The sequence below is a fragment of the Barnesiella sp. ET7 genome (genome assembly GCF_024733785.1).
Classification (GTDB): domain Bacteria; phylum Bacteroidota; class Bacteroidia; order Bacteroidales; family Barnesiellaceae; genus Barnesiella; species Barnesiella merdigallinarum.
Genome location: NZ_JANRHM010000006.1, coordinates 1 through 57,671, shown reverse-complemented (window position 1 = coordinate 57,671; position 57,671 = coordinate 1). Strand labels below are relative to the sequence as shown.

The following is a 57,671-nucleotide window of genomic DNA, read 5'->3' as shown; positions in this document are numbered from 1 at the left end:
AGTGGCCGCCCATGACGAGGCGGATGTTGTAGGGACGGATGGCGTCGGTCACATCGTACCAGTTGTCGACGTCGCCCGGCTGGAGGGGATAGTGAGTGACGACGATGACAGGCTTCTCCGGACCGGCGGCACTCAGTTCGCGCTTGAGCCAGTCGATGTCCTGCGGAGCCACGTGGCCGTCGGCCATGCGGATGATGGGACCCGAGTTCATGCCCAGGAAGAGCACGCCGTCGTGCTCGAACCGGAACCGCTCGCTGCCGAAGATGCGGGCGAAATCGGTTACCCCCGACTCGCTCCACTTCGTTTCGTGGTTGCCCGGCACGATGTAGTAGGGAACCTCGAGCCGGTCGAGCAGCGACTTGACCACCTCCATGGAGCGGCGGTCGCCCAGGTTGGTGATGTCGCCCGAGACGATGGCAAAGTCGATACCGGGTGTCGCGTTGATCTGGTCGACCGATCGGGCCAGGTCGTTGCAGGGCAGTGAGTCGCCGGCGGTGATGTGGATGTCGGTGAGGAAGGCAAACTTGAAGTCGGCCGCCTGACTGCCAATGACCAGCAGGAGAAGGGAGAGTGAGAGGAGAAATCGTTTCATGGGTTGTTTATCGGTCGTTTGAGTTTTCGTTGAAGGTAGAGAGTATGGCATTCATGAGCGCGTCGCGTTGGACTTCGCTTTTGATAGTCTCGAAGGGGTAGCCCAGCACGCAGGTGCTGTATGTATCGCCCCGGTAGAAGATGCCGGCGCTGATGTTGTTCTCGCCATAGCGCTGTATGGTGTAGCTGCCCTTGCCGAAGGGTTCGATGCCGTCGGGCGACTCTACGGCGTAGCACTGGGCGTTGGGGGTGTGGTAATACTCGAAGTCGAGCTTGCCGAAGCGGGCAAAGGGCGAGGCTGCCGGTTTCACCCGACCGCTCACCGAGGCTTGCCCGGTGCGCCAGGTGTAGTGCAGCACCTGGTTGGCAAACTGCTGTCCCAGCGTGTCGGCCTCGTGGTTGTCCCACAGGTCGGTACCTACGTAGGCCCCCGAGACGAAGAGGTTGCCGCCCCCGTTGCAGTAGCGGGTGATGGCCTCGCGCAGCGGCCGGTCGAAGGTCTTGAAGGCGTAGCCGCTGGTGCCCCGGCCCATCGTGACCTGTTTCTCCTTGCCGAGTATGAGGTCGGCCATGCGGTAGCGACTCGGGTCGACAAGCTGCTCGGCTACGGCCTCGTCGCTGGTCGAGACAAAGGAGTATCCGGCCCGCACAATCGAGCGGCCATGCAGGTAGGGATAGTCGAAGGTGTTGCCGGCGATGACCTGCGTTTCGTAGTCGGCGCGGCTGGCACCGAAGCCCGGGTCGTCATCGTCGCGCCAGGGGATATGGCGGCGGAACTCGTATTGTTCGCCTATGTAGTTGATGTCGCAGAGGTAGGGCACCCCGAAGTCTTTGCGGGTGTCGAAGCCCGCCGTGATGGTGTCGACCTCGAAGCTGTCGGGGCCGCTGATGCGGTCGAATCCGTTGATAACCAGCACGACTTCCTTCTCGTTGGAGGCGCGGCAGAGCGACAGCGTCTCGGAGGGGAAGCTCTCGCCGCCCCGGTTCACGGCGGTAACGCGGAAGCTGTAGATCGAGTCGGGTCGTATGGTCAGCGTGCAGGTGGTGTCGCTCACCAGGGTGCCGGCATCGAAAGCCCCGTTGCCCACCCGGGTGTAGACGATGTAGCGGTCGGGGGTGGCGGTCGGCTCGAGCGAGTCGGTCACGGCACGCCAGGCGAGGCGTATCTGGTTCGCCCCGGTAAACTCGGTGCGCAGGTGGCTCACCGGCAGGGGTTGCACGGTGTAGTCGTAGCCGTTTTGTGCGGCGATGAACTTCAAGATGCCTTTATAGACGGCCCGGGCCACGACGAAGCGGAAGCGTGGGTCGAGGCCGTAGCGCATGTCGGCAAAGTTCTGGTGCGAGAGCAACTCGAGCAGCATGGTGGGTACCTCGGGCACGCGGGCTTCGAAGTACGACTTGTTCCACATGCCCCGGCGGCTCCATTGGGGTTCGTAGGTGCGGCGTATGTCGTCGGTCACTTGCGACAGCACGGCGTCGGTGAGGTAGCGCGATACTTGCCGCGGCACGTCGTGGATGTAGACTTTGCGCTCTTTCCCGGTGAAGTAGATGCCCAGGCTGCCGATAATCGAGTCGTTGAGGGTGGTGCCGGCATCGGAGTGGAAGGCAAAGGCCAGGTCTATCGGCACGTTCAGGCCCGTGCTGTCGGGCAGTACCGACGAGCCTCCGGCCAGGTAGTTGACCCACTCTCCCCGGCATTTGTAGTCGTCGACATAGTCGTTTTCGCCCTGGGTGGGCGAGTAGACCGAAGCCGGGAATCCGGCCCATTGCAGCCAGTAGCGGGCCGCTTCGGTGAAGCGGGGGTATCCGCTGGACTGGTCGGTATAGTCGATAGCGGCCAGGGTGGGGTTGCTCTCGATGCGCGAGGGGTTCACCCGGCGGGCTATGTTGCCGTAGCCACCGCCTATCTTCACGGCATCGGCCGTGACGGTGCGTCCCTTTTCACGGGCCAGGTTGCTCAACTCGATACGGGCCTCCCGGCCCCCCTCGAAGTCGAAGTGCCCCAGATAGATCCAGGTGCCGCCGCCCATGGTCTGGTTGACGTGGAATTGCGATTTACCCCCTTTGTGATATACGGTGTAGAGAGCGTCGTCGGTGCTGTTTTTGACCGTGTGATAGGCCACGTAGACGGCATATCGGCCCCCCTCGGGAATCGTGGCGTGCCAGCAGGCCCGTATCTCCTTGTGCGGGTCGGTGGTGGTGTGGGTCTGGCGGAAGCTCCCGTCGGTAAAGGGGTTCTGAAAATCGGTATAGACTTGTTGCCGGTGGGCGAATCCGATGCCGCCCTCCTTCCAGCGCTCTTTCCCGGCCGAGGTTTCGCGATAGGTGGCCGGGTTGTCGTTGTCGGCAATGAGTTCGTGCCCGTTGGTATCGCGCTCACGGGGCGAGAAGACGTAGGCTCCCGCCTGCTCGAGCATGGGGGTGAGGAAGGGCATGACGTAGCTCTGGGTATAGAGGTCTTCTACGGTCTGGAAGATGCGGGCGCGCTGCCACTCCCAGCGGTCGAGCGACTGCTCGAAGTAGAACCCGTGGCTCTGCCACAGGGCGATGTGGCGGTTGAGCAGCCCCCGGTCGGGGGTGTAGAGGCGGTTTACCGGCTCGACGATGGGTCGGTGACACTTGACGGCAAAGCGCTTGTGATTCTCGGCAAAGGGGATGAGTCGGCTGATTTCGTAACCACCGGCGTAGATGGCCAGCTTCTTGTGTCTCAGATTCTTGGGGAGGATGGAGCGCACGGTGTCATAGGCCCGTTTGACCAGCTCCTCGCGGAACGGCAGATAAGAAAACTCGTCGTTCATGACGATGACGAGGCGGTTGCCCTTCTGTTGCGAGAGCGATTTCAGCTTGATTTCGCCGATGCCGAGATGCTGGGGCTTGAGCGAGGCGAGTGCCTGCTCGACGGTCGGCTCCAGATTGCGGGCATGTGTGGGGCCGAGCAGGACTGCTATGAGGATAAGCAGGAAGATATAGCGTTTCTCTTTCATGTTTTTCGAATGGATCAATTCGGTTATTTTCCGCTCCTCTTGTCGGGTAGCTCCGATTTGGGCCGTGCCAAAGAGCCACCGTCGGTGTCGGCGGGCAAAAACTATCTTTTTAGTTAATACAAATATAGGTATATTTTGATTTCGGGAACATATATTTAGTATTTTTTAATATGAATTTCCCTCCGTTTGTGAACGAAAAAAAATATGCAGAATCGAGGGTGTCGGTTCTGCATAGCTATGAGGTGCGGAAGTGGTTGAAGCTTATCCGTAAATCGAGTGGTACTCGATAAGTCCCCGCATGGGGCTCTTCTCGGTCTTTTCGATATTGAGTCCGAAATCTTTAGCCACCAGGTCGAGGATGTCGGCGTAGGTGTAGGCGAGATTTCCCATGAAGAAGACCGGGTATGACTTGTAGTCGTACTGGATGATGTTGCGCTGGAAGAACCGCATCAACTCTTCGTAGACCAGGTTGAACGCGTATTTGTTGTCGAGGTGGTCTTTGAGGAAGTAGGAGAAGGTCGACAGCGACCGGTTGGGGAAGGGGTGGTTGTAGATCGAGTCGAGAATCTCGTCGGGGGTGACTTTGAACTTCTCGTAGAAGGCGTCGCACAACTCTTTGGGAGCCAGATTTTTGAGGTAGTCGCTCAGGAAGCGGCGGCCCATGGCGGCCCCACTGCCCTCGTCGCCCAGAATGTAGCCGGCCGACCGTACGTTTTTGATGATGCGCTCACCGTCGTAGAGGCACGAGTTGGAGCCTGTACCCAAGATACAGGCGATACCCGGTTTGTCGATGAGCATACCGCGGGCGGCAGCCAACAGGTCGCTCTCGGCCGAGATGGGGGTCTTGAACTGGGCTACCAGCGAGGCCTCGAGTATGTTTTTCTTGTCGAGGTTGGCACATCCGGCACCGTAGAAATAGACCCGCTCCCATCTTTTCTTGAAGAAGGCTTCGGGCAGGTTGAGCCGTATGCTGTGACTGATCTCTCTACGTGTCTGAAAGAAGGGGTTTATACCTTCGGTAAAACTCCTTTCTACCACATTTTTCCCGTCGACGAGAACCCATTCCGTAGTGGTGGAACCACTTTCTGCTATAATCTTCATAAATCCAAAATCTTGATAATGGTGTTTTCTGGTATCACTCCATTAAATTAAAAAAGAGCCTGCAAGTCCTTGCCTGTGATTATGCTGGTCCTTGCATCGCTACTCTGTTGCTTATACATCACAAAGATAAAATTTCTTTCGACATTTTCCAAAAGGAATGCTTATTTTTTATATAAAGTACCAAATTTCTGTTAAAACCTAATGGATGAACGAGGCTGCATATCCGGCGGGAATGCCGGAGTATGCAGCCTCGCAGGAGGTAATAAATGAACTAATGAACAATCAATACCGGGTAGCAGAAGTTGTGGTCGGCGGCTCTGATCTGGAGCAGGTAGGTACCGGCGGGGATACCCGTGACGTCGAGCACGGCTTCGGTGCCTGTGGCTACACAGCTACCGGCCAGGTTGTAGAGGGCTACGCGTTGCACGGGAGCCTCGGACTGGATGTGCAGCAGGTCGGTGGCCGGGTTGGGGTATACCTGAATCGAGGCCGAGGTGGCTACGGATTGGATACCCGACGAGGTGTAGGCCAGCATGTTGTCGAGGTAGAAGCTGCCCGAGTTGGAGAAGAAGGGGCCCTTGCGCACCACCTTGATGCCGCTCACCCGGTAGCTCTTGCCGGGGGTGAGCTGGTCGAGACGGGCCTCGCGGAATTGCCAGCCGCGGAAGTCGATGTTGGTGAGCAGCACCTCCCGGGTGTCGTCGCCCGACGAGAGTTGCAGCCAGATTTCGTCGCAGGCCAGGTCGCCATAGATGTGCATGCCTATGGTCTGGGTGTTGTCGACGGTGGCACCACCGGCAAAGGTGGCATCGGTCGGGTAGAAGGCATAGGCCTCGTTGGCGTTGAAGGTGTAGGTGAAGTTGTAGCCGGCACTGCCGAAGAGGGCTTGCGAGGTCGAGCGGACCGCCTTGGCTGTGGACACGCCGCTGCTTTGTGCTGCGTCGTAGGTGATGCGGTCGGCCGTCTCGAAGTCCTCGATGGGGGCGTCGTTGTGGCGCACGTCGCCGGCGGTGAAGTTAATCACGATGGGGTCGATGACGGGCAGACTGTTGACGTCGCTCAGCGAGGCATCGATTCGCAACTGATACTCCTGACCCTGAACCAGGTCGGAAGCGGTGGTGAAATAGTAGTTGCCGTAGACGTCGCCCAGCTGGTTGTACTTGGCCGAGCGCAGGTTGATGCTCACCTCGTTGCCCTCGTTGTCGTAGAGCTTGATGAGGTTGCGGATGTCGACGGCATCGAGCACGTTGTCGAACCGCACCTCGAGGGTCGGTTTCGTGTAGTGAACCACGCCACCATCGGCCGGGCTGGAGGCCAGCAGCTTCAACTGGTTGCGGCCTTGGGTGAGGAAGGAGAACGAGAAGTCCTCTTCCATCGACAGGTTACCCGGGTGTTTGGCGCTCTTGTCGATGGTCACGGTGTAGCGCGTAGCCACTTCGTAGGGACGGTTGGGGGTGAATACCATGCGGTATTGCGAGTCTTCGAAGGTGATTTCGCCCTCGACGGCCGGCTCGATAGAGAAGGCTTCGCGTACCGACTCTACATCCATATCCCAGTTGAAGTTGATGACGATGGGGGTGGTGCAGTTGATGCTGTCGGTTTCGCTCTCCATCATGGGGCTGTACGAGAGCACCTCGGGCGGCGTGCTTCTCACGCGGTCCATGGCGACGTTGGTATAGCTTATGGTGTTGGCCGTAACGGTGACGTCGATGGTCTGTTCGTAGTGGTCATCGGCCACTACTTTCAACTGGTAGTTGCCGGGAGCCAGGTCGCGGAACATGTATACGCCGTTGAAATAGGGGTCGGTCGTGTAGGTGATGTTGTTGGGCAGCAGGGTGACGGTGGCACCGCACAGGGGCACCTGCTTGTCGCGGCCGTGCTGTACGTACGACTCGGTGCGGGTCATGCGGCTGTCGTATACGACACCGGCAATGTGGCCGGTCGTGAAGCCGTCGGTATTGAAATACTCCATCACCGCCTTGGCAAAGTGCCAGGCCTCGATGTATTTGTAGTCCATGTTGAGCAGACGGTAGGTCTCGGGCACATAGTCGTGGTACGAACCCTCCGAGAGGAATCCCGTGACGGTGAGGTTACGCAGCACGCCCAGGCCGGCGTTGTTCCAGTCGGGGTAGAAATCCCAGTCGCCCACTACGTATTCACTGGTTTGCGTCCAGTAGGTGACCTGGTTTTCGATGAGGTGCTTGAACAGAATCTTGGCCACCACCTTGTCTTCGGGTTTGGCCGGATTCTCGGTGTATCCCTTGAAGAGCATCATGGGGAAGTTGACCCGATTGCTGGTGCCGGTGGCGTTGCTGTGAATCGAGAAGAAGAGGTCGGCATCGAATTCGTTGGCCTCGCGGCTGATGGTGTTCAGGTTGAGGTCGTCTTCGGTGCGGTTCAGCACGCGCGACATGGCCACGGTAGCCCCCTGGCCTTCGAGCAGTTCGCGCAGCATGAGCCCCTTGTGGAGGTTCGACGAAGATTCCCAGAAGCCCAGCGTATCGCCCTGGGCAAAGGGTGCGACGGCTACGTTGCGGTCGTCCGAGTCCCAGCCTCCGTGGCCGGGGTTGATGTAGATTCTCAGGCCTGTCATGTCTTTGGCTTGCAGACCGAGACAGCCCACGAGGGCTATGACGAGTATATAGAGTTTTTTCATGGCAGCGTTTTTATTTCGTGATGTTTAATTCCAGCATAAAGAGTTTGCCTTCGGGGGTGTTGTACACGATTTTACCGGCAGCGGCCGAGGGGTTCATGCCCATCTCGTCGGGGTCGGTGAGGTTGTGTACCTGGCGGTTGTGGCGGTCGAGTAGCACGATTTGCGAGGCGGTGTACTGGTGGCCGTCGTCGGTGGTGCGGGCAGCGGCTACGAAATCGTTGCCGTACCAGGCGGGGGCTTCGAAGTCGCCCAGTTCGGCCAGTACCTTACCGTCGAGGTCGAGCACGACTACCCCTTTGCCGATGGCATAGGTGGCAATCTTGGTGCCGTCGGGCGAGAGGGTGGTCCACAAGTAGCTGCGCACCTGATTGCCGTAGGGGCGCAACACCCGCGAGGTTTTGCCGTCGCATACGACGATGGTACCCTCTTGAGCTACCGAGTAGACGTAGAGGCTGTTGATGCGGGCGCCTACGCTCTTGAACAGTTTGTTGCCGGCAAATACGGCCATGCCTCCGGCGATGGCGGCCGGGCGCTTCAGGTCGCGGGTGGGGGCTATGAGCTGGCGTTCGCTCTTCAGGTCGAGGTTATACTCCGAGAGCGAACGGAGCTTCTGTCCGCCCACCGTGCTTTGCTGCCGGTAGTAGATGGCCGAGCCGTCGGTGCTGAATACCGGGTCGAAACCGGCCCCGGCCGAGAAGCTCACCACCTGGCTGTTGCCGGTCGTGAAGTCGAGCACTTTCAGTCCGGTGTAGTCGGACGAGGTATAGGCCATTTTACTGCCGTCGGGACTGAGCACCGGGAAATAGGCGGCTCCTCCCTCGGGGGTTACCTCGGTGTGGCGGGTAACCGATACGTTTTGTGCCGAGAGCGTGGCAGCGCACGCCAACAGGGCTATGGTCAATTTCATTTTCATGGTGTATGATTTTTGGATTTTATTGTACGACAATTTTGTTGACAAAGTTCCCGTGGGGCGTCTGTACGGCGACAATGTAGACGTCGGGGGTCAACGAACCGGCATCGATGGTACCCGGTCGGTCGATGGTCTGCTCCAGCACGAGGGCACCGTTGCGGTCGTATATCCGCACGAGGCTTCCCGGTGCGATGGCTTCACCCTCGAGGCAGAAGGTGCCGTCGGTCACGGGGTTGGGATAGAGTGTGAGGTTGCGGTCGCCGGCTATCGCCTCGATACCGCTCACTACCCCGTTGTAGACGAGGCTGAACTCCTTGAGGTCAATCTTGTAGGCCTGTCCGCTGGTGGTCCCGGAGGTGCTGATGTAGAACTTGATGTAGTTCAGGGTGATGGGGAATCCGCCGCGATTGTTTTCGCCGGTGATTTGGACTGAGGGGATGGCAATGAGGTAGTCGCTGTTGGTCTCCAGGCCTTCGTATTCGAGGTATTGCTCCTTGTCACCGTTGGCCTTGCAGGCAATCTGTACCTTCGAGAGGGGTATCTCGCTGTGGATGAGCAGCCGTATGGTATCGGGGATGCTGTAGAGCGTGACGCTCTTGTCCATCTCGACGTAGGGCTGGCGGCCCGATTTGTAGGTGAATGCCAGCGTGCCGGCTCCGTTACCTGCCGGGGTGACCGTGGCGTCGGTGATGGCGCTGATGGCCTTGGTGGTCCAGCCGGTGAAGTCGTCGGCCGGGATGCGGGGCGACTGCGGAATCTCTACGGTCACATCCATGGTGCCGCTAAAGTCGCCTATCGAACCGGTGATGCGGGTCTGCCCGTTCTGGAGTCCGGTGAGTACACCCCCTTCGATTTGGCAGACGGTGGGATCGTCGATGCTCCAGGTGAGCGAGGCCGGGTCGTAGGTGTAGGTATTCTCGCCGATGGTCGAGATGACCTCGATGGGATAGGGGTGAGCCTTGTCGGCCAGCACGGCGCTGTTCTTCATGGCTATTTCGGTAGCCTTGACGGTCACCTTGATTTCGCCCGTAGCGTTGCCCGAGGTGACGTGCAGGATGCCCGTAGTAGCCCGGGGCGCGGCATAGAAGCGTTTGCCGTCGTCCGAGACGGTTCCCAGCGAGGGGTCGCAACTGAGGGTGTAGTCGGCCACTTGCGTATCGACCAGTACACCATACTGGTTATAACCCAGAATGGTAGGTTCGAAGCAGGCATAGGCCGGAATCTCGAGGTTGTAGTGGTCGAAAGCCAGGTGGGTGAGGTTTTCGTCGTCGGGGGCGTTGGTGAATATCATGAAGCCGTTCGATACCGGGCGCTCCTTGCCGTCGGCCGGATTGTTCACGAGGCTGCCCCGCAGCATCATCTGGGCCGAACCGCCGGCGTCCATATTGGCCACGTTCCAGGCCCCGGCCTGTTTCAGAATGTAGCACATGGTGGCGGTATTGCAACCTACCGAAGTGCTCGACTTGTAGTCGATGACGATGAGGTAGAGCGTCTTGCCGTCTTGCGACATGCCTATGCCCGTGCGCGAGTAGGTCTGCGAGTTGTAGGTCTCGTTTTCATTTCGGGGGGTAAGCTGGCCCTCGCGCATCACCAGGGCGTTGCCGGTGAGCATCTGGCGGGCCATGGGTACCAGACTGTCGGTGCGGGTTTTGATGGAGGTGCTTATGGTCACCTGGTCGCCTACCTGGAGCTTGTTCAGGAAGTCGGCTCCCGTGCCTGCACCCGAGAGGGCATACTCGGCCCCTTCGAGCTGGGTGCCGCCCGTGCCCGGTACGATGCGGGTCACGACACACTTCACCTCTTTGTTGGAACCCCAGGTCTCGCCTTCGACAGGTTCGACGATGACATCGACGCCGTCGATGTAGCTTTCGGTCTCACCCGTAAAGTGGTTGTAGAGCACAATTTCGTTTTCGTTGCGGATGCGGTTAATCTCGGCGATGGCAAAGCTCTCGTTGGCGGCGTTGGTCACCCGGGCTTCGAAATAGATGTCGTCGATCCACATCTTCTTCTCCTCGTCGAGCATCACGAACGCAATCTCTTGCAGCCGCTCGATGCCTTCGCCGCGGTTGGCGCGGTTCCAGTTGTTGGGCTCGGTGGCAAACTCTCCGTTCACCATACAACCGCTGTGCGGCTGGCCCAGGAGGTCGTCCATGCCCTGTCCCGAGACAATCCAGAAGTTGCCGTTTACCGACCCGATGGGGCGGTGCCCCGGCGTGGAGAGGCGCGTATAGGCCTGGGTCATGGCCTCGGTCGTACCGGCATGGTCTTTGCCGATGAAGGCATTTACGTCGTTGTAGGGGTTGTTGAGGTCGATGGTGAGGGTGTAGACGTCGAGGGGATACTCGGGCATGTGCATGCGTACATACTGCACGCCGGGACCCACCGAACGGCACTCGAGCGTATCGACCTGTTTCGCTACGCCGGCGATGTCGATGGTGGCGTTTGCACCGGCTCCGCAAAGGAGCGACATAGCGCCTATCAGAATTATTTTTTTCATAACAGTTCAGATTGTTTAAGCAGGTTATTTTACTATCAGTTTGGCGGTGTCGACCTGCTGGTCACGAACGATTTGCAGCAGGTAGTTGCCCGGTTGCAACCCGGCAACGGGCAGGGCCAGCGTACCGCTGTCGCAATGCCCGTAGTTGTGTACGGTGAGTAGCTTTCCGTTCAGGTCGTATACCCGAACCAGGACTTCGGTCGGTGTATCGATGTGCAGGAATACCTCCGATTGGCCGGCTCGGGCCGGATTGGGATAGACCCGCAGGGCTGCGGCGGTAGTGATGTCGTCGACACTCAGGGTAATGTGGTCGTAGACCAGGTCGAAGTTCTTGATGCGTATCTGGTACTTCTCGCCCGAAGTCTGCGACGAGGCGTCGAGGAAGAATTTGAGATACTGGAACTGCACGGGGTAGTTGCCCAGGTCTTCCTTGTCGTCGAGAAAATCGTTCATGGCTACCGTATAGGTGAAGTCTTCACCGGGGTTCACGGTAGGCCATTCCATGATTTGCGAGGTAGACATGAGGGCCCCGCTCATCGACATGGTAATCTTGGAGCAGCGGGTATTGCCTGTGTTGATGGTGATTTTGAAGGTGTCGGGCACACTGTACAGATTGAGGTTTTTGGCAATCTGTATGTAGGGTTGCCGTCCGCTTTTGTAGGTGTATTCGAGATTCGTTTCGCCATTGGCGGCGGGGACGAGCCGGGCATCGGTGATGGCCGAGATGCTGGTCACCTCCCAACCCGAGGTAAAGGCGTCGGCCGGCTGCGAGTGCGAGGTGGGAATCTCTACCTTCACCTTGAGCGAGCCGGTAAAGTCGTCGAGGTTGCCGGTGACGGTCGTCTCGCCGTTCTTGAGCCCCATCAGTACTCCGTCCGACAGGCTGCACACCGTGGGGTCGGCAACGCTCCACTGCGGAGTCGAGGGGTTGAGGGTGTAGGTCTTGTCGCCGATGGACGACGAGATTTCAATCGGGTACTCGCGGTAGCCGTCAAGGATGACCGAGTCGAGCCGCATGGCAAAATCGCTCTCCTGCAGAACTACATCCTTGGTGACCGATATGCCGTTGTAGGTAGCCGTGATGGTACCCTTGCCCGGCGTGCCGTAGGCCACGAAGGCATTGTGGTCGATATAGCCGATTTCGGGCGAACACGACAGGGTGTACTCCTGGAAGTCGGGGTCGACGATGAGGCCGTATTGGTTGTAGGCGGTTACCTGGGGTACAAAGCGGCAATAGACGGGCAGCGTGTAGTGCACCGGTTCAAATTCGAGGCGGGCCGGTACGCTGTCGACCGGCGCATTCGAAATGACCAGCACGCCGTTGCCCACGGCTCGCTCCTTGTTGTCGGAGGGGCGGTTGACAATCTGCTGGTTGATGACCATGGCCGACGAACCACCGCCGTCGAGGTTCACGGCATCGTTGGCTCCGACAGCCCGGAAGAGGTCGGCCAGCACGCTCATGGTGGCTCCGGCCGAATATCCGGCCCGGCGGCCGTCGACTACCATCAGGTAGACTTTGGTCTTGTCTTTCGAGATACCCATGCAGGTGCGCGGGTGCTCTTCGTCCCAAGCATCGACCAACTCGCCGTTTTTCATAATGATGTGGTCGCTGCCGCCCATCTGCTCCTTGATGTCGGTGAGCAGACCGGGAGCCGAGGCGAGGTCGGTCTTCAGGAATATCGATACCTCGTCGCCGGCCGAAAGGCCTTTGAGGAAGGTCTCGGCGCTACCTACGCCATAGAGTACGGCCCGTTGTTCGGGAATGGGCGATACGCCGGGATTGTCGAATATCGAGTCGACTACGCAGACGATTTCGCGGTTGGCCCCGAAGAAGAGTTCGCCGTCACGGGCACGCAGGATAGCCTTGGTGCCGCCGGTCGTGGCATGCGTCTCGGTGCCGTACGAATTGGTGTAGAGCAGCATGAAGTTGGCAGCTGTTTCGGGTTCCCACTCGAGGCGCTGCATGTTCACGGCGTGCAGCCGGTGGCTGTTGCCGCCTGAGCTGACGGTGCCGGAAAAGTTCACCCGGTCGATATAGGGTACCCGGTCGGGGGTGAGCACAAACGAGGCCCGCCCTACCGGGTTGGTCACACACTCGTTGCGACGGTATTGCCCGCTGCGGGGAATACCTATCTCGATGGGGTCGACATATTGGTAGAAGTCGCCGTTGGTAGCGGCCAGGACTTCGTGTCCCGGCCGCGTATTGCGGGCCGACATGCTCGAGGGAGTCTCTGTGGCCACTGCCTGGTCGCCGCTGAGACAGGTCTCTATATCGACGTAGGGGTTGGTGAGGTCGACCTCGACCACATGAAACTTCAGCGGGTAGGCTGGTACGTCGTAGAAGGCGTATTTCGTACCCGGGCCTATGTGGTGCGACTGTACGAGGGTATCGATCTGGTAGCTCGTCCCTCCTATGGTCAGACTCCAGCCCGGCAGAGCGATGGCCAGGGCTGCGGTCAGAAGCAGGCAGAGTCTCTTTTTCATAAGCGTGTCGTTTTGGATTCGGTTATCGGATAATCAGTTTTACCGTATCGGCCTGGTTGCCGCGACGGATGGTGAGCAGATAGGTGCCGCTGGCCAGATTGCCGGTAGGCAGAGCTATTTCGCCGGCCGGCATCAGACCCATCTCTACCCGGTTGAGCAGTTGGCCGCCCAGGTTGTAGAGCTCGCAGCTCACTTCGGCGCTCTCGGGAAGGGCGAAGTATACCTGTGCGTCGCCAGCCTTCACGGGGTTGGGATATACCCGCAGCAGCGAGGCCATCTCGGGATTCGATACGTTCACCGTGATGCCGTCGTAGATGAGCGAGAACTCCTTGAGCTTGAGGGCGTATTGGTTGCCGGCAGTCTGCGACGAACCGGTGATGAAGAGCTTCAAACTCTTGAAGATGACGGGATAGTGCGACATGTCGCGGTAGTTTTCGAAATAGCCGTCCATGGGGATGGAGATGGCATAGTCGGTATTCTGGGGAATATCTTCAAACTCGGTGAGGGTCGAGGTCATCGAGGCATTCTCTTTCATCGTGAGCACCACTTTGTTTACCAGCGTTTCGCCCGTGTTGAGGATGATGCTCAAGCTGTCGGGGAGGCTGTACAGGGCAATATCCTTGGCCAGCTGCAGGTAGGGGGCGCGGCCCGAGTTGAAGGTGTAGCGCAGTTCGGTACCTTCGGCTGTGGGGACGATGGCGATGTCTTTCAGAGCCGAGTTGGTGATTTCCCACGACGAGGCATCGGCAAAATTGTCGATGGGTATGTTGCGGTAGGCGGGTATCTGCACGGTCACGGCGAGGGTGTCGCGGAAATCGTCCTGTTGGCAGTAGACATAGGTCTTGCCGTTGGCCAATCCCTTCAGGTTACCGTTGGTTACGCTGCAGATGGCGGGGTCTTGTACCGTCCATTCGAAGGCTTCGGGAGCGATAATCATCGGCTCGTTGTTGACCAGCGAGGTCACCTCGATGGGGTATTCGTAGAGGCCGTCGTTGATGACCGAGTCGAGTCGGAGGGTGAGCCCTTCGGGTGCACCGATTACAATATCGACCGACGTTTCGGCGCCGTTGTAGCTGGCATAGAGTTTGCCGCGGCCTTCGCCCGAGGCTACGAGGGTGGTATTGTCCTTGATATAGCCCAGTGACTCGTCGCAACGCAGGGTGACGCCGGTCACCTCGGTATTGATGAGGTAGCCATACTGGTTATATCCCATGAAGTGGGGGGTGAATACGCCATATTTGGGCAGTACGCAATACTCCTGCGTGCAGAGGATTTCGGCAATGTTGTTGTCGTCGGGGGCATTCGACACGACGAATATACCGTTGCTCACGGCCCGTTCGTGGCCGTCGCTGGGGCTGTTGACCAAGCCATATTGCTCGATGTACATACCGCTCGAACCGCCGCCGTCGAGGTTCATGCCGTCGGCTGCACCGGCCAGTTTGAGCATGTCGGCCATCTGTTTGGTGGTGGCCCCGTCGGAGTATCCGCTCTGGCGGCCGTCAACCACCAGCATATAGACTTTGCTGCGGTCGGCCGAGTAGCCGATCGAGGTTCTCGGGTGGAGTTCGGCCCAATCGGTATCGAGCACCTGGCCGTTGCCCAGAATCTTGCGGTCGCCGCCAATCATGCAGTTGATGTCGGGGTAGGTGCCGTCTTCGAGCTGGAGCAGCAGTTTCATCTCCAGTTCGTCGCCGGGTTGCAGGGTTTTGAGGAAATCGGCCGAAGCGCCGTGCCCCGAGAGGACGGCTCCGTTTTCGGCAATCTCCATGTTACCGGCGGTATTGCCGGCTCCCGATACGACTATCTTCACGGCGCGGTTCAGACCCCAGGTTTCGCCGTCGGCCAGGCTCACGGGCACTTCATAGCCGTAGGCGTTGGTGTGGGTATAGTGGCCTACGTAGCGGTTGTAGAGTACCAGCTGGTCGGTACCGCGCGAGCCATTCACGCTGTGGATGCCATAGGTGGCATTGTTGTAAGTAACCTGGCCGTAGAAGGTGACGAACGAGATGTAGCACTCGTCGTTGTGGGTAAATGCAGTTTGAGGACCCGACGATACGGGCACTTTGCCCAGTTGGCCTCCCGAGGCGAAGCCGTGGACGGGAGTGCCTATGGCACCCGAAGTGGCAAAGAAGTCGGCATTGGTGCCGGCAAAGTAGCGGCTGCCGGGCTGGCTTTTGCGGGCGGCCATGTTGGTGATGCCTTCGCAAGTGACAATCGAGTCGCGTCCCAGAACCGACTCGAACGATATGTAGGGGTTGGTAGCGTCTATTTCGAGATAGAAGGCCCGCATGTCTTTGGGCCCGGAGAAGTGTACATAGGTGTGATATGTGCCCGGGCCTACCTTGTAATGGGCCAGGGTATCGGCCGTGTAGGGACTACCGCCGATGGTTACCGTGCCTTTGGCGCTGAGCAGCAGAGGCAGCAGAGTAAATAGCAAGAGAAGGGTAAATATCTTTTTCATAAGGCAACCGAGTGAAGTGTAAGATTAAGATGCGATGTGAGCCGGCGATAAGTTTCGAACTGTCATGGTGGGCTTTCCCTTTTGTCGGCAGCTTATTTATCGGGGCGGAAATAAAAGGATTTAGAAAGTCTGTTTCGTATCGTAGTGGAAAGAGAAAGGGCGATATATATAAGAGATTTACATATACCGCCCTTCCCTTAAAAGTTATATTCTAAATGAGAGGTTTAGCACGAAGGGCTTATTTTACAACCACTTTCTGAACTTTTTGTACACCGTCAACAACGGCTTTTACTACGTAGATACCTTTCACGGCAGGAGCAGCCATCGACTCTACACCGTTGGCTTCCATAACTTTCTGACCGGCCAGGTTGTAAACCGTAGCGTCGGCAGCACCCGAGAATTGGATCATGTCGCCGTTTACGAATACTTTCACGTTGTCGGCAGCTACGCGGGCAACACCCGATTCGCTGTCTTCGTCGTAACCGTCGGGAGTCATTTTGTAAACAGCAGCACCACTTTCGCAAGCAAATACAGCAATGTAAGCAGCTTCAAGACCGTTACCGTCGGTTACTTTGGCGATACGAGGCAGGGCGGTACGAACAGCATTGGAAGCTGTACCTAAACCATTTTCGGGAATAGTCCAGTAATAGGTTGCACCTTCAAACGTAGGACCTTCGCCCATTTCGATAATCTTCCAGGCTTGAGGAGGAGTTGTTTCGTTGTTGGAAACAACATAGATACAGAAGGGTTTGTTGTTGAGGGTAAACTCGGCAACACCGTTGTTTCCAAATTTCGAATTTACAATACCACACTCTTCAGGAGCATCAGATACGCTTTCGATGAGCGAACCACTCATATCATAAAGAGCTGCCTCGCTGCTGAATCCGTCGAGGTAGAAGTAGTCGTTGTCGATGATGGCGATACGAGGCCCGTAACTGTTATCAACAGCGCTTTCAGGAGAATATTTTTGGATTGTTATTTCTTTGAATTTGTAACCAGCATAATCACCCGTTTGCTCAACCAACTGGCCATCCTTGATGTCGCAGCGGATTGCCAAGTTTTTGCTGGAAACGGGGAACATGACGATAGCGTCTTTCGTTACATCACCTTTTACGGCAAAGTAGTCGATACGATAACTGTCGAGCAGACCTTCCACATTGGTCAATTCCATAACTTTGGTGGGCTCACCGGTAGCCATATCGATTTTCCAAATGCCAACCTGATCAGTCTTCAAATCGGTGGTCATGTTGAAAGTAAGTACATTACCAGCGTCGTCTACCTGAATATCGTTGGCCAAGTAACCCGGAGCTGATTTTTCGGCCAATACTTGCGTATAAGTCGTGTCAGTACCTACGATAGTCGTATCGGTTCTGTAATAGTTGATTTTGAATTTTTCGGTATCGAATTTGATATCACGTTTTTTAGCACCAGTTTTCAAATCAAAGACTTTGATACCAGTAAAATCACCTCTGTAAGAGAACAATACTTCATCTCCTTTTACGGCCATACCACGTGTTACATTTCCGCCTGTAATTTCGGGCATGTTGTTTCCAGTTTGCAACGATTGAATCCACAGGTTCTCGATAGAATACCCATTCACCGGTTGATAAGTTGCAGGGTCTTGAGCAACCATCGGTGTTGCCATACATGCGGCAACGATCCCAAGTAATAATTTTTTCATGATAGATAAATTTAAATGAATAAATAATTTAAAAACTATATTGCATGAATCAATATATTTCAGTTGGTTATCGTATTAGTTTCAAAATCTCACGTTGCCCGTCGATGGTGACGATGAGGGCATATACCCCTCGGGGCAACAGGTCGAGTGCGATGCGGTCGCCCTCGGCTACATTCTCCCGTTCGAATTGGGCGACAATCTGGCCCGACAGGTTGGCTACGTCGATAGCGATGTGTTGTGCCTGACGGCCCACAACGAGCGCCGCGCCGTTGCCCGAGATTACCTGGCACTTGCCTTCGCGCCGGGTGAGGTCGATGCCCGATGTGTTCTTATAGGTGAACGAGATGGTGTTGCAATATTCGGTTTCGCCGCCGGCATACTCCGAGCGAGCCCGCAGGTACCACACGCCGTCGGCCAGACCTTCAAATTCGGTTTCGTAGACGAAGGCATCGACCGTCTGGCGTTTCACGTTGCGTACGGGCGAGAAGGTATCGTCGGTATGCAGTTCGATGCGGAAGGTCTTGGCGGCCGGCTCTTCGGCCCAGCGCACTTGCAGGGTGGGCCCTTCGACCGTAGCTCCCTGGGTGGGGAAGAGGATGACGGGTACATCGGGTATTGCCTCTTCGGTGGTGAAGTAGGTCACGGAGCTGGTGTATTCGATGTCGCCGGCATAGGCCGTTACCCGGGCGTAGTATTTGGTGTTGCCTACCAATACTCCTTGGCTCAGCGTGGTGCTGTTGCTGCTGTACCGTTGGTCGAGCGTTACACCCATGGAGCGGAAGTCGTCGTAGGTGTTGATTTCGAGGCGGTATTCGGCATCACCGGGATAGACGGTCCAGCTGATGGTGGGAGTTGTCGATACTTCGGTAGCTCCACTCACGGGCGATTCGATTTCGAACGGTCCGCCGTTGAAGCTGTAGGTGGCCGACGTGGCGTCGGTGCAGTTGGTCTGACGGGTGCGAACTCGCCAGTAGTAGGTGCCTTTCTCGAGGTCGGGGAGGTAGCTCGATGCAAACGAGTTGGTGGTTACCTCGCGCGAGAGGATAAGGTCGGCGAAGGCGTTGTCGCGGGCCACGTCGATGTAGTACGTGGCGTCGGCTACGCTGCTCCAGGTAAAGTCGAATGTGCCGATGGCCGACGCTCCGTCAGCCGGGCTGGTGAGCGATACGGCAGTGGCGTTGCCCACCGAGGCTCCCAGGAAGAGGGGGGCATATTCGTTGCCATAGCGGTCGACGATGGCCACGGCGTAGGTGTAGCCGGTGCGGCGGTCGGCAGGTATGGTGTAGCTGGTCTCGTAGGAGAGGCCCAGCAGGTAGCGGGCTTCGCGGCAGGCGGTAGCCTGGGAGGTACCTTCGGGCACGGCATAGATGGCATAACGCATGCCTTCGACTCCGGTCCACGAGAGGGTGCCGTTGCTGTAGGCGATGTTCGATACCAGACCGGGGTTGGTAGTTGCCTTCCAGCTGATGGCCGGCACGAGAGCGGGGTATTTGTAGACGTCGGAGCGCAGGAGCTCGAGCATGCCCGAGGTGTGGGTCACCTTGCGCATGTTGTAGAAGACGCTACCCGGGGCGCCGGTTTCGTCGAAGGTGCGGTTTACCTTGATTTGGTTCACCAGCTCCGAGCCTTTGAAAGCGGCGGTAGCCCCGTCGATGATATAGTTGTTCGCCCGGTTTTCCTGAGCGATAGTGCGTTCGATAGAGGAGAGCGATCGGGCAGGAACCCGTTCGCCGTTGAGCAGGAGTTGCCCGGCTTGAGCCGCGGTGCTGCGGTTGAGCGAAGGCATCTTGGCCGAGCTGAGGCTCGAGGCCGAGTGGCTCGAATAGAAGTGGAGGCCGAACATGCGTACGATTTCGCTCCACCAGGCGGCAATCGTCGTGTAGTCGCTACTCGACCCGATGGTCCAGTAGATTTGCGGCGATATGTAGTCGATGGTACCTTCCTGAATCCACGCCATGGGATCGCAGAAGATGTCGTTGTAGGCCCAGCCCGAACCGGCCGGGGTGGGGGTTACGCCGTATTTCTCGGCGATAGAGGCATCGGTGCACCACACGCCGGCGGGCGAGATGCCGAACCGCACGTAGGGTTTGGTCGATTGAATCATTTGGTATACCTGGGCAATGAGCTTGTTGACGTTTTGCCGACGCCAGTCGCCGCGCGAGAGCTTGTCGGGGTTCTGGGTCTGGTAGAGCTCGTTGTCCATGGCATCGGTCGTGCCCGACATGTAGAAGTAGTCGTCGAATACGACGCCGTCGATGTCGTAGTTTTCTACCACCTCTTCGATGATGGCGGTAATGTGGTCACGAACCTCTTGCATGGCGGGGTTGAGGATGGAGCCGCTACCCGAGTAGTCGAGCAGCCAGTCGGGGTGAGATTCGCGATAGTTTTGGGGAGTGCCGTCCCATTGGTTGAGCACGCTTTCGTAGCGGTAGGGGTTGAACCAGGCGTGAACCTCGATGCCGCGCTTGTGGCCTTCCTCGACGACAAACTCGAGAGGGTCGTATCCCGGGTCCATACCGCGGGTGGCCACCAGGTCGCTCGACCAGGGTTCGTAGGACGAACGATACATCGCGTCGCAACGGCCGCGCACCTGGAAGTAGACGGTGTTGCAGTTGGCCGCCTTCACCGAGTCGAGCAGCATGGTGAGCTCGTCTTTCTGCTTTTGTATCTGCTGGGTGTTACCGGTCTCGGTTATCAGGGTCGTTTGGGGCCAGGTGAGGCGCCATACGGTCGACAGCCAGAATGCACGCACCTCTTTCTTGGGCGCTTGTGCAAAAGTCGGGATAGCCATCCACAGGGCGAGGAGCACGATTGATATTTTGGCGATGTATTTCATCTTGTGTATCTGTTTCTTTTTTTATGTAATCCCGCCGGCCGGTGACGACCGGCGGGAGAGGGTTGTATTCTATGTTTTTAGAACAGGTTTGATACATTATCGTTCAAGGCAATGCCGTAGGGGCTTACACCCGATACAACCGTTTCGAGCTGACGGGTTGCGGGGTTCCAGCGTTTGATACCCGAAGGCTCGGTGCTGCCCTCGTCGGCACGCAGACCGAAGTAAACCGATCCGTCGCTGCTGTCGAGAACCATCTGGCATACGTCGACAAACTCGCCGGTGCTACCGTCGCTATCGGACTTGAAGCTGGCCACGAGGTATTTGTTGTCGGCTTTGGTGTTGGTCTTGGAGGCGTCGTTGGCGCTGATGTCGGCTATGGGCACGGCAAAGAGACCTTTGTCACGAATGATGGCGTAGAGTATCTGGTTGTTGGTGTCGATGACAAACGACTTCACGAACTCGTCGGGGAAGATGACGGCATAGGGAGGATTGCTGCCGCGGCTGATGTCGACGGTGCTGATGTCGCTGTCGGCAAAGCGGTAGATACCGCCACCGCCGTAGGTCTTGCCCCAGTACCAGAGGCCGTCGACCTTGGCGAAGCAGGCGTTCATGGCGCCATATTGCCAGGGGTTGCCGTAGTATTCGAGGCGGTTGTTCATCACGAAGTAATCGAACTTGGCGTCGCTGGTGTTGAGGGCGAGGTTGCGCTCGTTGACACCGATGCGGCGGATACCCGTGTTACGGTCGGCAAAGTAGAGCATCTCGCTGTCGATCCATCCGTAGAAGGGGTCGTTGAAAGCGGTGTTTCCTACGTTGGAGAGCACGGTTTCCATGCTGCTGCCATCCTTGGCTACGGCGGTGATTTTGCCGTCGCCGCGGTTATTCTCGGTATCGTTGATGTAGGTAAACTGAGTACCGCAGTCGAGTACGTAGAGAATGTCGTTGTGGAAGAGCAGGTTGAGGGGGTGAGCTCCCGATTTCACGCCCAGATCGAAAGGCGAGTTGCTGCTGCCCTCGGGCACGTTGTAGTCGAGCTTGTAGGCCATGATGTTACCGCTCTTGACGGCATAGTAGAGGGTCTTCGAAGCGTTGGGAGTACCCACCTGTACGTTGGCTTTCACGTCTTGCAGGGCGCGGCCGCCGAGCGTCGTCTTCAGGGTGATGGTTTGCGAACCGATGTTCTTGAAGGTGAGTCGGCCCGGATTTTCACCTACATACGTGTTGTTGGTGATTTCGGGGTGGTCGACCAGTGTAGTTCCTTCGGGCAGAACCCAGGTATATTCGGGTTGAGCCGAAGCAGCGGGGTTGCGCAGGGTTACCTCGAGGGTTACCTCTACATCGTTGATCACGCACACCGCGTCGTTCTCGGTCTTGGCGACGATGGTGGGTTTAATATCGTTGATGAGCAACGGGCGTGTGGTGAATTCTCCGCCCACGGTAAGTTTTACTTCATACTGTCCCGGCAGGTTGTAGGTGTGCGTGGGGTTGGGTTCGGTCGAGGTTTCGCCGTCGCCGAACTCCCAAGTGCAGGCACCCGAGAGAGCCGAGGTATTGGTAAACTGTATCGTGGACCCTACCAGGTAGTCGAGTTCGTATCCTTCGTTGGTGACGCAGTAGGTAAAGGCTACATCGTCACTGGGATAAACATTGTAGGTGGGATCGTTTTCTACGCAGGCAGACAACGAGGCCAGCAAGACTACCGTCAAACCTATGTTTCTTAATGCTTTCATTGTTCTTTGCGTTTCTATTAGTTGACAGTAATGTTTTTAATATCGGTATTGCTCTTCACCCCTTTCGAGTCGGTCACTTGGAACCGGGCGGTGAGGGTGTAGGCACAGTTGTAGTTTACGCCATACTCCTTACCGTCGAAGAGCAGTTCGGGAGTGGTGAGACCGGCAACGATACCGTCGAGCGTAGCTTTGTTTTCGTCGGTGATGTTGTAGACGGTTTTACCTTCGGCATCGACCGATGTGGTGAAGAGAGCTTCATACTCCTCTTCGGTCATGCGCATGAACCCGTCGACCACAATCTTTTTCATGTTGCCATGATAGTCGGTGGCTATTTGCGTGGTGAGCGCGGCGCGGAAGTTGGTTTCGTACTCGCCGGGGAAGTAGGTCTGGAACAGGGTTTCGGTGAAATCGGTTCCGCCCACGTTGGCCCAGGTTACGCTGGCCCACGATGCCGATACGGGGAAGGTCGAGTCGAGTATGTAAGACGATTTGGCATCGTCCCACGATACGGTAGACGGGTCGAACTCCTTGACCAGGTGCGAGGCGACTACCTCGCTGCTCTCGGTCTCGGTGTAGGTGTAACTGATGTAGGGACAGGTAACGGCACGGGTGATGGTGCTGTTGACGCCATACCATACTTGGGCGCTCTCGACGGTGCTGCCGTCGGTGTAGTAATAGACTCTGAAGTCGAGTTCGCTACCGGCGTTGACGGCATCTTTCAGCTCCCAGTAGACATATGCGGTTTGTTGTCCCAGGTCTGCCCAATCGTTGATGGGGTCGTTGACTTCACACCCCGACAGTCCCACGATTGCCAGCAGCAGAGATGCTATTTTTACTTTATTTTTCATATCGAATGTCGTTATTTATGGAATACCTCAATTCTTTCTGTTTCTCTCTTGTTTATTGCCAAATCATGGGTTTGCGCAACCACTGGTAGTTCTTGTAGGCTCCCAGTCTTTCGAGTTCGGCCTTGTTGTATTTCTCCTCGGTCTCGGGGTCGTAGTTGATGCGGTTGATCCAGGCTTTGGGATCGTCGCCCCAGTGGGCCTCGTAGATGTTGTTGGGCCGTTTCAGTCCGGGATATACGTATACGTTGTCGTATTGGCGACCGTTCTCTTCGCAACTGTAGTTGTAGCGGCGCATGTCGGTCCACTGCTCGGGTTGCAGATAGAGGCATACGTACTTCTGGCGCATGATGTGGCCGATGTTGAACCCGTCGGCGGGGAAGTAGGTAGTGATGTATTTACCCGATCCGCTCTCGTTGCCCAGGTAGTTGTTGCGGTAGCGCGAGTAGCTGCTGCCATAAATCGACTCGAGGTTGAAGCGCTCGAAGTTGACCTCGGCGGCCTGCATGGTGAGGGTGCGGGCAGTGGGTTTGTCGCCGGCCCAGTAGGTAGCCTCGGCTTTGATGAGAAGCAACTCTTCTTCGAGGAAGAGGGGCACGTAGCCGGTGTTCTGGGTGTAGACCGAAACCTTCTTGCCATCGACTTCGGGGAAGAGGTTGGGGTAGTTCTCTACCTTATACGAAACGTCCATACCGATGTTGGTGTCGAGGTAACGCATCTTGGTTCCTGTATCGGAGCTTTGAGCCGGGCCTTGGCGGGCGCTCATGAAGGCGAGGATACGGGGGTCTTCGGCCCAACCGTTCAGGTTGCTGTGCGAGTCGAATACACCCAGGATGTTCTCCATGAAGTAGGTGGTGGGGATAGCCGAGCCCAGCATGTTGCCACGGCCTTCCCAGCCGAGACCGCCTTGTTCGGCTTGGCTGAATGCCTCGCCCCAGGGGCTGTTCTGGGCACCGTTGCCACCGTCGAAGTGGTAGAGCACGTCTTCCCAGCCTTCGAGGGCCTTGTCTACGGTGGTGATAATCTCCTGGCAGGTAGCAGCGTTGTTGCTCCAGTTGGGCAGTTTGCGCAGCAGCAAGCGGGCCTTGAGGGCATATGCGTAGTGTTTCCACTTGTTCAGGTCACCGGCAAATACGCGGTCGATCGACGGGTCGATGGGGATGTTGGTGGCCGCTTCGGTATAAGCGGGGTTTTCGTACATGGCGATGAGATTGTCGATCTCCTGATACATCCAGTCGTAGATACTCTCTTGAGTATCGTATTTGGGGCTGTTCGACTCGTAGGCTTCGCTGCGGGGCATGTCGCCGAAGAGGTCGGTAGTCATCTGGGTAGACATGAGGCGCAGGGTGCGGGCCATCATTTCGAGGTTCCAGGCTTGCTCTGCGTGAGCACCGTCGATAATCTCTTTTGCATTGGCACCGATGTCGTAGAAGTGACGACGCCATTGCGGGTGGCGGTTCATGGTCAGGAAGTCGCCCCAGCCGGCTTTGTAGGCAAAGCTCGAGGTCTGGCTACGGCCGCCGGTCGTGAGGGTTTGTGAGAGGTAGGTGCCGTACTCGGCATGGTCGAATTGCAACTGAGCCGAGTAGAAGAGGACGATGGGGAATACCTGTTCGGGCAACACTTCGTGAGCGGCGTCCTCGTTGATGTTTTCATACAGCCAGTCTTCGCAACTGGTTGTACCCATCAGGCCGATTAACAATGATAATATGATATATTTATATTTATTCATGGCTCCTTATGTGTTAGAATGTTGCGTTGATAGTGAAGTTGAAACTGCGCGTGGCCGGGATGGACATGTTGTCGATACCCATCGTACCGGTACCATAGGCTGCCGAAGTCGAGATTTGCGGATCGGAGCCCGAGTAGCGGGTCAACAGGAAGAGGTTGCGGCCGGTAATCGAGGCTCTGAGCCCCTTGATGTAGGGGTTGCCTTTCTTGAGGAACCGGGAGAAGTCGTATCCTACGGTTACGTAGCTCAGACGCAGGTAAGAACCATCTTCGATGAAGTTGGAGCTTACGCCGTAGAAGTAGGTGTTCAGGTTGGTCTGGTTCAGTACGATAGGCGTGGTGTTGGGTACGTAGGTGCCGTCGGGTTGAGCGACAACGCCTTTGACTACTACCTCGCGGTTACGATAGTTCTCGAGCGACTTGTGCATGCCGTTGGTGAAGAGCGAACGGGCCGTGCCGTTGTACACGTCGCCACCTACGCGGCCGTCGAGCAGGAACGATACGGTGAGGTCTTTCCAGCGGAAGGTACTGCTCAGACCGAGCAGGAAGTCGGGTTCACGGTTACCGATGTATACGCTCTTGGCCGGGTCGATGATGGGGTAGCCATCTTCGTCGACAAGCACCTGACCGTCGGGCGAACGCATGTAGTCCTTACCCGAAATACCGGTAGTAGAGCCGTGCAGGTAGGCGGTGGTATAGATGTCGCTGAATTGAGTACCTTGAATTTCGCTCACATCCTCGGGCAACGATTTTACGACACCGCGGTTCAAACCGAAGTTGAGGTTGGCGGTCCAGTCGAAGTCGCGGCTGCGCAAGATGTCCTGGCTCAACGTGGCTTCGATACCGTGGTTCTCGATACTACCTTCGTTGCGTACTTGCAGGATGGTACCCGATGCCGGCGACACGCGCACGGTAACAATCTGGTTGTCGACCATCGTCGAGTAGTAGGCTACGTCGAGTCGGGTGCGGCTGTCGAAGAATCGCAGGTCGGCACCGATTTCCCACGACTTGGTCATCTCGGGTTCGAGCGTGATGGCGTAGGACGAGGTGGGGTCGATACTGTAACCGCCGTCGGGGAAGGTAGAACCTTCGCGGTAGGCTTTGGTAAACTTGTTGGGGGTAGCATCCTTACCTACTTGTGCCCAGTTACCGCGAATCTTACCGTAGCTGAACCAGTCGTTGCTCAGGTGGAAGAGTTCGCTGAAGATTAAACCGGCCGTAACCGAGGGGTAGAAGTAAGAGGACTGGTCGGCCTGTTTCAGCGTGGAGGAGCCGTCGTAACGTGCGGTTCCGCTCAACTGGGCGATGCCTTTGTAGTCGAACCGCAGTTCGCCGAAGTATCCGTATTTGTTTTTCTTCGAACGGAAGTAGTTGATGGGGTAGTCGCCCGTCTTCATCCAGTTCTCGGTGTTGGTGTTGTTGAAGCTGTAGTAGTCGCCCTCGAGCACGAACTCTTGTCCCGAGAGGGTGGCTTCGTAGCTGTTGTTGACCATGATTTCGGCACCGGCCAGGATGCTCATGTTGAGGTCTTTGAAGAGGTCTACGTTGTAGGTAGCCAAACCTTGTACGGTGAGCAGTTCGCCACGGCTGGGCTCAAATCGGTAATAGCCGTATTTGTAGAGGTATTTCGAGATTACGTTCTCGTCGAGCTCGTCTTTGTCGAAACGGGGTTTTCCGTAGGAGTCGGAGGTGGTGTAGCCCTTGTCGTAGGCAATCTTACCGGTGAAGGTAAGGTCTTTGATGGGAGTCCATTCGATCGACCCGTTCAGAATCATACGCGACGATTGCGATTCGCCCCAGTCTTCGTAGCGGCCCCAGTAGGGACTCACGCCGGCGGTAATCTTGTCGGCATCGGTCAGGGCGTCCCAGTTGTCGTAGCGACCGCCGTCGGCCGTGCTGTAAATCGGTTTGCCCAGCGGGGTCTTGTAGTTGCGCATGTCGTTGTTGATAGGCCAAGTATATACGCTGCTCATGTTGTTACCAAAGGAGCGCGACTTGGTGTCGATGTAGTTCAACGAAGCGTTTATCTTGACCCACTTGGTGGGGGTGAAGGTGGCTTTGATCAAGGCACCCATGCGGTCGCGGTAGTCTTCGGGAGCCACACCGTCGGTCGAGGTGTAGTTGAACGAGGCGTAGGCCGTGAACTTGTCGGTACCGCCCGATGCGTTTACGTCGTATTTCTGGTAGAGGCCCGTGCCCAGGAAGTTGCCTACGTTGTCGTAGGTGCGTTCGCCGGGTTTCAGCATGGGCCCCCAGCCACCGCTTACGCTGTTTTCCTTATAGAAACCGAGCGAGCCGGGTACATATTTCTGTTGGATTTTGGGTATCCGTACACTGTTGTCTATCTGTACGCTGGCGCTACCGTTTACGACAATTTGTCCGCTTTTACCGCTCTTGGTCGTAATCAGAATTACACCGTTGGCGGCCTCCGAACCGTAGAGGGCCGATGCGGCGGCACCCTTCAGCACGGTCATGTTTTCAATATCGTTGGGGTTGATGTCGCCGGCTGAGGTACCTCCACCACGCATGGGCATACCGTCGATGACGAACAGCGGCTCGTTGTTCTGCCCCGAGTTGATAGAGGAGATGGCACGAATGATAATCTGAGAGCTGGCGTTGGGCGAACCACCGCTGCCCGATACCGATACACCGGCAATCTTTCCTTGCAAGGAGTTGACGAAGTTGGCCGACTGTCCGGCGGTTACTTCATCGGCGTTCAGGCTTTGGACGGCGAAGTTCAACTTCTTTTTCTCTTCGCGGATACCCATGGCTGTTACCACTACCTCGTCCAGACGTTGGGAGGAGGAGCCTTGCAGCGTTACATTGATAACCGATTTTCCGTTGACTTGAACCGTTTGAGCCTGCATGCCCACATAGCTGACCGTGAGGCTTGCATTGTCGTTGACTTTAATAGAAAATTTCCCGTCTAAGTCGGTTGTCGTTCCTTGCGATGTGCCTTTGACATGGACCGATGCCCCGATGATGGGCAGCCCGTCTTCGGCCGACACAACGGTACCCGTTACGGTGCGTTGCTGAGCGAAACCTACCAGAGCAAATAGGGAAAATAACAGAAGTAGCACCTGTCTTCTCATAATACTGCTTGTTTGTTAATAATCAAGGTTAATAATACTCTCTTTATGTTGTAAAATTCATGGCCCGATCTTATATCCGCTTCGATTTAAATCAACATTTAAAACAATGGTAAAAGATTCGTTTCTTAAATTTTGTTATTTTAAGGGTTTGTGTTTTATTTTTCGTGTTTTACTTGTACAAATATAGCGTTCTATTTTGAAATCGAAAACTAAAATTCTTACTTTTTTTCGGCTTCTGTGCATTTTTAAGTATTAGAGTCATATTTTCACGAATATAAACATTAGTGAAAATTTGGGCTCTTCTCTCGGGTATTTTTCTAAAAATATATTCTTAATATATAACGCATTGGGCTCCTGTTTAAGAGGTTGCTCGTGTCGATGGGCAATTTGACCCTCTTTACATGGGGTGTCGGGGGTGGGCGATAGTGGGGCTGGAAGAGGGGCGACTGCCGTGCTTGGGGCACAAGAGGGGCAGGCAGAGTGGTATCGAATCGAAAGAGTGGTGTGAGCAGGGCACCAGGCTCTTTTAAAATGTTCGTTTATAGCTTAATCCCTCTTTGGGTATTGTAGCGGACGAGCCTGTAAGGTGCCTGGAAATAGCAAGGGCTGCGCCGAAACGAAAGTTCCCGGACACAGCCCCTGACCTTGTGGTTATGGTTTTCTCGTGTTTTGCTTTAGAACTTGAGGGTGATGTCGACGCCGAAGGTGATGGGCCGTCCGCTCTGTACGAAGCTGTTGGGCGAAGCCAGGTTTTCGGCATTCATTGTTTCGAAATAGAAGGCCTGGTAGTGGCGGTTCAGCAGGTTGCGGCCCCAGAGTTTCAGGTCGGCATATTTACCCGAGAGTAGAATCGAGGCGTTTACCAGCCCGTAGAAGTTTTGGGCGGCATCGTTGGCCTCGGTCCAGTAGATTTTGCCCTGGCCCAGGTATTGCAGCTCGAAGGTGACGTCGGTCTCGCGGTCGATGGGCAGCGAGTAGGCTCCCGAGAGGGCGAGGGTATGGGCCGGAGCAAAGGGCACGAAGTTGCCCTTGTAGTCGTTCTCGCCGTCGTTGTAGTCGCGGAAGGTGGCGTGGGTATAGCCATAGCTGGCCGAGAGCAGCAGGTGATTGGTGGGGGTGGCGCGCAGGGCGGCCTCGAGTCCGTAGCTGGCGGTGCGGCCCGAGTTCTTGGTCACGCGGCCGTATCCGCTCACGGCGGCAATCTGCTGGTCGCGGCAGTCGATGTAGAAGAGCGAGAGGTCGGCAAAGAGGTAGTGGTCGATGAGTTGCGAGCGTCCGCCTATCTCGTAGTTCCAGCTATGCTCGGGCTTGTAGGCGATGGCACTGTTCACGTCGGTCGAGCTCTCGAGCGAGGGCATGCCTGCCGGGGCGCTGCGGCTCACGATGGGGCGCGAGCCGGTATTGCCGCCCCCCGTTCCGCCGCCGGGGTTGCCGCCGCCCATGCTCTTCATCAGCTCGCTCATCATGCGGGTGCGTATCTGCGACTGGATGAGGTTGGAGAACATCTGGAAATTGTAGCCTCCCGAGCGGTATCCCCGGGTGGCCGAGGCGTAGACGAAGCTCTTGTTGTCGATGTTGTATTTCAATTCGAATTTAGGCGAGAGTTCGAGGGTCTCCATCGACTCGCGTCCGTCGATGCCCAGCGGCAGAGAGAAGGGTTGGTTGATGACCATGGGCCGTCCGCCGGCATTGATCGAGACCTGTGCATTGCCCGAGAGGGGCGATGTGGCGTGGGTGTGGTGGTAGATGCGGGCCCGCTCGTAGTCGAGGCGCAACCCCACGGTGGCCGAGAGGCCGTCGACGAATATGCGGTTGAGCGTAGCCTGCCCGAATGCCGCTGCACCGTAGGTGGGGGTCTTGTAGATACCGTCGATGTAGAGGTTGGGGTTGTCGATGGCTACGGTGATGTCGGGCATGCCGGCCAGGGCGGGGTTCTGCTTGAGGGCCGCCAGTTGGTTGTTGGTCTGTTGGGTGATGAGCAGGTCGATGCCGTCTTGCTTGAAGTCGACGGGTCCCTGCGTGTGGATGTCCTGATAGAAGCCGAAGAGGCCGCCTACCCACTCCCACCGTTTACCCTGGTGCGACTTGATGGCAAACTCCTGCGAGACGGCGTGCATCTGCTGTTTCTGTTGCAGGGTGAAAATCGAGAGGGTGGTAAAGTCCTGGTCGAGGTGCATGTCGTCGTCGAGGTACTGGTAGCCGGTGGTCGAGGTGAAGATGAACCGGTCGTGGATGTATTGTGCCGATAACCCCGAGGTGAGGAGATCGCGGCGGTACGAGGCCTCGTCGTTGTAGGCGATGTCGCCGGTCTTGTGCTGAGCCTTGTCGTAGTAGGCGTAGGGGTATCCCTGCTGGTCGCTGCTCTCGTAGTCGCCGGTGAGGCTCAGTTTCCACCGTTGGCTGGCCCGCCAGTCGATCTGGATGCGGCCGCCGCCCGACCGGGTACTGCCGCTGTTGCGGTGGGTATACTGGTTTTTGAAGTAACCTTCGTCGCTGCGGTAACGGGCGTTGAGGGCCACGGCCAGATTGTCGGTAATCTTTTGGCTGGTCGAGGCGTTCACTCCCCACAAGTTGTAGTTGCCGAAGCTCAGCTTCACCTTGGAGCCCTGCTTCTCGAGGGGCGAGAGGGTTTTGATGGCGACGAGCCCCGCCATGGTATTGCGGCCGTAGAGGGTGCCTTGCGGCCCCTTCAGTACCTCGATGTGGGCGATGTCGGCAAAGTCGAAGTCGAAAGCGCTCTTGTCGAGGTAGGGTATGTTGTTGACGTAGAGCCCCACGGCCGGCGAGTTGATGCGCGAGCCGATGCCCCGGATGTAGGCCGACGAGATGAGTTTCGATCCGTAGTCGGGGATGAAGAGGTTGGGCACGAGGGTCGAGATGTCTTTGACCGAGTGGATGTTCATGCGGTCTACCTGCTCGGTATCGAGGTACGAGATGGAGCCGGGAAACTCAAACAGGTTCGATTCCCACTTGGGGTTACTGATGATGGTGACGGCATTCAGGTTGTAGAGGCGGTTCCCCAGCGAGTCGGTGGTGACGGGAGCGGGATCGGCCGTAGCCGCGAACGTGGAAAGGAGCCCTAAGGCCGGGAGCAAAAATCTTTTCATAAATCTTGTTTACCTTGCCGGGAGGCACAGCGGTGGAACCTCCCCGTGAATTAACGGTGGCAAAGTAACATCGGAAAAGTGGTTGTCGCAATCCTCACTAATAGTGATTTTTTGGGAGCGTCGACCCTACAAAAAGAGCAGCAGGCTGAAGGCCATGACCGCCATGCCGGTGATGACGCCGCCTATGCCGTAGTGGTGATGGCCGTATTTCTCGGCGCCGGGCAGCAATTCGTCGAACGAGATGAAGACCATGATACCCGAGACGAAGGCCAGCAGCAGGGCGTGGATGAGGGGGGTCCAGAAGGGGAGCAGGAAGAGGAAGCCGATGAGGGCCCCTACCGGCTCGGCCAGACCCGAGGAGAGCGAGTACCAGAAGGCTTTCTTGCGGCTGCCCGTGGCCTGGTAGATGGGTACCGACACGGCTATGCCTTCGGGTATGTTGTGTATGGCGATGGCCACGACTATGGGGATGGCGATGTCGAGGTTGCCCAGTGCCGAGGCGAAGGTAGCAAGCCCCTCGGGGAAGTTGTGGATACCGATGGCCAGCGCCATGAGCACTCCGGTGCGTTGCAACCGGCGGGTGTCGGAGAGCTCCTCGACACGGTGTATCTCGTGCGGGTTCTCGTCTTCGGGGATGAGGAAGTCGATGAGGGCGATAAACGAGGTGCCGGCAAAGAAGGCGGCCAGCATGCAGATGTGGGCCATGCGCGGGCTCATCTGCTGGCCCAGCATGCCCAGTGCCTCGGGCATCAGCTCCATGAACGAGATGTAGACCATGACTCCGGCCGAGAATCCGAGGGCGGCCGAGAGAAACTTGGTGTTGGTGCGCTTGGCAAAAAAGGCGATGAGGCTCCCCACGCCGGTCGATAGCCCGGCGATCATCGTCAGCACGAAGGCCAGGAGGATCGAACTTGTTTCCATAATCTTCAATATAAAAAGGTGTGGGGGGAGCGGTGCCGGCGCCGGGAGTCCGGGCAGGGGGCATCCCCTCGTGTCGAGGCGACAAATGTAATGTATTAAATGGCTTTACGGTCGAAATCGAATAATAAAAATAACAAAAAAGAGCAAGATATGTTAGGAACAAACCGCACGCTCTGTGTATCTTTATCGCCGCAAAGTAGAGATTATGCAAGAGTATAACGAAGATATTGTCATCGAGCAACTACAAAATCCGGCTACCGTGCGTCAGGCTTTTGCCCGGGTGGTAGAGCGGTACAGCCAGCCGCTCTACTGGCAGATACGGAAGATGGTGCTTTCGCACGACGACGCCAACGATTTGTTGCAGAATACCTTTTTGAAGGCTTGGGGCAGCATCGAATACTTCAGAGGCGACGCCAAGCTCTCGACCTGGCTCTACCGCATAGCCGTGAACGAGACCCTCACCTTTCTGGCCAAGGAGCGCGAGCTGCGCAACCTCAAGGCCGACGATGCCGACGACTTCCTGCTGCTCAATATCGAGAGCGACGAATACTTCGACGGCGACCGGGCCCAGCGGCTGTTGCAGGAGGCCATCGTGCGGCTGCCCGAGAAGCAGCGGCTGGTCTTCAACATGCGCTATTTCGACGAGATGAAATACGAGGATATGTCCGAAATCATGGGTACCTCGGTGGGTGCGCTCAAGGCCTCGTATCACCATGCCGCCAAAAAAATAGAAGAATATCTGCATGAACATATTTAAACCTTTTCATTCATTTCCCGTCTAACAAACAAAAGGTGTAGCTATGGAAAAGAAGAGTCCCATATTAGATGAAATCGGCCGGAAACACGGTATGAAGGTTCCGGAAAACTATTTTGCCGATTTCACCGAGAAGATGGTCGAGAGTCTGCCCGAGCGGGAGTTCCCGATGCCCGAGCAACCTACGCTGTGGCTGCGGGTAAGGCCGTGGGTCTATATGGCCGCCATGTTTGCGGGCGTGTGGCTCATGCTCAAGATGTTTACCGGTATCTTCTCGGTAGAGAAAGGCGAGACCCCTCAGGTAGAGATGACCGCCTCGGCACCCGAAGAGGGTACCGTCGAGGAGGAGTGGTTTGCCCACTACGTCGACGATTACACGGCGTATGAGATGCTGTATACCGAGGGCGATTATTAACAAGAATGGAACGAACATTGGTTATGAAGAAAGTAGTTTTGATAATGTGGGTAATCCTCGTCTGCGGATTGCCCTTGTCGCTGGCGGCTCAGAACAAGGCCGGCAAATCGAATGAACAACGCAAGGCCCAGTATGAGCAGTTCTGCCAGTTCCGTCGCGATTACATGACGAAGCAAATCGGGCTCACCGACCAGGAGGCCCAGCAGTTCTTTACCCTCTATGAAGAGCTGGAGTCGAAGAAGTGGAAAATCGACAAGGAGGCTCGCGACTTTGCCCGCAAGGTAGCTCATGCGAAGGGTACCGTATCGGATACCGAGTATGAAAAAGCCGCCCAGGCTCTGCTCGAGAAAGACGAGAAGATGGCGCAGCTCGACCGCGAGTATTACGACAAGTTCAAGAGCTTCCTCTCGAGCGAGCAGCTCTTCAAGTTCAAGAATGCCCAGATGAAGTTCCCGCGTGCCATGATGAAGTGGCATGGTGGAAAGAACGGCCAGCACAAGGGGCGGGGCAAATAACCCGCAGCGTCCGGCCCGGGCGCGGGCGGGGCGCATGACAAGATAACGAAAGAGGGATTTCTACCGGTGTGGTGGAAATCCCTCTTTTGTTGTTTGCGGGTCAGAGGCTGCACGGTCAGCGCACGAGCACCTTCTCGCCGTGGCTGCCGATGCGTACGATATAGAGCCCGGCAGGAACGCCCGTCGCCTGCCACTCGATGCGAGAGCCCGGGGTGGTCTCGACGGTAGCGTCGTAGCGTACGATGCCGTCGGGGCTGGTCAGTACGATGCGGGTACGGCCGGCCTGTTCGGTAAAGAGAATGCCGTCGCGATAGAGACGGTAGGGTTTACCGGCAGAGGTCGGACGGTCTATGCCGCTGGGCGACAACACCTCGCCGATACCGGCCAGGGCGTCAATCTTGCCATAGCCGTAGACCGGGTTGGGGCAGGTGCCCGTGTAGCTGTCGGAGCGGGCGGTCTTTTTCAGAATCAGTTGAATATCCTCGGGCGATAGCTCGGGGTTGGCCTCGAGCCAGGTGGCTATGACTCCGGCCACGAAAGGCGAGGCCTGCGAGGTCCCCGTCATCTGCCCCCAGAAGTAGCTCTTCCCGTCGAGGGTAGCCGAGGCTACGGTGTTGGCGCTGCTCTCCTTGTAGTAGTCGGAGTAGGACGACACGGCACTGAATATCATGCCGCCGGGGGCCGTTACGTCGGGTTTTACCCGTCCGTCGGCGCTCGGGCCGCAGCTCGAGGTGTAGTTAATCTTGTTCAGCGGGTAGTCGATGAGCATCGATTGCTTGTTGCCCGAGTAGTTGGTCCAGACGTTGCGGGTGGTGTAGTTGCCCACCGAGATGGTGCGTCGGCCGGTACCACCCAGTTCGCCCAGCGTGTATTCGGTGTCGTAGCTCACGTGCGAACTCTTGCCGTTGTCGGTGAACTGTCCGCTGTTCTTGTCGGTCCACAGGTCGATGTGCTGGGGTTGGCCCTCGACGCTTACCTCGATATTATATCCTTTCAGGTTCAGGTTGTTGAGGGCAATCCGATACATGCGTCGCGAGCCGTTCCACAACTCGGTGTAGCAGGCAATCTCGCCCCCTTCGGAGTAGTTGTAGTCGTCGGGTACGGCAAAGCTCTGGTCGGCACCGTCGGCCGTACAGCTCCATACCGCGGCCCCTTGCGAGTCGGTGAGCGAGAGGGTCACGGCAAAGCCGTCGGTCTGCCCCCAGACCTCGAAGGTATTCGATTCGTAGCCCGTAGGTTTGAAGTAGGTACGCACCGGGGTAGAACCGTCGGTCAGCGTCATCGAAGCGTGAGCCTTGTTTTTGGCATCGTTGCCGATCGAGCCTACCAGAATGTGCCCCTTGTCCACCAGTGCGTCGATGGCCTGGTCGAAGAGCGAGGTTCCGTCGTGCGGCCCGTACGAGGTATTCAGGCTGATGTTGACTACCGCCGGGCAGCCGATGGAGTCGGCATAGCTGAAGATGTACTGGATGCCGTTGAGAATGTCGGTATCTTCGAGCGTCGAGCCCACCATCACCAGGCGGGCATCGTAGGCCACGCCGTAGTAGGGGTTGCGGTCGAGCGACGTGGTGGCCGAGGTCTGTACGGGGCCGAAGTATCCGCCGCCCGCGATACCGGCCACGTGGGTGCCGTGGGTCTGCTCGGCGTTGTCGGTACCCTCGGCGAGGATACTCTCGCGGGTGGTCAAGAGCCGGTCGTTCATCTGGTTCCAGAATCGCACGATACGCAAGGTATCGCCTTCGGCCGAGCGGAAGGCCGGGTGGGCCACATCGAAGCCCGAGTCGACGAATCCCAACACGACACCTCTCCCCGTGAAGGGCGAGACAAGTGATTCGCCGCTCTGTACTTGGTTGACGAAGGTCTCGCTACGGGCCTGGTCGAGCGACGGGGTGGCCTGGCGCGAGAGTTCGGCCCGCAGGACAAACGGCTGTTGCAGCAATCGGTCGAGCTGGGCGCGGTCGGTCTGCACGGTGTAGAAGCCATGGCCCAGCGATACGCACGAGCGGGCTCCGGCCGCAAGCAGGTCGGCCTCGGTAGCCGAGGCATCGCACTGGAGCAGGAGCCGCAAGGGAACCTCCCGGGTTGTCGATTTCAGACGGGTATCGGTGTGTCGGGTCTGGTCGAGCATTTGACGCGACGAGGCCGACAACTTGGAGTCGTCGGCCCGGCAAGCCAGGCCGTTGAGCAGGAGAGCTCCTGCCAGCAGCATGGCGCAGCAATGAATTTTGTTCATGGGTTAGGCTTTAGAGGGCGCACACCTTGCAGGTGTTGTTCCCTATTTTTACAAGATAGATTTGACCCGGAGCGAAGGGGAAGGCATACAGCCCGTTGTTGGTCTGTCCCAGGCTGACCAGTCGGCCGTCGGTGGTGTAGATGGCAACCGGCAGCGATTCGTTCTGGTTGACCGAGAAGCCTTCGCGGGTAACCGTCAGTTCGAATTGAGCCGACGTAGCCTCGTCGATGCCCGAACCGTATACCACGGCCACATCGTCGATGTAGAGGTAGTTGCCTTCGGCTACTTCGAGCGGTTGGTCGGGTTGTTTGCTCAGGTAGTTCGAGGCGCAGAAGACGATGTTCATCTTCTCGGGCGTTTCGTCCGAGAGGTAGTCGATGGTTACCTCTTGCGTTTCGAAGGCGTCGATGTCGTTGTCGATGGTGAGCGAACCCGACCCGATGAGGGTGGCTCCGGCATTACCGGCCAGTACGGCGCTCATCTCGTCGGTGTGCGAGGCACCGCTGATGTCGGTCGACGAGGCGCTGCCTTTCCACAGATATACGGCGATGTGGGCGGCATCGTCGATGTCGCTGGTGGGGGCGTTGTAGTATTGGGCCTTGAAGGTAATCTTCTGGGGACGGGCCGTGAACTCCACGCCGCCGTCAACGCCCAGGTCGCCGGTAGCTGCCGTGTAGTAGGTGGTGTTTACATAGAGCCAGGGGGTGCCCAGCGACAGGATGCCGGGAATCACGTAGCCTTGTTTCGTGCCGAATGCGATGGACCCGGCAAAGGTGTTTTCGATGATGGGGTAGGCATCGGTGTCGTTGCCACCCTTGGAGACCGTGCCGGCTTTCATGCTGACGAAGCCGCCCACGTTGGAGTAGAGTGAGTGCCAGCCTGTGGGTTGTTCCTTTTGGCTGCCTCCGTCGCTCTCCCAGGCGCCGTTGAAGTTATCGCCCGAGAACTCTTGAGCCCGGGCAGGGAATAAAAATACGATGCAGCAACTTAAAATAAGATAAAAATTCTTCATAATCCTATCCTCCTAAATAAAATTGTAATAATAGTCCTATTTTTGCGCCGGCAAAGTAAAGAATAAAAGTTGTTATTTTGGAAAGAGGAAAAGGAAAATAGTAGTAATATTTAATAATTAAGGTTTATGAGAAAGAAATTTGCTTCGTATTTCTGCATATTTATGTCACTTTTTGTTTTTGCGGCATGCAGCGAAGATTCACAAAAAAGCGAAGAACCCACGGTAACCCCTCCGGGCGGTGACGATACGACCGTTTATTGGGAGACAACCTATGCCGACCTCTCGGCCCTGGTGAACCAAGGTATCGACGAGGTGTGGAGTGCAGCTGCCGGTGCTACGGTAGATCAGGAGAATCGCACCCTCTATGTGCAGGACCAGAAGGGCAACCGGTATAAAGCCACGGTTGCGGTCGACGGTACTACCGTGACCTCGATCGTGATGGAGCTTGCCGGACAGTCGGCCGGACAGGATGCTGCCGTTTGGGAGAGTCTGGTCACTTCGTTCCGCGACCTGAAACTGGGTACGTTCCTGGGAACGAAATTCAAGGATTACACGACCGGCGAAGGGGGTGTGAAGCAGACTACCGAGGAGACTCTGCCGCTGTTGACCTCCGAGGCCAATATGCTTATCTTCCCCATTTTCGGCATTCAAAAGACGGTTTACTGCTGTCCCGTGATGGACAAGGATAAATTCAGGGTAGAGCTCTGCCGCAACTATCTGGCCCTCGATTTCAGTACGCTGGGCCGCTATGTGGGCGGTAACATCGACGAGGTGCTGCAAGAGTATTACGCCATCGGCAACAAGGTTCTCTTCGGTACCGCCATGTCGTATATCTATTTCGACAGTGCTATCGATGCCAAGGGCAACAGCTACACGGCCTACTTCGACTCGGACAAGACTCTGGAGACGATTCTCGAAATCTCGGTCTATGTACCCGAGAACGACCAGACCATCACCCGGTGGAAAGATATGCTCGAGAATTATGCCGACTACAATCTGGGTACCCTCACCTCGATTTATGTGACCGATGCCTTCGGCGACAAGGTGCAAGACCTGGCCGATGCTCAGGCTGCCTTTGACCTCTACGAGACCAACGGTCGTGCCAACGGTATCATTGCCACCTTCACAACGGCTTACGGCTCCAACTCGTTGATTCTGAATAAAGACTATTGCTACGTGATTTTGCGCAAGTAAAACGCTTGAAACATAGATTTTGTATGAAACGTCGCAACGCTCGGGGGTATCCCTCCGGGCGTTGTGTTTTTTGTGCCGGCTGGGGCCGCCGAAAGAAAAACCGGCGCGATGATGAACAAAACGGGTAGAGGCTTGTTTTAGAGATACAGGCACCGCTCTTGTGTGCCGGTCGGGACACTGTGGTTTTCGCTCTCCCGTGAACCGTTCCGCACCGTGAGGTGTTTTCTATATATACTGTGTTATGTGTGTGACAGCGGAGGAACCGCAACTCTCGTGAGCTGCGATTCCCCCGCTCTGTGTAAATTGTTCCGATGTGAGTATTGGGCGAGCCGGGAACTTTTGTACCTTTGTGGTGAAACAATAATTCGAATAACTTGTGTCGCTATTAGCACTTTTTGTTTTGGCGGTGGGGCTGTGTATGGACAGCTTTGCCGTATCGCTGACTTCGGGCGTGCTGCTGAAGCCCTTCAAATGGTCGCGGGTCTTGAAGATAGCCGCCTTTATGGCTCTGTTTCAGGGGGGCATGCCGCTCATCGGCTGGGCTCTGGGCATCGGTTTCAAAAGCTATATCGAGGCGTATGACCATTGGGTGGCCTTCGGGGTGTTGCTCTTCCTGGGAGCGAAGATGATTTGGGAGGGCTGGCCTCGCAAAAACGAGGAGGAGCCCTGCTGCATGGACCCTTCGGATACGCGTACGCTCGTGGGGCTTTCGCTGGCTACGAGCATCGATGCGCTGGCGGTGGGCATCTCGTTTGCCTTCCTCAACATGTCGATGCTGCTCCCTACGATTGTCATTGCCGGTGTCACCTTTGTATTCTCGATTGCCGGGCTGTGGGTGGGCCGCCAGTTTGGTCGCCGCATACATAACTATGCCGAGGTGCTGGGTGGGGTGATTCTCATCGGCCTGGGGATAAAAATTCTGTTGGAACATATCTATTTTTAAGAGTCGGTTATGGATAGACGATATGCACGTTCGTGGGTAGCGGTGGTCCTGTTTCTGGTGGTCTTTCTGGTGGCCAGCACGATGCGCCGTTGCGAAAAGAATACCTACCAGTATGACGAGGGGCTCATCTTCGGTACCTTCTACCACATCACCTATCGGTCGGACGAGTCGTTGGCCGAGGCCATCAAGCAGGAGCTCCTGCGGTTCGACGGTTCGCTTTCGCCCTTCAACGACACGTCGCTCATCACGCGGGTCAACCAGGGTGTTCCGGTCGAGACCGATGCGTGGTTCGAGCATGTCTTTACCGCCTCGCAACAGGTCTATCGTCGCACGGGCGGAGCCTTCGACCCCACGGTATCGCCGCTGGTCAATGCCTGGGGATTCGGGTTCAAGAAGGGTATCTTCCCCGACTCGACGCAGGTCGACAGTCTGCTGGCCCATGTGGGCATGAACAAGCTCTCGCTTGAGAACCATCGGGTGGTCAAGAGCGACTCGCTGGTGACCCTCAACTTCTCGGCCATTGCCAAGGGGTATGCCTGCGACGTGATAGGACAGTTGCTTACCGACCGCGGTATCGACGACTACATGGTCGAAATCGGTGGCGAGATGGTGGTGCGCGGCCGCAATCCCGAGGGGAAGCCCTGGCGGGTAGGGGTGAACCGCCCGACCATCGAGGATGGCGAGGCCGGTACCATCGAAGAGGTATTGCAGATGACCGGGGGCGGACTGGCTACCTCGGGCAACTACCGCAACTACCGCGTGGTCGACGGCAAACGCATTGCCCACACCATCGACCCGGTGACGGGCTATCCCGTGCAACACTCGCTGCTGAGTGCTACGGTGCTGGCCCCCGACTGCATGACGGCCGACGCCTACGCCACGGCTTTCATGGTGATGGGGCTCGAGCGCAGCCGGGCACTGGTCGATTCGCTGCCGGGCATCGAGGCGCTCTTCCTCTACCAGAATCCTACCGATACGGCTCGCATCGACTGCTGGGTGACTGCCGGCATGCAGAAACTGATCTTGAAAAAGTAAGATAACCCGGATAATAAGAAGATTGCCATGAAACGATTTTGGAGAGAAACACCGGCATGGTTTTTCCTGCTTGCCTCTTTTGTGGTAGGTGTGTGGATACAGTTCGACAACCGGGGCGAAGTGCCCCTGCACTTTAATGCCCGGGGCGAAGTGGATAGCTGGGGCGATGCCTCAACGGCACTTCTGCTGCCCGCGATAGCTCTGGTGCTGTATGGACTGCTCACCTGGGTGCAGCATCACCCCCGGCATTGTAACTATCCGGTCGAGATAACCGACGAGAACCGGGAGCAGGCCTATCGCCAGATGTCGCGCATCGTCTACCGCATCAAGGTTCTGGTCATGGCTCTCTTCCTCTACCTCACGCTGGGGGTAGCCCAGGTGGTGGAGATTAGTTTCTTCCTGATTCTGGCTATTGCTCTGGCCGTTCCCTTTATCATCGTGACCGGCTGGTCGCAAGTGGGCAAAAACAAGTGAGGCCAAGCTGCTTTTGCGCTTCGCCTCACGGCTATCTCAATGAAATAAGATTGTCGGGTTTCAGTTGTGCAGCGTGAGGGTAATCTCGCCGCTGAGCGAACAGTTCATGTTCTCCTTGACCACCTTCGAGGGGTATTCGTGACCGAAGAGGAACATCAGCTTGGTGAGCACCGCCTCGGTGGTGCTGTCGTATCCGCTTACCACGCCGGCATTTTCGAGCTTGCTGCCCGTGCCGTAGCGGCTCATCTGCACGGTGCCGCCCATGCACTGGCTCACGTTGACGATAACGATACCCTTGTCTACCGCCTCCTTGAGCAGGTTGAGGAACCACTCCTTGACCGGTGCGTTGCCCGACCCGAAGGTTTCGAGCACGACCCCCTTCAGTCCCGGGATGTTCAGTATCGAGCGTACGGTCTGCTCCGAGATGCCGGGGAAGAGTTTCAGCACCACGATGTTGGTGTTCATCAGGTAGTGGGGACGCAGCGGTTTGTGGGTGACGCGGGCGATCTGGTTCTCGTCGTAGTGGATGTGCACGCCCACCTGGGCCAGCGGCGGGTAGTTGGTCGACACGAAGGCGTTGAAACTCTCGGCACTGATTTTGGTGGTGCGGTTGCCGCGCAACAGGTGGTTGCCGAAGAAGATGCACACCTCGGGTACCAGCGGTTCGCCGGCGCTGTTTTTGGCGGCAGCTATTTCGATGGCGGTGATGAGGTTCTCCTTGCCGTCGGTGCGCAGCATGCCGATGGGCAGTTGCGAGCCGGTGAGGATGACGGGCTTGTTGAGGTTCTCGAGCATGAAGCTCAGGGCCGAAGCCGTGTAGGCCATTGTGTCGGTACCGTGCAGCACGACAAAGCCGTCGAACAGGTCGTAGTTGTCGGCGATGATGTGCACGAGTTTCACCCACGAGTCGGGTTCGATTTCCGACGAATCGATGGGGGGCTCGAATTGTACGGTCGAGATGGAGAATCCGAGTTGTCTCAACTCGGGGACCTTGTCGAGGAGATGGTGAAAGTTGAACGGTTCTAGACTTCCCGTCTGGCTGTTCTCTACCATTCCGATGGTACCACCGGTGTAAATGATAAGAACCGATGTTATATTTTCAGACATACACAATGGTTTTACAAAGTGAAACAAGCGTGTGCCGCCATGTTCCGGAGGCGATGCAACTTTGCACCCCAGCCTCCTGTTTGGCTCTACAAAAATAATCATTTGCGGGAGAAAATAACATTTTGTCGAGTAAAAACTTTGCGATTCCTTGAACGAAGGGTTGTTTCGTGGCAAAAAGTCAATTTCAAAATGTCGTTTAAAAACCCGCTGAAAATATAAAATTGTAAAACGAACAGGATTATTTTAAATCATTTTGTGATTGTCCGACTGGAAAATCAAAAAAAAGATTACTTTTGCAAAACAAGAGATGTTTTATATCAATCTGGCCGGCCTCCCCGCCGTTTGTGAAACGTAGGGGCGTCGGTTCCGAAAAAGAGAACGCCATGATCGAACGGCTGTATATCTTATTTTGTAACTGCATGCACGCAACGGGTACCACCCCTTAGGGGGGCGGATGTTGTTTTTTTGCGTCGATAGACCGTTGCGATATAGTTTTTCAACCAAATTTTTTTTGAACGGGTGTGGCTTGCTCTCTCTCCAGAGGGTGCGGGGCTGCGCCGATAGAATAGTGCAGATATGAAAGTATTGAAATTCGGAGGCACTTCGGTAGGTTCGGTCGAGAGCATGTCGAGTGTCAAACAGATAGTAGAGAGTTGTCACGAGCCGGTTATCGTCGTGGTGTCGGCTCTGGGTGGAATTACCGACCGCCTGATCGAGACCGCCCGGATGGCCGTGGTGGGCGGTGATGGCTATGAGAGCCACTTCAGAGCCATTGTCGAGCGGCACAAGGCGATGGTACAGCAGGCCGTAGAGCCGGCGAAACAACTCGAACTGCTGGCCCTTATCGACCCGCTGTTGGGCGAGCTGGGCAATATCTTCAGGGGGGTGTCGCTCATCAAGGACCTCTCGACCAAGACGCTCGACACGATTGTGAGTTACGGCGAGCGGCTCTCGTCGCTCATCGTGAGTCGGGTCATCGAGGGGGCGGTTCACTACGATGCCCGCTTTTTCATCAAGACCAGCCGCCAGTATGGTAAGCACATTGTCGACTTCGACGAGACCAACAAGCTGGTAAAACGCTACTTTGCCGAGTTGCCCCGGGTGGCCGTGGTGCCCGGCTTCATCGCGTCGGACCGCATCACGGGCGATGTGACCAACCTCGGCCGGGGTGGGTCGGACTACACGGCATCCATCCTGGCTACGGCGCTCGGTGCCTCGCAACTCGAAATCTGGACCGATGTCGACGGCTTTATGACGGCCGACCCGCGGGTTATCAACACCGCTTATGTCATCGAGCACCTCTCATTTACCGAGGCGATGGAGCTCTGTAACTTCGGGGCGAAGGTCATCTACCCGCCCACCATCTATCCGGTATTTCACAAGAATATCCCTATCCTCATCAAGAATACGTTCAACCCGTCGGCCCCCGGTACCCTCATCTCGGCCGACCATTCGCACTTCGAGGGGAAGGCCATCAAAGGCATCTCGTCGATCAACGACACCTGCCTCATCACCCTCTCGGGCATGGGCATGGTGGGGGTAATCGGTATCAACTCGCGCATCTTCAACACCTTGGCTCGGTCGGGGGTCAGTGTCTTTCTGGTGTCGCAGGCTTCGTCGGAAAACAATACCACCTTTGCCGTGCGCAATGCCGATGCCGATGTGGCCGTGCGGGTGCTGCGCGAGGAGTTCAAGGGCGAGATGGCCGTGGGCGAAATCTCTTCGATCGAGGCCGAGAAGGAGCTGGCTACCGTGGCTATCGTGGGCGAGAACATGAAACACACGCCCGGCATTGCGGGCAAGCTGTTCAACGTGCTGGGCCGCAACGGTATCAATGTGATAGCCTGTGCACAGGGGGCGTCGGAGACCAACATCTCGTTTGTCATTGCCCGCGACAGTCTGCGCAAGGCTCTCAACGTCATACACGATTCGTTTTTCCTCTCCGAGTCGCAGGTGCTCAACCTCTTTGTGGCTGGGGTGGGGACCGTGGGGCGCGACCTGCTGAAACAGATTTGCAAACAGCAGCAGCGGCTGCTCGAGACCAAGGCCTTGCAGTTGCGGCTGGTGGGTATCGCCAACTCGCGCAAATGTCTCTTCGACCGCGAGGGTATCGACATCGAACATGGCATCGAGTTGCTCGACCGCGAGGGTACACCCTCTTCGCCCCAGCGGCTCAAGGACGAGATTATTGCCATGAACATCTTCAACTCGGTATTTGTCGACTGCACGGCCAGCCCCGACATTGCCGCGCTGTATCGCTCGCTGCTCGACCACAACGTGTCGGTGGTGGCCTCAAACAAGATTGCCGCTTCGGGCTCGTACGACCTGTACCGCGAGCTGAAGCAGACCGCCCGCAAGCGCGATGTGAAGTACCTCTTCGAGACCAACGTGGGGGCGGGGCTGCCTATCATCAATACCATCAACAACCTCATCAACAGCGGCGACAAGATACTCAAGATCGAGGCGGTTGTCTCGGGTACGCTCAACTACATATTCAATGTGGTGAGTGCCGAGGTGCCCTTGAGTCGGGCGGTGCGCATGGCGCAGGAGGCGGGGTACAGCGAGCCCGACCCCCGTATAGACCTGTGTGGTCAGGATGTCATCCGCAAACTGGTGATACTGGCCCGTGAGGCCGGCTACCGGGTGGAGCAGAGCGATGTAGAGAAGCATCTCTTCATTCCCGAATCGTACTTCACCGGGAGCCTCGACGACTTCTGGAGGGCGATTCCCGACTACGATGCCACCTTCGAGGCCTATCGCCGGCAGGTGGCCGAGCGGGGACGGGTGCTGCGCTTTGTGGCCACGCTCGACCACGGCAAGGTGGAGGTGGGGCTGCGCGAGGTCGATTCGGCCCATCCCTTCTACCACCTCGAGGGGAGCAACAACGTCATTTCCATTACCACCGAGCGGTACCGCGAGTATCCCATGGTTATCAAGGGCTACGGAGCCGGGGCCGAGGTGACGGCTGCCGGTGTCTTTGCCGATATAATAGGAATTGCCAACATTCGATAAAAAAATGAGTTTGTCATGAAACACATCATAGTATTGGGCGACGGCATGGCCGATGAGCCCATCGAGGAACTGGGCGGACGCACGCCCCTGCAGGCTGCCGATACGCCCGCCATGGACTGGCTGGCCGCTCACGGTCGTTGCGGAATGTTGAAAACCGTACCCGAAGGCTACCATCCCGGCAGCGAAATCGCCAATCTGGCGGTGCTGGGCTACGACCTCGACCGCGTATTTGAGGGGCGGGGCTCGCTGGAGGCGGCCAGTATGGGGGTCGACATCGAGCCGGGCGAGATGGCCATGCGCTGCAACCTCGTCTGTATCGAAAACGGCCTCATCAAGAACCACTCGGCCGGTCACATCACGACCGCCGAGGCCGGCGAACTCATCGATTTCCTGCAACGGGAGTTGGGAGGCGGCGATGCCAATTTCTACCGCGGGGTATCGTATCGCCATCTGCTCAAGCTCAAGGGGGGCGACAAGCGGGTCGACTGCACCCCGCCGCACGATGTGCCCGGTACCCCCTTCCGCGACGTGATGGTGCGCCCTCTGGTGCCCGAGGCCACGGCTACAGCCGACCGCCTGAACGAGCTGATTCTGCGCTCGCAGCAGATTTTGCCCTCGCACCCCGTGAACCTGCGGCGTGTGGCCGAGGGGAAAGACCCCGCCAACAGCATCTGGCCCTGGTCGCCGGGTTACAAGCCCAGCATGGAGACTTTGGCCCAACGCTACGGCATACGCAGCGGGGTGGTCATCTCGGCCGTCGACCTCATCCGGGGTATCGGCGTCTATGCCGGTTTGCAGCCCGTCGAGGTCGAGGGAGCCACGGGACTCTACAATACCAATTATGAAGGAAAAGTTCAGGCCGCAATCGATGCGTTATATGCACACGATTTTGTATATTTGCATATCGAGGCCAGCGACGAGGCAGGCCACGAAGGCGATGTGGCGCTGAAGCTCCGCACGGTCGAGTATCTCGACCACCGCGTGCTGAAACCGCTTATCGAGGCTGTTGCCCGCATGGACGAGCCGGTAGCCATCGCCCTCTTGCCCGACCATCCCACGCCTTGCCGGGTGCGCACCCACACGGCGGCCCCCGTGCCGTTCGTGATTTGCAAGCCCGGAGTCGAGCCCGACGATGTAACCCGTTACGACGAGTTCAGCGCGGCTCGTGGAGCCTATGGTTCGTTGGCTGGCGACGAGTTTATGAAAGCGTTCTTTCGAGAGTAAATAAATGAGCCATGAAATTTTATAGTACCAACAAAAAAACTTCGCCGGTCTCTCTCCACGATGCCGTGGTCAGGGGACTGGCTGCCGATAAAGGGCTCTTCATGCCCGAGGTGATTCGCCGGTTTCCCCCGGCCTTTTACCAAAACATGAAGGAGATGACGCTTCGCGAAATCTCGTTTGTGGTGGCCGAAGCCTTCTTCGGCGAGGATGTCGAGGCCGACAAGCTGCAAGAGATCGTATTCGACGCCCTCAACTTCGATATTCCCCTGGTGCGGGTGGCCGACAACCGGTACAGCCTGGAGCTCTTCCACGGCCCCACGCTGGCCTTCAAGGATGTGGGGGCCCGCTTCATGGCACGTCTGCTCGGCTACTTCAACCGGCAGGAGAAACGGCAGGTCAATGTGCTGGTCGCCACCTCGGGCGATACGGGCAGTGCCGTGGCCAACGGTTTCCTCGACGTGCCCGGCGTGAAGGTCTTCGTACTCTATCCGCAGGGCAAGGTGAGTGAGATACAGGAGAAACAGTTCACCACACTGGGCCACAACATCACCGCCCTGGAGGTGAGCGGCACCTTCGACGACTGTCAGGCGCTGGTGAAGAGTGCCTTCATGGACCCCGAGCTGAACGAGAAACTCTACCTCACCTCGGCCAACTCCATCAACGTGGCCCGCTTCCTGCCCCAGGCCTTCTACTACTTCTATGCCTATGCCCAGTTGTGCGGCATGGTCGAGCACCCCGAGCAGGTGGTGTTCAGCGTGCCCAGCGGCAACTTCGGCAACCTCACTGCCGGACTCATAGCCAAACGCATGGGGCTCCCCGTGAAGCGTTTCATCGCCGCCAACAACCGCAACGACGTATTCCTGCAATACTTGCGCACGGGCTCGTATGACCCGCGCCCCTCGATTGCCACCATCGCCAACGCCATGGATGTGGGCGACCCCAGCAACTTTGCCCGCATACTCGACCTTTACGGCCATTCGCACGAGGCCATCTGTGCCGACATCAGCGGCGTAAGCTATACCGACGACGAGATACGCCGCACTATGCGCGACACCTTCCGTCGCGAGCAATACCTGCTCGACCCCCACGGTGCCTGCGGTTACCAGGCCTTGGTCGATGGCTTGCAACCCGGCGAAATAGGAATCTGCCTCGAAACCGCTTCGCCCGCCAAGTTCCTCGATACCGTGAGCGATGCCGTAGGCGAGACGATTGCCATGCCCGAGAAGTTGCGCAAATTCATGCAGGGCGAGAAACAGAGCATCCTGATGCCTGTCGGCTTCAACGCCTTCAAACACTTCCTGCTCAATCAGCAGTAAGGCGGTTGGTCATTCCGGGCCTGGCTGGGTATCCAGAAAAAATATTCGATTTTGAAAGTAAAAGGGTGTACCCAATGAGGGCACACCCTTATTTTGTGTGTAGTGCCGTTTGTGTTTATACCCGGTCGAGAGCCTGCGAGAGGTCGGCGATGAGGTCGTCGACATGCTCGGTGCCGATCGAGAGGCGTATGGTGCCGGGGTAGATGGCCTGTTCGGCCTTCTCCTGGTCGGTCAGTTGGGCGTGGGTGGTCGATGCCGGGTGGATGACCAGCGATTTCACGTCGGCCACGTTGGCCAGCAGCGAGAAGATTTCGAGGCTGTCGATGAATCGGTGTGCTTCGGCTTCGCCCCCCTTGATTTCGAAGGTGAATATCGAGCCCGCCCCGTGGGGGAAGTAGCGCTCGTAGAGGGCGTGGTCGGGGTGGTCGGGCAGAGCCGGGTGGTTGACCTTCTTTACCTTGGGGTGATGGGCCAGAAAATCGACTATGCGCAGGGCATTCTCGACGTGGCGTTCGACACGCAGCGAGAGGGTCTCGAGCCCTTGCAGCAGCAGGAAGGCGTTGAAGGGGCTGATGGCAGCGCCTGTGTCGCGCAGAATCACGGCCCGGATGCGGGTGACGTAGGCGGCGGCTCCGGCCACGTCGGTAAATCGGGAGCCGTGGTAGCTGGGGTCGGGCTCGCTCAGTTGGGGAAATTTGCCCGAGGCGGCCCAGTCGAAGCGGCCCGAGTCGACGATGATACCGCCCAGCGAGGTGCCGTGGCCGCCGATGAACTTGGTGGCCGAGTGTACCACGATGTCGGCCCCGTGTTCGATGGGGCGGATGAGGTAGGGGGTACCGAAGGTGTTGTCGATGACGAGCGGGATGCGGTGGCGGTGAGCTATCTCGGCCACGGCGTCGATGTCGATGATGCCCGAGTTGGGGTTGCCCAGCGTCTCGATGAAGACCGCCTTGGTGTTGGGTTGTATGGCCCGCTCGAAGTTCGAGAGGTCGGACGGGTCGACGAAGGTGGTGGTCACGCCGTAGGCGGGGAGTGTGTGGTCGAGCAGGTTGTAGGTGCCCCCGTAGATGGTGTTGGCGGCGACAATGTGGTCGCCGGCGACGGCCAGATTCTGGATGGCATAGGTGACGGCGGCAGCTCCCGAGGCGACGGCCAGGGCGGCGACACCCCCCTCGAGTGCGGCGATGCGTCGCTCGAGTACGTCTTGGGTAGGATTGCCCAGACGGCCGTAGATGTTGCCCGGCTCCTTCAGGTCGAAGCGTGCGGCGGCGTGGGCCGAGTCGGCAAATACATACGAGGTGGTCTGGTAGATGGGTACGGCCCGTGCGTCGGTGGCCGGGTCGGGTTGCTCTTGTCCCACGTGGAGTTGGAGCGTTTCGAAATGCAGTTTCTTCGGGTCCATATTCGGTTCTGTTTTTATCGGTTAAGTATAAATGTTTGTACTTGCAAAACTATGATTTCTGGAAATATCGAACAAGTAAATTCGGAAATATGGAAAATATATCTATATTTGTCCACTGATTAAGAATAAACCCCATGTTTAACAGGCCGGGAGCAACGGCCCGGAGAATAGCATTCTATGGAGATACTGGATAAAACCGACTTGCAGATTTTGCGGGTCTTGCAAAGCAACTCGCGCCTCACCACCAAAGAGTTGGCGGCGCAGGTAAACCTGTCGCCCACGCCGGTTTTCGAGCGGGTGAAGCGGCTCGAGGCCAACGGATACATCAAGAAGTATGTGGCGGTGCTCGATCCGGCGAAACTCAACCGGGGATTCGTGGTCTTCTGCAGCGTGAAGCTGCGGCGGCTCAACCGCGACATTGCCCTCGAGTTTACCCGCATCGTGCGCGAGATTCCCGAGGTGACCGAGTGCTACAACATCTCGGGCGACTACGACTATCTGCTCAAGATTCATGCCCCCGATATGAAATATTATCAGGAGTTCATCCTCAACGTGTTGGGCACCATCGACAGCATGGGGTCGCTCATGAGTACCTTTGTGATGGACGAGGTGAAACACGAGTACGGTATCCCCCTGTGACGGGGCGGTGCGGTTGTCCGGTTGGGGCAGGGGATGTGAAACGTCCCGGCGGCATCAGGCGATTTCGAGGTCGAAGGTGTCGTAGAAGTTTTTGATGTCGGGGTTCTTCTCGATCATCTTCATCAGTACGTCTTTGGGGCTGAAGATAATCTCTTTCTCACCGGGCTGGTTGACACGCAGTTGCATGGAAAACTGGTTGTTCTTCAGTGATTTCTGCAAAAAGGTCATCAGCTCGTAGAGGTGTTCGTTGATGACGTTGACCTGGATTTGCGAGTCGACCGACACGACAAACGTGCGGGGGTCGGTCAGCTTGGGCAGGCAACTCTTCATGGTGTTGACCAGCACCACCTCGGTAGGGATGGTTTGGGTATAGGCGAGCCAGGCCGCATTGAGCGCCTCTTCGGTAAAGGGGGTGTCGAGCACCTCCTGCTGTACCGTGGGAGCCTGTTGCTCCGGGGCCGCCTCGACCGGTTTCTGGTGAATGGAGATGCGTGCCGGGGCCGCCTTTTTCGTCGGGTTGGGTTGTGCCGGCGCCATTGGTTTGTGGGCCGGGGCTGTGGGGCGTATGGTCGAGGCCCGATAGGTGGCCTGCGGTTCCGACGTCTGTGCTGCCGGAGCTTGTGCCTGTGCCGGATTGGGCCGGGGTTGTTGCTGTTGCGGCTGTTGCGGCACGGCCTGTACCTGGGGGAGCGGCTGAGCCGGGGCTTGAGCCTGATGCGGTTGTGCGGCCGGTGCACTGCCCGGAGCGGCCGGGGTAATCTTTTGCAACGGCGGTTCCTGAGGTGGGACGCTGACCGGGTGAAGAATCTGGCAGATTTGTATCAGGGTCAGCTCCACCAGGAACTGCTTGTTGTTGCTTATGCGGTAGTCGAGGTCGCAGCGGTTGCTCAGCTCCATGGCCCGGTAGAGGAAGGCGAGCGGGCACTTCTGAGCCTGTTCGCCATAGCGTTGGGCCACCGAGGCACTCACCTCGAGCAGGGGTAGCGTGGTGGGGTCTTTGCATACCAGCAGGTCGCGCAGGTGGCGGCTGAGACCGCCGACGAAGAACTGCCCCTCGAAGCCGTGGTCGCGCACCTCCTTGAAAATCATGAGTGCTTGCGGCACGTTGCCCTGCAGAAAGGCATCGACCAACCGGAAGTAGTATTCGTAGTCGAGTATGTTGAGGTTGTCGATTACCGCCTTGTAGGTGATGTGCCCGCCCGAGAAGCTCACCACCTGGTCGAATACCGAGAGAGCGTCGCGCATACCGCCGTCGGCCTTTTGGGCGATGACGTTGAGCGCTTCGGGTTCGGCGGTGATGCCCTCTTGCGAAGCGACATATTGCAGGTGTTCGGCGATGTCGGCCGTGGTGATGCGCTGGAAGTCGTAGACCTGGCAGCGCGACAGGATGGTGGGGAGAATCTTGTGTTTCTCGGTCGTGGCCAGGATGAAGATGGCGTGGTGGGGCGGCTCCTCGAGGGTCTTCAGAAATGCGTTGAAGGCCGCCGTCGAGAGCATGTGCACCTCGTCGATGATGAAGACCTTGTATTGCCCGATTTGAGGCGGTATGCGCACCTGGTCGATGAGGACGCGGATGTCGTCGACCGAGTTGTTCGATGCGGCGTCGAGCTCGATGATGTTGTAGGAACGCTGTTCGTTGAAGGCGCGGCACGACTCACATTCGTTGCAGGCTTCGCCCGACTCGGTGGGGTGGAAGCAGTTGATTGTCTTGGCAAAGATGCGGGCACACGAGGTCTTGCCTACGCCGCGGGGACCGCAGAAGAGGTAGGCATGAGCCAGCTTTTTCGAGTCGATGGCGTTTTTGAGGGTCTGAGTAAGTGCTTTCTGACCTACCACCGACCGGAAGGTCGAGGGCCTGTATTTCCGTGCCGAAACAATATAGTCGTCCATATCGTGTTTTAAAGTTCTGTTCTATGTCTTTTTACTCCGTGCGGCAATGACTCGGGAGGCAAACTGCCCTGCCTGTCGTGCACGAGCAGAGGGGGCGAGCTGTCCGAGCCGCCTTTTCGAGCCCTACAAATATACGCTTTTTTGCGCGGATTCTATTCGGGCAGGTCGCTTTTCCCGAAGCAGAGGGGGAGCAGGCTGCGGATGGACTCGACGATATAGACCTCGTCGGTGCCGTAGAGATAGATGCGTATGGGGTAGCGGTAGCGCTCTTCGGTCTCGAGTATCACCTGGCGGCAGGCCCCGCAGGGAGCCGTGGGGTGCTCGATGAACTTTCCGCCCGTCTGTGCGGCGATGGCCAGTGCCTCGACCGCGCGGTCGGGGTATTGCGAGTTGGCATAGAAGAGGGTGGTGCGTTCGGCGCAGGTCCCCGAGGGGTAGGCGGCATTCTCCTGATTGCTGCCCGATACCAGCACTCCACCGGCCAGACGCACGGCAGCCCCTACCTGGAAACGGGAGTAGGGCGCATAGGAGCGGTTGGAGGCCTCTTTGGCGGCGTCGATCAATTTTTTCTCAGCTTCGGTGAGCTCTTCATACGAGCAAACCATTATCTTTGTGGTGATATTCCTGTTTTCCATAACTCTCATTAAGCGGGTTTACGGGTGTCTACTTCTGCAAAAACAGCGGGAGGCGGGTACAGTGACCCAGGAAATCGGGTTTCTCGACTTGGGCTGTGCCGTACCGCATCCTCTCTTCGTGGAACAAAGATAAGGAAATTTTTGAGAACAGGAATTTTTATCGTCCATTTTTAGAATTTAGATTCATGATGAAATTCAGATACGTCGTTGTCGTTCTTCTCCTCGTTCTTACGTTGGAGCCGCTCTCGGCCCAGCGCAAAAACAAAGCCTATCTCGACTATATCGAGCAATACAAATCGATTGCCATCAAGCATCAGAAACTGTATGGCATACCGGCCAGCATCACGTTGGCCCAGGGGCTGCTCGAGTCGGGGGCCGGCCGCAGCGAACTGGCCCGCAAGTCGAACAACCACTTCGGCATCAAGTGCCACAGCGACTGGAAGGGGAAGCGGGTCTATCATGACGACGACCGCAAGGACGACTGTTTCCGCAAATACGACTCGCCCGAAGACTCCTATGAAGACCACGCCAAGTTTTTGAAGCGGGCCCGCTATGCCTCGCTCTTCGAGCTGAAGGTGACCGACTACCGCGGTTGGGCCAAGGGGCTGAAGGCGTGCGGCTATGCCACCGACCGGTCGTATGCCAACAAGCTGATACAGACCATCGAACTCTATGAACTCTACGAATATGACCGCCCGAAGTTCAAGCCGATACGGGCGCAAGACCTGCCTCCGGTCGTGGTGGAGAATCCGCATGCGGTCTATCGTTCGTGGGGGCTGCTCTATGTCGAGGCCCGCGACGGCGACACGCTCGAGTCGATAGCCCAGGAGTTCGGCTTCTCGGCCAAGAAGCTGGCCGGGTATAACGAGATACCCCGCGACTATCCGCTGGAAGCCGGCGACATTGTCTATCTCGAGAAGAAAAAGAAGAAGGCCGAGAAGGGGTACGACTACGCCGTGGTGCGTTCGGGCGACTCAATGCACTCGATTGCCCAGCGTTACGGCATCCGCCTGAAGAACCTCTACAAGATGAACAAGTTGCCCGACGATTATATTCCCTCGGTGGGCGATACCTTGAAGCTGCGGTAGGGGTTGGCTTCGCCGTCGCTCCGCGCCCCGTGAGGGGCCGGTTGCAGGCTGAACGGCGGCAGGTGCACGCTCGGCGTCACCTGCCACTCCATATTCTTAATCCTTAGAATTTAGTTCCAGTGTGCGACCCGACTCGATGGCCGCATGGAGAGTTGCATGCACCCCTTCACCTCAAATGCCCTTTCGATGCAGAATCAATAGAGGTTCCAGGTAATCGAGAGCACCTGGAATTCGGTGCGCCGGTTTATCTGGTTGGCAATCTCCTGGTCTTCGGGCGAGAGTTTGGTGATGTACTCCTCGGTGAGCACGTCGCCCTCCTTGAATTGCGGGTATTGCGTGGCCAGCTTCTTGGTGATGACCTTGGGCTGGCTCTCGCCGTAACCCTTGGGTTGCAGGCGGCGGGGGTCGATACCCGCCTTGATGAGGTAATCGACTACCGACTGGGCGCGCCGTTCCGAGAGGCGCAGGTTGTACTGGTCCTTACCCTTGTAGTCGGTGTGGGCTGCCAGCTCTATCGACACGTTGGGGTTGTCGTCGAGCATCTTCACCAGTTCGTTGAGTGAGGTCTCCGACTCGGGCCGCAGGGTGGCGCGGTCGAAATCGTAGAAGATGTTTTCGATGAGAATAGGCTTGCTGATGGAGGCGAGCACGAAGTTGACGCCATATTCGGCATCCTTCTCTTCGGCGTCGGAGATAAACTCCTGCTTCGAGTTGAGGTATCCGCGACAGGAGGCCAGCATCACGTAGTGCACGCCGCGGTCGAGCTTGAAGCGGAAGCTGCCGTCTTTGCGGGCATACTCCTTTTGATTCGAGCCGTCGTTGCCCACGATGCGGATGATGGCGTCGGGCACCGGCTCGTCGTCCTTGTCGATGACCGTTCCGCTTATCCACACGCGTATCGAGGGGAGCTCGAAGCTGTAGATGTTGTCGTAGCCCCGGCCGTCGCCGCGGTTGGACGAGAAGAAGCCGGTCTCCTCCTCGCCGAAGGTGATGCCGAAGTCGTCGGCCGACGAGTTGATGGGGTATTTCATGTTTTCGATTTGCCACATGCCCGAAGCGTTCATGCGGGCGCGGAAGATGTCGAGGCCGCCCATGCCCGGGTGACCGTCGGAGGCAAAGTAGAGGTCGCCGTTGTCGCGGATGTAGGGGAACATCTCGTCGCCCGGGGTGTTGATTTGTACACCCAGATTCTCGAGCGACCCCTCCTTGTCGGTGAGCGAGATGCGCCACAGGTCTTTCCCCCCGTATCCGCCCGGCATGTCGGAGACGAAGTAGAGGTATTCGCCGTCGGGCGATACGGCCGGCTGGCCGAAGGCCGAGAGGGTGTCGGCGGTGATTTCGTATTTTTGCGGCGGGCTCCACTGGGCACCCGTACGGGTAGAGGTGTAGATCTCGACCGAGGTGTCGGCGTTGGGCTCGCGGCGGGCTTTGCTCAGGTACATGGTGGTACCGTCGGGGCTGAAGCTGACGATGCCCTCGTCTTCGTCGGTATTGACGTCGCCCTCGATGGGTTCGGGTTTCTGCCAGGCCCCCTGCTCGTCTTTCTTTGAGAAGTAGATGTCGCAGTTCTTGGTACCGGTGATGCCGCTTTTGTTTTTGCCCAGAGCCTTTTCGGTCGACGAGGTGAAGTAGAGCTGGTCGTAGTCTTTCCCCAGATACATGGGGGCGAAGTCGCTGCGGCGCGAGTTGAGTATCGTCGCCTTCTTCACCACATAGCGGGTAGGCGTCTCTTTCCACTGGACGGCCAGGTTGCAGCCCCGTATGCCGTTTTTGGCCAGGGAGCTCTGCGGATTGGTCTCGAGATAGGCCTGGTAGTTCTTGATGGCATCCTTGTATTTCCCCTCGAACTGCTGGCTGCGGGCCAGGTAGAAGAGGGCCATGCTGTCGGGGTAGTCGTATCGGATGGCGTTTTGGTAGGCAGCCGAGCTGCGGGCCGCCATGTTGATGCGGCGGTAGCACTCGCCCATCTTGAAGGCCACCTCGCCGCGCAGCTTGCGCTCCTTGCGGGGGTTGGTCTTGCTGTATACCTTGCGGTAGGTCTGGGCGGCATCGTAAAACTCGCCCCGGGCATATTGCTCGTTGGCAACGCTTAGTTTTGCCCCCGAGCACGACGCCAACACGCCGGCCATAGCCAATCCCCAGAATACTGCCTTTATCTTCATCTTTTCTCCTTGCGGACGACGACAAGGCCCGAGCGGACGACCGTGTCCCGCCCTGCCTTTCGTGTGTACCGATACTATTATAGTATACGTTTTTTTTGCCGTTTTATTGTGTGGCTGCCGGGGCGAATGTCAGGGGAGCAGCAGCGAACTGTCGCCGTAGCTGAGGAACCGGAAGTCGTGGGCAAGGGCGTAGTCGTAGATTTCGCGCCAGCGTCCGTCGACAAAGGCCGAGACGAGCAGGAGCAGCGTGCTCTGCGGCTGGTGGAAGTTGGTGACCATGCCCTGCACGATGTGGTAGTGATAACCCGGGGCGATGATAATCTGGGTGGCGGTGACGAGGCGCGTCATGCCGTGGCGGTCGAGGTAGTCGACGATGTGGTGCAGGGCTTCGCGCGAGTCGATGTCGGGGCTTCCGTCGTAGGGTTGCCACTGGGCCACGACGAGGTCGTGCGGCTCGGCGTCGGGGTTGGCGGCCAGCATCTTGCCTATGTAGTAGAGGCTCTCGAGCGTACGCACCGAGGTGGTGCCCACGGCTATCACGCGGCGGTCGGTGCGGGCCAGGGTGTCGATGAGGTCGCGGCTTACCGAGATGTACTCGGTGTGCATCTCGTGCCCCTCGAGGGTCTCGCTCTTCACCGGCTTGAAGGTGCCGGCGCCTACGTGCAGGGTGAGTTCGAGCTCGGGTATCCCCTTGGCCCGGATGGCCTCCAGCACCTCGGGGGTGAAGTGCAGCCCGGCGGTGGGGGCGGCTACCGACCCCTCGATTTTGGAGTAGACGGTCTGGTAGGTGGTCTTGTCGCTCTCTTCGGTCTCGCGGTTGAGGTAGGGGGGGATAGGCAGTTCGCCGGCGTGGTCGAGCAGGACGGCGAAGGTGACCTCGGGGTTGTCCCACGAGAAGCGCACTTCGCAGGCATTGCCGTGAGGCAGGCCCCGCTCGGCGGTGAAGTGTACCCGCTTGCCGTCAATCTCGACCTCCTGCGTGAGGGGGCCGCTCTTCCACTTTTTGGCGTTGCCGATGAGGCAGAGCCACGAGCACGAGCGGGTCGACTGGAACGAGAGGGCGTACTCGTGCGGCTCGAGGGGTTCGAGACAGAAGACCTCGATGAGGGCGCCGGTCTCCTTGCGGAAGTGCAGGCGGGCCTGTATCACCCGGGTGTTGTTGAAGACCAGCAGGCTGTCGGGGGGCAGTACCCGGGGCAGGTCGTAGAAGTGGTGTTCCTCGATGGCTCCCTGGCGGTAGACCAGCAGTTTGGAGTGGTCGCGTTGCGGGAGGGGAAACTTGGCGATGCGTTCGTCGGGCAGCGGATAATTGAAATCCTCGATGCGAATATCTTGTGTTTTTTGCATAATCTGTTTTGAATATCGTGCAAAAATAAGCAACTTTGCCGAATATAGCACGGTTCGCCACGACGAAATCGCAAGTCGCCGGCGAATCGCGAGACTCTTTAAAATGATGATATTATGGTAAAAGTTGGCGACAGAGTACGCTACCTCAACGCCGTAGGAGGCGGGGTAGTGGTGAAAATAGTGAAAGATATAGCCTATGTCGATGAAGATGGTTTCGAAACCCCGGTACTGGCCCGGGAGTGTGTGGTGGTAGAACCGGCCGAACCGGCCCGCAAGAGTGCCCCGGTACCCGCCTCGAAGGTGGTGGAGTTGCCGCCGGTCGAGAAGGGGATGGCTTCTAAAGCTGCCGACAAGGAGGACGAGCTCGCTGTCGAGGAGCGCCCCGAAGGCGAGAAGCTGAACATCACCCTGGCCTATATCCCCGACGAGAGCAAGCACCTGAACACCACCCGTTTCTCGTGCTATCTGGTGAACGACAGCAACTACTACCTCTACTTTGCCTACCTGAGCCGCGACGACGAGGGATGGCGCACCCGCTATGCCGGGGTGGTAGAGCCCAACATACAGTTGCTGCTCGAGGAGTTCGGGCAGGAGGATGTCAATGCCCTCGAGCGCATCGGCTTCCAGTACATCGCCTTCAAGAAAGACAAGCACTTTGCCTTGAAGAGCCCGGTGGCCGTCGAGTACCGGCTCGACACTACCAAGTTCTACAAACTGCATACCTTCCGCGAGAGCCTCTATTTCGACGAGCCGTCGTGGTGCATCGACCTGGTGAAGAACGATGTGCCCATGCGACCCATGGTGCTCGACGCTACCGATCTGGAGCGGGCCATGAAGATGAAGAAGCAGGTCGACACTCCGGTGCGCAAACCGGTGACCCGGCACGACGACAAGCCCGGCATCGTCGAGGTAGACTTGCACGCCTCGGCTCTGCTCGACACGACGGCCGGACTCTCCAATTCGGACATCCTCAACTATCAGCTCGACAAGGTGCGCGAGACGCTCGACCAGTATCGGCATGCCAAGGGACGCAAGATTGTCTTTATCCACGGCAAGGGCGAGGGTGTGCTGCGCAATGCGCTGCTCAAGGAGATACGCGACAAGTACAAGAACTGCACCTGCCAGGATGCCTCGTTCCGCGAATATGGTTTCGGGGCCACGATGGTGACCGTGCATTGAGAGGGGTTTGAATTGTAAATCGTTGATAATAACGGGATATGAAAAGAATACTCTTTTTGTCTGTCGCGCTCTGTTTCACAGCCTTGTGCAGCATGGCGCAGACCTGCCGCATTTACGCCGCATTCGTCTATTCGGAAGACAAGGTGAAAATCAATTATGGAACCGAGAAGAAATACGAGCCTTTGAAGGATGAAGCCGGGAGGGAACTGCGCTTTTTCTCTTTCCCGGGTGCGCTGAACTACCTGTCGAGTCAAGGTTGGCGGCTGGAGGGGAATTTTACGGAAGTAAGCGGCTCTTCGGGTGGATTCAAGGGCAATAACTGGGGTAGAACCTCGAGCGAAACTACTTATATTATTAGTAAGGAGGTCTCGGAAGAGGAGGCTAAAGCGTTGTTTGAACAAGTAGTCAAAGAGGTGAAAGAGTAGCGATAGAGGGTATTGCCGATATGTATCGGATAGAAACAAAAAA

At 57.3% G+C, this 57,671-nt stretch carries 39 protein-coding genes (1 of these 39 running past the window's edge); 14 read left to right on the top strand and 25 right to left on the bottom strand.

The annotated features are described in order from the left end of the window. From NW211_RS05145 to zupT, 16 genes are all read right to left on the bottom strand, one after another. A protein-coding gene (locus NW211_RS05145; RefSeq protein ID WP_258327153.1) for a PQQ-binding-like beta-propeller repeat protein crosses the window boundary here: on the bottom strand, window positions 1-592 show its beginning. The gene continues 1,274 nt to the left of window position 1, outside the view; the window shows 592 of its 1,866 coding nt (coding positions 1-592); its start codon is at window positions 590-592; its stop codon lies off the left edge, out of view. A gap of 7 nt (window positions 593-599) precedes the next feature. Then, complete coding sequence (locus NW211_RS05140; RefSeq protein ID WP_258327152.1) at window positions 600-3,575, bottom strand: fibronectin type III domain-containing protein; 2,976 nt, start codon at window positions 3,573-3,575, stop codon at window positions 600-602. A 261-nt stretch (window positions 3,576-3,836) separates the two neighbouring features. Continuing rightward, entirely contained in the window at window positions 3,837-4,676 is an 840-nt protein-coding gene (locus tag NW211_RS05135; RefSeq protein WP_087408739.1) for a hypothetical protein, read from the bottom strand. Between the two features lie 271 nt (window positions 4,677-4,947). Then, window positions 4,948-7,332, bottom strand: coding sequence for an Ig-like domain-containing protein (locus NW211_RS05130; RefSeq protein ID WP_258327151.1), 2,385 nt, complete (start codon window positions 7,330-7,332; stop codon window positions 4,948-4,950). A 10-nt stretch (window positions 7,333-7,342) separates the two neighbouring features. Then, window positions 7,343-8,245: a hypothetical protein gene (locus NW211_RS05125; RefSeq protein WP_258327150.1), complete on the bottom strand. Its 903-nt coding sequence runs from the start codon at window positions 8,243-8,245 to the stop codon at window positions 7,343-7,345. A 19-nt stretch (window positions 8,246-8,264) separates the two neighbouring features. Further along, a complete protein-coding gene (locus NW211_RS05120; RefSeq protein WP_258327149.1) occupies window positions 8,265-10,739 on the bottom strand; it encodes a phosphodiester glycosidase family protein in 2,475 nt (824 codons plus the stop codon). Between the two features lie 24 nt (window positions 10,740-10,763). Continuing rightward, window positions 10,764-13,223 (bottom strand): phosphodiester glycosidase family protein, encoded by a 2,460-nt coding sequence (locus NW211_RS05115; RefSeq protein WP_258327148.1) that lies wholly within the window; start codon window positions 13,221-13,223, stop codon window positions 10,764-10,766. A 22-nt stretch (window positions 13,224-13,245) separates the two neighbouring features. Further along, entirely contained in the window at window positions 13,246-15,684 is a 2,439-nt protein-coding gene (locus tag NW211_RS05110; RefSeq protein ID WP_258327147.1) for a phosphodiester glycosidase family protein, read from the bottom strand. A 238-nt stretch (window positions 15,685-15,922) separates the two neighbouring features. Then, window positions 15,923-17,365, bottom strand: coding sequence for a hypothetical protein (locus tag NW211_RS05105; RefSeq protein WP_258327146.1), 1,443 nt, complete (start codon window positions 17,363-17,365; stop codon window positions 15,923-15,925). Window positions 17,366-17,432: 67 nt separating this feature from the next. Beyond that, window positions 17,433-20,201, bottom strand: coding sequence for a family 10 glycosylhydrolase (locus NW211_RS05100; RefSeq protein ID WP_258327145.1), 2,769 nt, complete (start codon window positions 20,199-20,201; stop codon window positions 17,433-17,435). Between the two features lie 77 nt (window positions 20,202-20,278). Continuing rightward, window positions 20,279-21,931, bottom strand: a complete 1,653-nt coding sequence (locus NW211_RS14115; RefSeq protein ID WP_309249696.1) for a PKD domain-containing protein — start codon at window positions 21,929-21,931, stop codon at window positions 20,279-20,281. 17 nt (window positions 21,932-21,948) lie between these two features. Continuing rightward, a complete protein-coding gene (locus NW211_RS05090) occupies window positions 21,949-22,779 on the bottom strand; it encodes a hypothetical protein (RefSeq protein ID WP_258327144.1) in 831 nt (276 codons plus the stop codon). Window positions 22,780-22,831: 52 nt separating this feature from the next. Further along, a complete protein-coding gene (locus NW211_RS05085) occupies window positions 22,832-24,508 on the bottom strand; it encodes a SusD/RagB family nutrient-binding outer membrane lipoprotein (protein ID WP_087408729.1) in 1,677 nt (558 codons plus the stop codon). 13 nt (window positions 24,509-24,521) lie between these two features. Next, window positions 24,522-27,599 (bottom strand): SusC/RagA family TonB-linked outer membrane protein, encoded by a 3,078-nt coding sequence (locus NW211_RS05080; protein WP_258327143.1) that lies wholly within the window; start codon window positions 27,597-27,599, stop codon window positions 24,522-24,524. A 674-nt stretch (window positions 27,600-28,273) separates the two neighbouring features. Next, window positions 28,274-30,706 (bottom strand): TonB-dependent receptor, encoded by a 2,433-nt coding sequence (locus tag NW211_RS05075; protein WP_258327142.1) that lies wholly within the window; start codon window positions 30,704-30,706, stop codon window positions 28,274-28,276. A 126-nt stretch (window positions 30,707-30,832) separates the two neighbouring features. Continuing rightward, window positions 30,833-31,627, bottom strand: a complete 795-nt coding sequence (gene zupT / locus NW211_RS05070) for a zinc transporter ZupT (RefSeq protein ID WP_087408726.1) — start codon at window positions 31,625-31,627, stop codon at window positions 30,833-30,835. Window positions 31,628-31,832: 205 nt separating this feature from the next. Here zupT and NW211_RS05065 point away from each other — a divergent pair, with 205 nt between their 5' ends. Genes NW211_RS05065 through NW211_RS05055 form a run of 3 tightly spaced genes read left to right on the top strand, consistent with a single transcriptional unit; the run spans window position 31,833 to window position 33,311 of the window. Next, on the top strand, window positions 31,833-32,384 hold the full coding sequence (locus tag NW211_RS05065; RefSeq protein WP_258327217.1) for an RNA polymerase sigma factor: 552 nt from the start codon (window positions 31,833-31,835) through the stop codon (window positions 32,382-32,384). 43 nt (window positions 32,385-32,427) lie between these two features. Continuing rightward, window positions 32,428-32,796 carry a hypothetical protein gene (locus NW211_RS05060; RefSeq protein WP_087408725.1) on the top strand — a complete coding sequence of 123 codons (369 nt, stop codon included), beginning with the start codon at window positions 32,428-32,430 and terminating at the stop codon, window positions 32,794-32,796. A 23-nt stretch (window positions 32,797-32,819) separates the two neighbouring features. Then, window positions 32,820-33,311 (top strand): hypothetical protein, encoded by a 492-nt coding sequence (locus tag NW211_RS05055; protein WP_258327141.1) that lies wholly within the window; start codon window positions 32,820-32,822, stop codon window positions 33,309-33,311. A gap of 115 nt (window positions 33,312-33,426) precedes the next feature. Here NW211_RS05055 and NW211_RS05050 read toward each other — a convergent pair whose 3' ends face one another. After that, complete coding sequence (locus tag NW211_RS05050) at window positions 33,427-35,544, bottom strand: S8 family serine peptidase (protein ID WP_258327140.1); 2,118 nt, start codon at window positions 35,542-35,544, stop codon at window positions 33,427-33,429. A 10-nt stretch (window positions 35,545-35,554) separates the two neighbouring features. After that, the gene (locus NW211_RS05045) at window positions 35,555-36,556 is read right to left on the bottom strand and encodes a hypothetical protein (protein ID WP_258327139.1); all 1,002 of its coding nucleotides are present in this window, start codon (window positions 36,554-36,556) and stop codon (window positions 35,555-35,557) included. Window positions 36,557-36,682: 126 nt separating this feature from the next. Between NW211_RS05045 and NW211_RS05040 the strand changes: the two genes are divergently transcribed. The 4 genes from NW211_RS05040 to NW211_RS05025 all read left to right on the top strand — a co-directional run bounded on the left by NW211_RS05040 (window position 36,683) and on the right by NW211_RS05025 (window position 40,202). Further along, window positions 36,683-37,750, top strand: coding sequence for a hypothetical protein (locus NW211_RS05040; RefSeq protein WP_258327138.1), 1,068 nt, complete (start codon window positions 36,683-36,685; stop codon window positions 37,748-37,750). A 376-nt stretch (window positions 37,751-38,126) separates the two neighbouring features. Continuing rightward, window positions 38,127-38,693, top strand: a complete 567-nt coding sequence (locus NW211_RS05035) for a manganese efflux pump MntP family protein (protein WP_258327137.1) — start codon at window positions 38,127-38,129, stop codon at window positions 38,691-38,693. 9 nt (window positions 38,694-38,702) lie between these two features. After that, window positions 38,703-39,728, top strand: a complete 1,026-nt coding sequence (locus NW211_RS05030) for an FAD:protein FMN transferase (protein WP_087408719.1) — start codon at window positions 38,703-38,705, stop codon at window positions 39,726-39,728. Between the two features lie 27 nt (window positions 39,729-39,755). After that, window positions 39,756-40,202, top strand: coding sequence for a DUF1648 domain-containing protein (locus NW211_RS05025; RefSeq protein ID WP_258327136.1), 447 nt, complete (start codon window positions 39,756-39,758; stop codon window positions 40,200-40,202). A gap of 60 nt (window positions 40,203-40,262) precedes the next feature. Here NW211_RS05025 and NW211_RS05020 read toward each other — a convergent pair whose 3' ends face one another. After that, on the bottom strand, window positions 40,263-41,309 hold the full coding sequence (locus NW211_RS05020; RefSeq protein ID WP_087408717.1) for an asparaginase: 1,047 nt from the start codon (window positions 41,307-41,309) through the stop codon (window positions 40,263-40,265). A 576-nt stretch (window positions 41,310-41,885) separates the two neighbouring features. On the opposite strand from NW211_RS05020, the gene thrA reads away from it, so the two are divergent. From thrA to thrC, 3 genes are read left to right on the top strand one after another with little or no spacing between them, the layout of a single operon-like run. Continuing rightward, window positions 41,886-44,321, top strand: coding sequence for a bifunctional aspartate kinase/homoserine dehydrogenase I (gene thrA, locus NW211_RS05015; RefSeq protein ID WP_258327135.1), 2,436 nt, complete (start codon window positions 41,886-41,888; stop codon window positions 44,319-44,321). 15 nt (window positions 44,322-44,336) lie between these two features. After that, window positions 44,337-45,545 (top strand): cofactor-independent phosphoglycerate mutase, encoded by a 1,209-nt coding sequence (locus tag NW211_RS05010; RefSeq protein WP_258327134.1) that lies wholly within the window; start codon window positions 44,337-44,339, stop codon window positions 45,543-45,545. Window positions 45,546-45,556: 11 nt separating this feature from the next. Next, entirely contained in the window at window positions 45,557-46,861 is a 1,305-nt protein-coding gene (thrC, locus tag NW211_RS05005) for a threonine synthase (RefSeq protein WP_258327133.1), read from the top strand. Window positions 46,862-46,976: 115 nt separating this feature from the next. On the opposite strand, the gene NW211_RS05000 is transcribed toward thrC, so the two are convergent. Continuing rightward, the gene (locus NW211_RS05000) at window positions 46,977-48,263 is read right to left on the bottom strand and encodes an O-acetylhomoserine aminocarboxypropyltransferase/cysteine synthase family protein (RefSeq protein ID WP_258327132.1); all 1,287 of its coding nucleotides are present in this window, start codon (window positions 48,261-48,263) and stop codon (window positions 46,977-46,979) included. 177 nt (window positions 48,264-48,440) lie between these two features. Between NW211_RS05000 and NW211_RS04995 the strand changes: the two genes are divergently transcribed. Continuing rightward, a complete protein-coding gene (locus tag NW211_RS04995) occupies window positions 48,441-48,902 on the top strand; it encodes an Lrp/AsnC family transcriptional regulator (protein WP_258327131.1) in 462 nt (153 codons plus the stop codon). A 54-nt stretch (window positions 48,903-48,956) separates the two neighbouring features. On the opposite strand, the gene NW211_RS04990 is transcribed toward NW211_RS04995, so the two are convergent. Together NW211_RS04990 and NW211_RS04985 are read right to left on the bottom strand one after the other, a co-directional pair. Then, window positions 48,957-50,792, bottom strand: coding sequence for a DNA polymerase III subunit gamma/tau (locus NW211_RS04990; protein ID WP_258327130.1), 1,836 nt, complete (start codon window positions 50,790-50,792; stop codon window positions 48,957-48,959). Between the two features lie 152 nt (window positions 50,793-50,944). After that, on the bottom strand, window positions 50,945-51,427 hold the full coding sequence (locus NW211_RS04985; RefSeq protein WP_258327129.1) for a cytidine deaminase: 483 nt from the start codon (window positions 51,425-51,427) through the stop codon (window positions 50,945-50,947). Between the two features lie 188 nt (window positions 51,428-51,615). Between NW211_RS04985 and NW211_RS04980 the strand changes: the two genes are divergently transcribed. After that, window positions 51,616-52,515, top strand: a complete 900-nt coding sequence (locus NW211_RS04980; protein WP_087408823.1) for a glucosaminidase domain-containing protein — start codon at window positions 51,616-51,618, stop codon at window positions 52,513-52,515. Here NW211_RS04980 and NW211_RS04975 read toward each other — a convergent pair. The 3 genes from NW211_RS04975 to NW211_RS04965 form a co-directional block, all read right to left on the bottom strand. Next, window positions 52,476-52,607 carry a hypothetical protein gene (locus tag NW211_RS04975; RefSeq protein WP_258327128.1) on the bottom strand — a complete coding sequence of 44 codons (132 nt, stop codon included), beginning with the start codon at window positions 52,605-52,607 and terminating at the stop codon, window positions 52,476-52,478. The two genes, NW211_RS04980 and NW211_RS04975, sit on opposite strands and share 40 nt — an antisense overlap. Before the next feature lie 102 nt (window positions 52,608-52,709). Then, entirely contained in the window at window positions 52,710-54,677 is a 1,968-nt protein-coding gene (locus tag NW211_RS04970) for an OmpA family protein (RefSeq protein WP_258327127.1), read from the bottom strand. A 129-nt stretch (window positions 54,678-54,806) separates the two neighbouring features. Further along, window positions 54,807-56,027: an S-adenosylmethionine:tRNA ribosyltransferase-isomerase gene (locus tag NW211_RS04965; protein WP_258327216.1), complete on the bottom strand. Its 1,221-nt coding sequence runs from the start codon at window positions 56,025-56,027 to the stop codon at window positions 54,807-54,809. Window positions 56,028-56,138: 111 nt separating this feature from the next. Here NW211_RS04965 and NW211_RS04960 point away from each other — a divergent pair, with 111 nt between their 5' ends. Both NW211_RS04960 and NW211_RS04955 read left to right on the top strand, forming a co-directional pair. After that, window positions 56,139-57,203, top strand: a complete 1,065-nt coding sequence (locus tag NW211_RS04960) for a DUF2027 domain-containing protein (protein ID WP_258327126.1) — start codon at window positions 56,139-56,141, stop codon at window positions 57,201-57,203. Between the two features lie 38 nt (window positions 57,204-57,241). Further along, window positions 57,242-57,628 (top strand): hypothetical protein, encoded by a 387-nt coding sequence (locus tag NW211_RS04955; RefSeq protein WP_143240936.1) that lies wholly within the window; start codon window positions 57,242-57,244, stop codon window positions 57,626-57,628. Window positions 57,629-57,671: the final 43 nt, after the last annotated feature.

Bases quoted from the DNA above. Each gene is read 5' to 3' on its own strand.
- thrA (WP_258327135.1), top strand. From the start codon at position 41,886: ATGAAAGTATTGAAATTCGGAGGCACTTCGGTAGGTTCGGTCGAGAGC.
- NW211_RS05105 (WP_258327146.1), bottom strand. From the start codon at position 17,365: ATGAAAAAATTATTACTTGGGATCGTTGCCGCATGTATGGCAACACCG.
- NW211_RS05140 (WP_258327152.1), bottom strand. From the start codon at position 3,575: ATGAAAGAGAAACGCTATATCTTCCTGCTTATCCTCATAGCAGTCCTG.
- NW211_RS05100 (WP_258327145.1), bottom strand. From the start codon at position 20,201: ATGAAATACATCGCCAAAATATCAATCGTGCTCCTCGCCCTGTGGATG.
- NW211_RS05020 (WP_087408717.1), bottom strand. From the start codon at position 41,309: ATGTCTGAAAATATAACATCGGTTCTTATCATTTACACCGGTGGTACC.
- NW211_RS14115 (WP_309249696.1), bottom strand. From the start codon at position 21,931: ATGAAAGCATTAAGAAACATAGGTTTGACGGTAGTCTTGCTGGCCTCG.
- NW211_RS04960 (WP_258327126.1), top strand. From the start codon at position 56,139: ATGGTAAAAGTTGGCGACAGAGTACGCTACCTCAACGCCGTAGGAGGC.
- NW211_RS05065 (WP_258327217.1), top strand. From the start codon at position 31,833: ATGCAAGAGTATAACGAAGATATTGTCATCGAGCAACTACAAAATCCG.
- NW211_RS04975 (WP_258327128.1), bottom strand. From the start codon at position 52,607: ATGGAGTGGCAGGTGACGCCGAGCGTGCACCTGCCGCCGTTCAGCCTG.
- NW211_RS04990 (WP_258327130.1), bottom strand. From the start codon at position 50,792: ATGGACGACTATATTGTTTCGGCACGGAAATACAGGCCCTCGACCTTC.
- thrC (WP_258327133.1), top strand. From the start codon at position 45,557: ATGAAATTTTATAGTACCAACAAAAAAACTTCGCCGGTCTCTCTCCAC.
- NW211_RS05135 (WP_087408739.1), bottom strand. From the start codon at position 4,676: ATGAAGATTATAGCAGAAAGTGGTTCCACCACTACGGAATGGGTTCTC.
- NW211_RS05090 (WP_258327144.1), bottom strand. From the start codon at position 22,779: ATGAAAAATAAAGTAAAAATAGCATCTCTGCTGCTGGCAATCGTGGGA.
- NW211_RS05110 (WP_258327147.1), bottom strand. From the start codon at position 15,684: ATGAAAAAGATATTTACCCTTCTCTTGCTATTTACTCTGCTGCCTCTG.
- NW211_RS05000 (WP_258327132.1), bottom strand. From the start codon at position 48,263: ATGGACCCGAAGAAACTGCATTTCGAAACGCTCCAACTCCACGTGGGA.
- NW211_RS05130 (WP_258327151.1), bottom strand. From the start codon at position 7,332: ATGAAAAAACTCTATATACTCGTCATAGCCCTCGTGGGCTGTCTCGGT.
- NW211_RS04980 (WP_087408823.1), top strand. From the start codon at position 51,616: ATGAAATTCAGATACGTCGTTGTCGTTCTTCTCCTCGTTCTTACGTTG.
- NW211_RS05010 (WP_258327134.1), top strand. From the start codon at position 44,337: ATGAAACACATCATAGTATTGGGCGACGGCATGGCCGATGAGCCCATC.
- NW211_RS05055 (WP_258327141.1), top strand. From the start codon at position 32,820: ATGAAGAAAGTAGTTTTGATAATGTGGGTAATCCTCGTCTGCGGATTG.
- NW211_RS05050 (WP_258327140.1), bottom strand. From the start codon at position 35,544: ATGAACAAAATTCATTGCTGCGCCATGCTGCTGGCAGGAGCTCTCCTG.
- NW211_RS04985 (WP_258327129.1), bottom strand. From the start codon at position 51,427: ATGGAAAACAGGAATATCACCACAAAGATAATGGTTTGCTCGTATGAA.
- NW211_RS05120 (WP_258327149.1), bottom strand. From the start codon at position 10,739: ATGAAAAAAATAATTCTGATAGGCGCTATGTCGCTCCTTTGCGGAGCC.
- NW211_RS04970 (WP_258327127.1), bottom strand. From the start codon at position 54,677: ATGAAGATAAAGGCAGTATTCTGGGGATTGGCTATGGCCGGCGTGTTG.
- NW211_RS05040 (WP_258327138.1), top strand. From the start codon at position 36,683: ATGAGAAAGAAATTTGCTTCGTATTTCTGCATATTTATGTCACTTTTT.
- NW211_RS05085 (WP_087408729.1), bottom strand. From the start codon at position 24,508: ATGAATAAATATAAATATATCATATTATCATTGTTAATCGGCCTGATG.
- NW211_RS05115 (WP_258327148.1), bottom strand. From the start codon at position 13,223: ATGAAAAAGAGACTCTGCCTGCTTCTGACCGCAGCCCTGGCCATCGCT.
- NW211_RS05080 (WP_258327143.1), bottom strand. From the start codon at position 27,599: ATGAGAAGACAGGTGCTACTTCTGTTATTTTCCCTATTTGCTCTGGTA.
- NW211_RS05075 (WP_258327142.1), bottom strand. From the start codon at position 30,706: ATGAAAAGATTTTTGCTCCCGGCCTTAGGGCTCCTTTCCACGTTCGCG.
- NW211_RS05025 (WP_258327136.1), top strand. From the start codon at position 39,756: ATGAAACGATTTTGGAGAGAAACACCGGCATGGTTTTTCCTGCTTGCC.
- NW211_RS05060 (WP_087408725.1), top strand. From the start codon at position 32,428: ATGGAAAAGAAGAGTCCCATATTAGATGAAATCGGCCGGAAACACGGT.
- NW211_RS05030 (WP_087408719.1), top strand. From the start codon at position 38,703: ATGGATAGACGATATGCACGTTCGTGGGTAGCGGTGGTCCTGTTTCTG.
- zupT (WP_087408726.1), bottom strand. From the start codon at position 31,627: ATGGAAACAAGTTCGATCCTCCTGGCCTTCGTGCTGACGATGATCGCC.
- NW211_RS05045 (WP_258327139.1), bottom strand. From the start codon at position 36,556: ATGAAGAATTTTTATCTTATTTTAAGTTGCTGCATCGTATTTTTATTC.
- NW211_RS04955 (WP_143240936.1), top strand. From the start codon at position 57,242: ATGAAAAGAATACTCTTTTTGTCTGTCGCGCTCTGTTTCACAGCCTTG.
- NW211_RS05125 (WP_258327150.1), bottom strand. From the start codon at position 8,245: ATGAAAATGAAATTGACCATAGCCCTGTTGGCGTGCGCTGCCACGCTC.
- NW211_RS04995 (WP_258327131.1), top strand. From the start codon at position 48,441: ATGGAGATACTGGATAAAACCGACTTGCAGATTTTGCGGGTCTTGCAA.